Raw genomic sequence first — 57,671 nt, 5'->3', positions numbered from 1 at the left:
TACACCGACGAAATCAATGGCAGGAATACGAAACAGAAGACGATGGGTGCCACCGCGCCCGATGCAACGCCGGTAATATCGGGACCAGCCAGCGGATTGCGGGTCAGCGCCTGCAGGAGATACCCCGAGACGGCGAGGCCGGCACCGGCAACGACGGCAGCAAGGCTGCGGGGCAGGCGCAGCGACCAGACAAGAATGGAATCGATCTTTCCATCCGGCGACAGGAGCACCGGCCACAGTTTGGACAGTCCAAGCGGTTTGGCCCCGACGAGCAGGCCGGTAACAATCACAAACAGGGTTGCCGCCACGATGAGTGTGGTCATGACCAATGACCGTCCCATGCCTGCTGCTTGCCGCTGTGCCAAGGAGATATCGCTACTGGATATCGGCAGGGATCAATTTTGCCGCCTCGGCTTTGACATCCACCTTTGGAAAGGTCTCCGGATACAAATAATGTGCTGCTTCACGCAAAACGATTTCGCGGGCTATCGGACCATTGGCTTCAACCCAATGATCACCGACATAGAAAACGCGGCCATTCTTGACCGCCGAAAGCTGCTGCCAGATCGGATTGTTCTCGTGGGGACGATCCGGACCGGAATCATAGACGAAAATGACCTCCGGGTCTTTTTCAAGCATGGTCTCAAGGCTCAGCTCCACACCGAACGGCCCGCCTTGGCGCATCGGTCCGGCAATGTTCTCACCGCCAAGCGCGGCAACGATCGAGGCCGTTGTATTCTCCGTGTGGAAGGACCATGGCGTATCTCCGGCCCACATGATCTGAAAGCGCGGATGCACGTCCTTCGGCGCTTTGGTGCTGTACTCGGCAAGGTGCTGCCGGAAAGCGGCATTGAGTTCCGTACCGCGTTCTGGTTTGCCCAGAACCTGTGCAAGCTGGGAAATCTCGCGATCACTTTCGCTCAAAAGCTCCATATTATAAGCCACGTAGGGTGCGATCTTCTGCAATTGCTCGGCATTGCCAATCGTGTAGCGGCGCATGGCAATGATGATGTCGGGCTTTGCTTCCGACAGCAGTTCCAGATTGGGTTTGGCACGCTGGCCGATCTGTTTGATCTGCTTTGTCAGGCCGAGGAGAAAATCGGGCTCGCGGCCGGCTGCCATATAGGTCGTTGCGACCGGTTTGACGCCAAGCGCAAATGCCACGTCGGTAGCAAAGTAGGAAATGGAGGCGATACGCTTGGGATTAGCGGGAACTTCGATGGTGGTTCCACGATCATCGACAATTGACAATGTTTTTGCATTGTCGGCCGATGCCGATGCCGCGGTTAGAAGGCCGAGCAAACCGATTGCACAAAGAGACTTGAGGCCCTTACCAAACATGACGGCATCTTTCCTGACTGCGTGTGACTGTACACCGCTTTAGCCAATAAACATGACATATTCAATCATATTATCTTGCGGTTTTCGCAATAAGATGTGTCAGAAACATCGTTCGCCGGCGGGCAAGGGAACTCCACGGACTTTTCGGTTCGTATCCTATCAAAGCGATCATTGTATTGTTGATTTCAAAGACCTGGATGAGCGATTGCAGAATTATTGCCTCGAATCGAAACAAACTCAAACCGGCTCTTATCGGCAGTTACAAAGGAACTTGTCCAATTTGCGGATACGCCTTTTGGCGGAAACAACAAACGATCGTTTTCCGATCACCGGCGATTTTATACAGCTGGCTTCCGATCACTGGGCTTCAGACATGACAACGCCCACCGCAAGTTCTGCAATAAAGCTGCTGTGATCGTTGCATCCCGTGAATTTACGGGTTGTAAAAACTGGTGCGATTTCATCCGGCTGTCATCAGGGATTTATAAAGGAGGGGGGAAGTTAACCAAGTTGGGGGTATGAAATGCGTAAACTTTTCCTTGCGGTGGCGTCGGCGGCACTCTTGTCCGGGGCGTCCCATGCGACAACGATCTATCCGCTGGACCGGGCCACGGTCCTTGCAGGCTCGCCATTCGATTTCAAGGTTGAATTCAGCAAGGTCGTGAAGCCGGAAGACGTGAAAGTCACGATCAACGGCGAGAGCTACGACGCCGTTTTCGGCAAGACCGCCCAATTCGTCGCCGAGGAGAAGGGCGCTGAAGACAAGGTACTCGGATCCGCGCTCATCCTGCGCGACATCAAGCTCGCGAAGCCCGGCCAGTACAAGGTCGAGGTATCGGCTGGCGATGAGAAGAAGTCGGTCGGCTGGGATGTATACACAACGTCTGACACGCCCAAGGCCAAGAACATCATCTTCCTTCTGGGTGACGGCCTTTCCGTTGCACACCGCACCGGTGCCCGCCTCATGTCCAAGGGCATGACCGAGGGGAAGGCCAATGGCCGCCTTGCCATGGATGACATTCCGCCCGTCGCCTTCATCGGCACCTCCTCGACCTCGGCCATCGCTACCGACAGCGCCAACACCATGTCGGCCTATATGACCGGCCACAAGTCTGCGGTAAACGCGCTCGGCGTCTATGCTGACCGCACGCCGGCGAGCCAGGACGACCCCAAGGTCGAAACGATCGGTGAGGCTCTGCGCCGCACCGGCAAGAAGTCGCTCGGCATCGTGACGACATCCGAAGTCCAGGACGCGACACCTGCCGCGCTCGTTTCCCATACGCGCAAGCGCGCCGACAAGGCCGACATCGTCGGCATGATGTACAACGTCAAGCCGGACGTGCTGCTCGGCGGCGGCTCGGCCTACTTCCTGGCCAAGGACGTGCCCGGTTCGAAGCGCAAGGATGACAAGGACTATATCGCGCTCTTCAAGGAGGCCGGTTACGCCCTCGCCACCGACAAGAATGAACTGGCCGCCGCGGCCGGCTCGAACCAGGGCAAGCTGCTCGGCCTCTTCCACACCGGCAACCTCGACGTCACGCTCGATCGCGAATTCCTCAAAAAGGGTACCGTCGACAAGTTTCCCAACCAGCCGGGCCTGGTCGATATGACCAAGGTGGCGCTCGACAGGCTGTCGAAGAATCCGGATGGCTTCTTCCTGATGGTGGAGGCTGCGTCCATCGACAAGATGAGCCATCCCCTCGATTGGGAACGCGCTTTGGTCGATACGATCGAATTCGACAAGGCCATCGCGGCTGCACGCGAATTCCAGGCGAAGAATCCGGATACGCTGATCGTCGTCACCGGTGACCACACGCATGGCGTCTCGATCATCGGCACCGTCGATGACGATAAGCCGGGCACGGAAATGCGCGACAAGGTCGGCACCTATGCCGCCGCGGGTTTCCCGAACTACGAGGACAAAGACGGTGACGGTTATCCGGACCGCATCGATGTCTCCCGCCGTCTGTTCATCGCGGCCAACAACGGTCCTGACCACTACGAGACCTTCCGTCCGAAGCTCGATGGTCCTTTCGTTCCGGCGATCCAGAACGAGAAGAAAGAATACGTCGCCAACGAAGCTTACAAGGACGTGCCGGGTGCCATCTTCGTCCAGGGCAACATCCCGCGGGACGAGGATAGCGGCGTTCATGCGGTAGACGATGTCGTGCTGCAGGCCGTTGGCCCGGGCGCGGAAGGCTTCCGCGGTTACATGGAACAGAGCGACGTCTATCGTGTCCTCGCCGACGCTTTCGCGCTCGGCGCGTCAAAGATGTAAATCTGTCCGGCTGACCAACAGGACAGGCGGCCGAAAGCCGCCTGTCTTCCCGTTTAAGGAGATTGTGATGACGGAGAAGAAGACCTTTGCTATTGGTCGTCGGGCGCTGCTCACGGCCGCTGCAGTCTTGCCTTTCATGGGCATTGCCGCACGCGCAAGCGCTGCCGAAAAACTGGGCTTCGGCGAGCTCTACAAAAGCTTTGGTCCGCTCGGTCTCGAATTTTCCGACAAGGTGAAGCAGTTGAGCGGTCAGGAGATTGCCATCAGCGGCTTCATGGCGCCGCCGCTGAAGGCGGAGGCCGCATTTTTCGTCCTGACGGAAATCCCGATGTCGCTCTGCCCGTTCTGTTCCTCAGACGCCGACTGGCCGGACAATATCATGGTCGTCTATCTCTCGGCCAAGCAGACCTTCGTGCAGTTCAATGCGCCGATCATCGCGCGTGGGGTGCTGGAATTCGGGTCCTGGACCGATCCGGAAACCGGCTTCATCAGCCAGTTGCGTCTTCGGAACGCGGCCTTCAGGACCGTCTGACGCCATGCTCGCACTCGACGTTTCCGATCTTCAAATGCATTTTCCGGGCCTGGCTGCGCCGGTCCTCGCCATCGAGCGATTTCATCTGCCGGCCGGCGGCCAACTGGCGATCACCGGGGCTTCCGGCTCGGGCAAAAGCACATTCGTCAACGCGATCACTGGCCTGGAAAACGTCACGCAAGGCAAGATTTCTTGGAACGGCATGGACATCACCCGTCTTTCCTCTGGCCGGCGCGATGCTTTTCGCGCACGCAACATCGGCCTTGTCATGCAGGATTTCCATCTTTTCCCCGGGCTTTCCGCCTTCGATAACGTGGTGCTCCCGGTCAGGCTTGCGCGCAGGTTGACCGTCGAGGAGCGGGAGCGTGCGCTGGCGCTGCTTTCAGCCACCGGGATCAACCGCGTCGGGCAGAAGATCGAGACATTGTCGCGTGGTGAAATGCAGCGTGTCGCCGTCGCCCGTGCGCTGCTGCAGCGTCCCGGCGTCATCGTCGCTGACGAGCCGACAGCCAGTCTTGACCGCCATGCGGGCAACGAGGTTGCCGAGCTTCTGCTGCGGCTTTCCGCAGAGCAGGGTACGACACTGGTGGTGGTCACGCATGATGCCTTCCTGGCGGAGCGCCTTAGCCGCCGCATCTGCCTGGCGAGCGGGCGTGTCGACGAGGATAGTGGAGAGAGTGCCGCGCAATGATGAAGTTCATTTTTGCCGACCTGCGGCGTTTCTGGAGCGGCGCGCTGGCCGTTGTGGTGCTCATTGCATTGTCCGTCGCTTTAAGCGTGACCGTGACGCTGCAGGAGCGGGCTGTCCGGCTCGGCAGCGCGCGTGCGGCCGAGAAATTCGATCTGCTGGTCGGAGGCGCCGGCAGCGAAACCCAGCTTGCGCTTTCGGCTGTTTTCCTGCAGCCGGCGCCGCTGCCGCTGATGGAGGGCGCCGTTCTCGGCCGCCTCGCCAACGATCCTCGCGTCGAACTGGCGGCGCCCGCCGGCGTTGGCCGCCCCGCTTACGGGTTTCCTATCGTCGGCACCACGACAAACCTGATTTCGGCGCTGTCGCCGAAGCTGGCGCAAGGGGCGCATTTCTCGCGCCTTGGTGAGGCGGTGGTTGGCTCCGATGTGGCGCTGTCGCCTGGAGCGCAAATCAAACCGATGCACGGCGCGGCGGAAACGGCCGGTGAAACCCATACGGCCATTGCCTACAAGGTGACTGGCCGCATGGCGCCGACGGGAACCGCTTGGGACCGCGCCATCCTGGTGCCGATTCGGGCCGTATGGCAGCTTCACGGCATGCATGGTGAAGAACATCATGACCATGAAAGCGGGGAAGCCGAGTCGCACGGTGCCGAGCCGCAAGATCACAGCCATGAGCACGAGCATGGCCATGTTGATGCGGATGCGCCCCTGGACGAGCATTTCGATGCGCAATCCCCTGGCGTTCCTGCCATTCTCGTCAAGCCGAAGACGGTTGCCGACGCTTACCGCCTGCGGCAGGAATACCGCACAGGCGCAACGCTCGGCGTTTTTCCGGCGGAGGTCCTGACGCGGCTCTACGCGACATTGGGGGACGCCCGCAGCCTGCTTCTGGCAATTGCCCTGGGTACGCAGGCGATCGTCATCGCCGCCATCGTGCTGGTGACGATCATGCACGTGGGATCGAGATGGCGGCAGATCGGCGCCTTGCGCGCGCTCGGCACCCCGGTTCGCTCGATCATTGCGCTCGTGTGGGGAGAGCTTTTCCTGCTGTTCGTCGCCGGCATCGCATCGGGAATAGCCCTCGGCTATGCCGCGGCATCGGCGATTTCGGCGCGGCTGACCGCATCGACGGCCGTCCGGCTGCCGGTTGATTTCGCGCCGGACGATCTGTGGCTGGCGATCGGCTTTCTGGCCGTTGCGGCATTCGTCTCTATTGTTCCCGCGCTTGCCGCTTTGCGTTCCAGCCCCGCTGCCGCTTTGCGTGCGTAGCCGCTACCGGCAATGCTGACGCCATGTTTAGGTGACAAGATCGCTTGGCTTCTTCAAAAGCCGGGTCAGCAACAGCGTGGGAATCGGGAAACACTCCTTTTTCACTCTTGATCACGATGCCCTGCAAAGATCCAAAGAAAGTGACCTTCAAATCATGCAGCACTGATGGCACGCTGGTAACGCCAAACTTGCGACGGTCATTGAAACCTTGAGGCCCCAAGCTGCCAGGGTTACCGCTCCTCGCGGCCTGGTGCAGCAGGCCAGGACGTAACCCTCCGCTTTTTCGCCGTCGGGCAATCCGCCCAGATCGTCCATGTCGACCGCTCCCTGGGTCATTTTGACCTTACAGCTTCCGCAAACACCTTGCTGACAGGAACTGTCGATCCAGACGCCTGTGTTCAACGCCACTTCGAGCAAGGTCTCGCTGGCCGTGCATGAATATTTCCCGCTCCGCAAGATCAGGCACGAGTGACCGCATCAATGCTGTATTGCACACGAAACGAACTGACATATGCCCGCTTCTAAGATTGCAATACTGCGGCCTTCTGTTCAGATGGTTCTCCCGGGAAAGACCGAAACTGAGACGGCAAAATGATGCCTGTGCCCCAAAGGTTGTCGGTTACGGCTCTGAACGGTTTCGGTTCTCGACACGGTCCGGTCAGCCCTTGAGGTGCAATTTTCCAGCGGCGCGGCAGAGCAAACGAGTATTACCGCTTATAAATGGACAGATGGAAATCATTCGTTTGGCGAGTCGCGCCGCGCCCGCAACCTTATTCCATTTTGGAATAAGCAGTCTAAAATTGCATTAGCCAACTCTCAAATTTACCGACTATAAAATTTGTGATCGCGGAAAAACAAAAAATCGCGGCAAAGGGACATGATGGTGTTTGAGGGGGACGGATGGATACGGAAATCCTGCCGAACAGGGAATTTCGTCTGGTTGTCAGCGCGACGCATGAACTTGCCGTTTTAGAATATGGTAATCCCGAGGGCATTCCGGCGGTCTTTCTGCATGGGGGCCCAGGCGCTGGTGTGTCTGCAAAGCAGATTGCAAGTTTCGATCTTGATACCTTTCGCGTCGTCACCTTCGATCAGCGCGGCGCGGGGCGCTCGACGCCACTCGCAGAGCTAGTCGAAAATACCACACAACACCTGATTGCCGACATGGAACAGATACGCGCGTTTCTTGGCATCGAGCGCTGGCTGGTTGCCGGCGGTTCCTGGGGATCGTGTCTGGCGCTCGCCTATGGCATTGCTTTTCCGCGGCGATGCCTTGGATTTCGGCTGCATGGCATTTTCCTGGCGGACCAGGATGACATCGACTGGTGGTTTCACGGTTGCCGGGCTATTTTTCCCGATCATTGGCAGGAATTCGCTGAATTCATACCTGTCGAGGAACGCGGCAATCTTCTGAAAGCCTACTATGCACGGCTGACCTGTGGTGATCAGGCTGTTGAACTCGCTGCCGCGAAGGCCCTGCGTGGTTTTTCAGCTCGCACGCAAACATTCGAACCAAGCCTTGATCATGTAAGGCAGCTGTTGCATCCGGATGCGGCCTTGGCTGTTTCGCGGATTTTCACCCATTACTGCGTGAATCGGGCGTTTTTGCCGGATGGCCATCTGCTGGAAAACATCGATCTCATCCGTCATCTGCCAGCAGAAATCGTGCAAGCGCGGTACGATACCGTGACGCCGATGGCGACGGCGTGGAAGCTCAGGAATGCATGGCCGGAAGCCACCTTCACGATTGTCACCCTTTCCAATCATCAATCGACGGTTGGACCCATGGCGAAAGAACTCGAAGCAACCTCCTGCCGGTTGGCAACTGCGATCAAGTTTGCCGCGCCGGCCGCCGCCGCTGGTTAATCCCATTGACGAAAGACAGATATGACGACGCTCGACGCACTGCAAACTGACCCCGCGCTTTCGATGTCACACTACATTGATATCAGCAAAGCGGTAAAACCCGCCGTTTCGCCCGATGGCGCGCTGCTGGCTTATTTGAGCGACGAAAGCGGTACGCTGCAGGTCTGGGTGCGTCCACTGGCGGGCGGGTCAGCGCGTCAGTTGACCACCCTGTCAGAACCGGTTGGTAATCTTGCCTTCAACCCAAAGAGCCGCGACCTCCTGATCACAACTGATTGGGGAGGAGACGAGCGTCATCAGCTCTGGCTGATCGAAAATGCCAAGGAAGAGCCACGACTCCTGACGACCGACACGACCGTTGTTCATGGCTGGGGATGCTGGTCGCCCGACGGTTTGCAGATTGCTTATTCGGCCAATTATCGCGACCGCGCGCATATGGATCTCTACGTGATGACGATCGCAACGGGCCAGGTGAAATGCGTCCATCAAGGCCAGGGTTGGCGCACGCCTTTTGCCTTTTCTCCCGACGGGGCATTCCTCCTCGTCAATGACTGCCAAAGAGCGATGATGGATCAAGATTTCTGCAGACTGGATCTTGCTACCGGCGCCTATGAAAATATCTTGCCCCATGCGGGGCGAGCGCGTTACCTCGCGCCCAAATTCTTCAAGGATAATTCCGGCATCCTGATGATCTCCGATCAGGAGAGAGAATATCTCTCGCTCATGGTAAAGCTGCACGAGGCTGATACCTTCTTGGAACTTGCAGCCTTTGCGGAGCGGGATATCGAGGCACTGGCGATAGCGCCCGATCAAGCTAGGATCGCGCTCGTGGTAAATCGCCAGGGTTGGAATGATCTTGTCATCATCGACCGTGCCGGAAACATCCTGAAGCAGTTCGCAACACCCATGCCTTGCGTGATTGGTTCCGTTGCTTGGACACCCGATGGCACAGCGCTCGTCATGCCAATCGAGGGTGGGGCCACGTCAGGTGATATATGGCGCTGCGATGCTGAGACGGGCAAGTTCACGCGGCTGACGGATGCGTCCAAAGCAGCTGCCGGATTGCCGGACTTTATCGAGCCGACCGTGACCAGCGTTGCGGGCTTCGATGGGCTCGACATTCCTTATTTCGTCTATCGGCCGAAAGTCTCGGCAAAACCGAATGGTTATCCGGTCATGATCGTCGTCCATGGCGGACCCGAGGCACAGTGGAAGCCGGATTTTCGCGCCGACATTCAATATATGCTGGCCAAGGGAATTATGGTCGTGGCGCCGAATGTTCGTGGAAGCACCGGCTATGGCCGTCGCTACCAGCATCTCGATGACAGAGAGTTGCGGATGGATAGCGTTGCGGATCTCAAGGCCGTACGTATCGCCGTGGGTGCAAGGCAGGACGTGGATGAAAACCGCATCGGGGTATTTGGCCGTTCCTATGGGGGGTTTATGGTGCTGTCGGCCATGACCGAATATCCGGATCTGTGGCGCCTGGGCGTAGAATATTATGGAATCGCCAACTTTTTGACCCTGTTGCAGACCACTGGCCCGTGGCGCAAGCAATTGCGTGCTGCCGAATATGGTGATGTGGAAACCATGCGCGGCGCACTGGAGCGTTATTCGCCCATCAATCGGATTGATGCCATCAATGCGCCGTTGATGATCGCTCATGGCATGGAAGATCCGCGCGTGACGCCATGCGAGAGCGAGATGGTTTATTCCTGCCTGCGCGGCCTGGGCAAACCGGTGGAATATCTGCGCGTTCCACACGAAGGGCATGGCTTTGCCCGTATCGAAAACCGTCGTCGTGTCTTTGGCGCTCTGGCCCGCTTCATCGCCGAAAATCTTTAAATTGAACAATCTGGGAGTAGCACCATGAAAAATGGTGATGTGATATGGGATCTGGTCGACTCCAAGAGGAGCGCTTTTGAGGCTCTGAGTGACCGTGTTTGGGCAATGCCCGAGATAGCCTATACGGAGTATGAGTCCTGCGCCGAACATACATCCATGTTGCGCGCGCAAGGATTCAACATTACCGAATGCGTTGCCGGCATTCCGACGGCAGTGATGGGTGAAGCGGGCGAGGGTGGGCCGGTCATCGCCATCCTGGGCGAATATGATGCGCTGCCAGGCCTCAGCCAAGAGGCTGGCATTGCCGAGCCGCGCCCGATCCCAGGCACTGGGCATGGTCATGGCTGTGGTCACAATATGCTTGGTTCTGCCGCACTTCTTGCAGCTACTGCCGTCAAGGATTGGCTGGCGACAACAGGTGCACGAGGTCGCGTGCGCTATTATGGCTGTCCAGCGGAGGAAGGGGGCGCCGCTAAGGCGTTCATGGTGCGCGCAGGCGCTTTTGACGATGTTGATATTGCCATTTCGTGGCATCCGGCATCGTTCACGCAAGTGGACGACGCGCAATCGCTTGCCAATACGCGCATGGATTTTGAGTTTACCGGCCGGGCCTCTCACGCCGCCGCCGCACCGCATCTGGGGCGTTCTGCCCTCGATGCGGTGGAGCTGATGAATGTCGGCGTCAACTACCTGCGAGAGCATGTGCCTGCCGATTGCCGGATGCACTACGCCTATCTCAATGCCGGCGGGATCGCTCCCAACGTCGTGCAGGCCAAGACCAAGATCCGTTATGCGATCCGTGCCACCGATTTACCGGGCATGTTCGCGCTCAATGAACGCGTGAAGAAGGTAGCGCAGGGTGCGGCCATGATGACCGAAACCACGGTCGATATTTCGATCATGAGTGCGGTGTCGAATCTGCTAGGCAATACACCGCTTGAAATCATCATGCAGTCCAACATGGACCGGCTGGGCGGTGTGCCGTTTGATGATGCGGACCGGGAGTTCGCCGCAAAAATCCAGGCTACGCTGTCGCGGGAAGACATCGAAACCGACTATCAGCGTGTTGGCCAGCCGCTCGCGGACAATGCGCCGCTTTGTGACTATGTGCTGCCGCGCGAACAGAAAGGTGTGCCGATGATCGGCTCGACCGATCTGGGCGATGTCAGCTGGGCAGTGCCAACTGTCCAGGCGCGTGTTGCCACCCATGCCATCGGTTCGCCGGGTCACTCCTGGCAGATCACGGCGCAGGGAAAAATGCCTGCCGCACACAAGGGGATGGTCTACGCCGCCAAGGTCATGGCTGGAACAGCTTTGGATGTTTTGCGAAACGAAGCCTTGTTGAAAGACGCCAAGGCTGATCATCAGGCACGTATCGCGAAAGCACCCTACACCTGCCCAATTCCACCGGAGGTGAACCCGCCACTCCAGCCGCGCCCAGCGGAGTAATCCGGTCTGGCACCGCGTCTGTGCGGATGCGGTGCCCTCCAAGCTACATGAAAATCATAAAAGGGGACGAACATGAGCGATTTGAAAACCAGAACCATTTTGCGCCGCAGCACGGCGCTTATCCTTGTTGCGGGCCTTGCAGGCATCACTTTTACTGCAGAAGCAGCATCGCCACCCAATACGTTGGCAATGGCTTGGAATATCGATGCCATCAGCACGTTTGATCCAGCGCAGATCGGTGAAGCGGCCACCAACGAGATCATCCAGAATATCTGCGATCCGCTCGTCGATTTCGATCCTGCCGATGAAACGAAGCTTGTGCCCAAGCTGGCAAAGAGCTGGGATGTTTCCCAGGATGGACTGCAGATCACTTTCCACATGCGTGACGACCTGGCGTTTCCGTCCGGCGAAAAGGCAACCGCAGGTGACATGGCGTGGTCGTTGCGCCGTGTTGTGAAACTTGGCTTTGGCAACGCTGCGACGCTGACGGAATATGGTTTCACCAAGGACAATGCAGACCAGAGTATAACTGCCCCGGACGACAATACGCTGGTGTTCAGGCTTGATAAGCCCTATCCGGCAAATCTCATTCTGGCTGCCATTGCCGCCAATCGCGTTGCCGCACTTCTCAATCAGAAAGTGCTGATGGCAAATCAGGTTGATGGCGATATGGGCAATAAATATCTTGCCACACGTTCGGATTGTATCGGACCTTACAAGCTCATGCGCTGGAACCCGGCGGAAGTTGTCATTCTTCAGGCCAACGCCAATTATTGGGGCGAAGCGCCGAAGCTGAAGCAGGTGTTGATCCGCCACGTCTCAGAAGCTGGAACGCAGCGCCTGCTGCTGGAAAAGGGCGATATCGACATTGCCCGTGATCTGACGCCGGAAGATTTGCGCGATCTTGAAACCCAGAACAAGGCAACAGCCTCGCGTGCTTTGAAGCCGTCGCTGTTCTATTGGAATTTCAACAACGCCGATCCGGTTTTCGCCAATGAGAAAGTGCGCCTGGCGATGCGCTATCTCATCGATTATGAAGGTCTTGGCAAAACGGTCATCCATAATGTGGGTGTTCCGCGCGCAAGCTTCGTTCAACTCGGCGCGTTTGGTGCGCTCGATGAAAGAGATGGCCAGCCGTTCAAGCTCGACGTGGAAAAGGCCAGGGAACTTCTGAAAGAAGCTGGCTATCCCAATGGCTTCGAAACAACGATGTTCATCAGCACCGCGCCTTATGCGGCTCCGATTGCACAAAGCATTCAGGATGCTGCTGCCAAGGCGGGTGTGAAGATCAAGATCGAGCGCATGGCGAATGCGCAATTGTTCAGCCGTATCCGCGGCCGCGAATTCCAGACGTCTTTGATGGGCTGGCAGACAACAGTGCCGGATGCGCATGGCAACGCCTCACGCCAGATTTTCAATCCGGACAACCGCGCCGAGGCCAAGCAGACCATGTATCCGAGCTGGCGCGCCAGCTATTTCGACGTGGCTGTCAACAAACAGGTAGACGACGCCCTGTTTGAAAAAGATGAATCCACGCGCAAGCAGAAGTATGTCGATCTGCAAAAGCAGATGATGGAGAAAGGTCCGCACGCCTTCATCTTCCAGATCTACAACGTTGCCGGCGTCAACAAGGCCATGAAGAACTGGAGCTGGAACGGTTTCCGCGTCTATTACGATCTGGCTGCGAAATAACGCGTTTCAAGCCCCTGCCGGTCCCCTCCCGGACCGGCGACCCCCACGTCGATCAGGTGATGTCTGCAACTGCCTCAAAGCGCGGCGCGCACATTACCGGATATGGCGGTGGATTTCGCATCCTTATTCATCTTGTTCAGGATCAAAGCCGATGACAACGCACGACATTCTGGAAGACCTGGAAGGCGAGGAGGAGTTCGGTCCTGTGCTTCTCTTTCTCGCTGCCTCCGCGCGCCTGATCTTTTCCGTGGCTGTTACACTTCTGGGCTTGGTCACGCTGACATTTTTCATCAGCCGTCTTTTGCCGCTTGATCCGGTCGTTGCGATGCTGGGCGATAATATCTCCCAGGAGGCTTACGACATGATGTATCGCAAGCTTGGTCTCGACCAGCCACTGATTGTTCAATATGGCCTCTATCTCAAGAATGCGGTGATGTTCGACTTCGGCAATGCGCTGACGTCGGGACGCCCTGTGCTGGAGGATATTGGCCGCGTCTTTCCGGCGACCATCGAACTGGCCACGGTCGCCATCATCATCGGGACCGGCTTCGGCATTCCGCTTGGCGTGTTTTCGGCCATGTACCGCAATTCACCGCTGGATCATGCCGTGCGCATGATCAGTCTGCTTGGTTATTCCACTCCGAATTTCTGGCTTGGCCTTATGGCGCTCCTGATCTTCTATGCCACGCTGGGATGGATCGGCGGGCCGGGCCGTATCGACTTTCTCTATGAATATTCGGTCGAGCCGACGACGGGCTTCCTGCTCATCGACAGCGCAATGCAGGGGCAATGGGATGCTTTTGGCAATGCCATCAGTCACGTCATCATGCCCGCCCTGATCCTTGCATTCGGCTCCATGGCCTATATCAGCCGCATGACGCGCGGCTTCATGATAGAGCAACTCAATCAGGAATATATCATTACCGCCCGTGTCAAAGGGCTTTCCTGGGCACGCACTGTCTGGGGGCATGCTTTCCGCAATGTCGCTGTTCAAGTGGTTACGGTTGTTGCGCTCTCCTATGCGTTTCTGCTGGAGGGGGCTGTCCTGACGGAAACCGTGTTCGCTTGGCCGGGGTTTGGCCGTTATCTCACCAATGCGCTTCTGGCCGGTGACATGAACGCCGTCGTTGGATGCACATTGATCGTCGGCATCCTGTTCGTCGGCATCAATCTGATCAGCGATCTCCTCTATCGCATTTTCGATCCTCGAACCCGATAGGAGCCATAGATGAGCAATGAACTCACGACAAATCCGGTGCGCTCTTTCAGTTCTCTGCGTGAATGGCTGACCGCGCCAGTGCCGACCTCTGCATTGCAAGCCAATGCACAGCAGCTGCGACGCTCCTGGTTGAAGCTTCTCTCCAATACCTCAGCCGTTTTTGGCCTCTTTGTGATTGTGCTGCTGGTTCTTGTGGCGTTGTTTGCGCCCTATATCGCCACCCATGATATCGGAACCAATGATCTGGCGAACCGGCTGCAAAGGCCGTCATGGGCCCATTATTTCGGGACCGATGAACTGGGGCGCGATATTTTCAGCCGTCTTGTCTTTGGCTCGCGCATCACGCTGTATATTGTCACACTAACCGCGATTATCGCCGCACCGATTGGGTTGATCGTTGGCACCACCGCTGGCTACATCGGCGGCTGGGTCGATACGGCTTTGATGCGTATTGTCGATATTTTTCTCGCCTTTCCCAGTCTCGTTCTCGCCCTGTCCTTTGCCGCTGCCCTTGGGCCCGGCATTGAAAACGCAGTCATCGCGATTTCGCTTGCCGCCTGGCCACCGATCGCCCGTCTTGCCCGTGCGGAAACCCTGACCATCCGCTCGTCCGACTATGTCGCCGCGATCCGCCTGCAGGGCGCATCCACGATGCGTGTGATTGCAAAACATGTCGTGCCGATGTGTATCCCTTCAGTCGTCATTCGCATCACACTCAATATGTCGTCGATCATTCTGACAGCTGCGGGCCTTGGTTTTCTGGGCCTGGGCGCACAGCCGCCAAGCCCTGAATGGGGCGCGATGCTTTCCAGCGGCCGAGAATTCATGATGACCTCGTGGTGGCTCGCCGCGGTGCCGGGCTGCGCAATTCTTCTTGCCAGTCTCGCCTTCAATCTTTTGGGCGATGGTCTGCGCGATATTCTCGATCCACGGAACGGATAAAGATCATGACAAAACCTCTGCTTGAAGTTGATGATCTCTGGGTGTCGTTTCCGGGCGTGAAACACGATATCGACATTGTGCGTGGCATCAGTTTCTCCATCGGACGGGAGAAGGTGGGAATTGTCGGCGAGTCTGGTTCGGGCAAGTCGATGACGGGCCGTTCGGTGCTGAAACTGACGCCGAAATCTGCGCAAATTCGCGCGAAGGCAATGCGTTTCGACGGCGTCGACCTGCTTTCTGCCAGCGAACGGAAGATGCGTACGATACGGGGCAACCGTATTTCAATGATCCTGCAGGATCCGAAATACTCACTCAATCCCTTGATCCGTATCGGCGATCAGATCATGGAAGCCTATCGTCTCCATCATCGCGCACGGCCCGCAATAGCCAGACAAAAAACGCTGGCCATGCTGGAAGCCGTCCATATTCGCGATCCGGAACGCGTCATGAAACTGTTCCCGCATGAGATATCGGGTGGCATGGGACAGCGCGTGATGATCGCCATGATGCTCATTCCGGAACCGGACATGATTATTGCCGACGAGCCGACATCCGCTCTGGACGTGACGGTGCGCCGGCAGGTGCTGACGGTTCTGGATGAACTCGTCAGCCGTTCTGGCACCGGGCTGATGTTCATCAGCCACGACCTCAATCTGGTCGCCGATTTCTGCGACCGCGTTCTGGTGATGTATGCGGGCCGCATTATGGAGGACCTGCCCGCCAAGGAACTGCATAAGGCCAGGCATCCCTATACGCAGGCACTTTTGGCCAGTCTTCCGCGGCTCGATCACCCGGTCGACATGCTGAAAGTTCCAGAGCGTGATCCGAGCTGGCTGAGCGGTGCAACTCTGAGCGAGGGACAGGCATGATGAATGACATTGGGAGACCACACGTTGATGTGTCGGATCTGTCGGTTATTTTCGGCAAAGGCCGCAAACGGACCGCCGTGGTCAAGAAAGCCCGCTTTCACATTGCGCGGGGCCAGGCCTATGGCCTGATCGGAGAGTCAGGCTGCGGGAAGTCGACGATTTTGCGCGCGCTTGCAGGATTGATCCCGCATTATCAGGGCAGTTTCATCTTTGATGGTCAGCCGATGACGGGCACGCGCGACAAGGCGTTCTTTCGCCGGGTGCAGATGGTGTTTCAGGACCCCTATGCTTCGCTGCACCCGCGCAAGCAGGTGTACAAGGTACTTAATGAATCTCTTGCGATCCACGGCATGGACCGTAGGGAAGAGCGTATCCGCGATGTGCTGGCAGCCGTCGGGCTTGGGCCGAACTTCATGTATCGCTATCCGCATGAATTGTCGGGCGGCCAGCGCCAACGCGTGGCGATTGCCCGTGCACTGATCATTGAACCTGAGGTGCTGCTGCTGGATGAGCCGACCTCGGCGCTGGACGTATCGGTTCAGGCGGAAATTCTCAATCTTCTGAAGACGCTGCGCCGCGAGCGAAACCTCACCTATCTCATGGTTTCGCATGATCTGGCCGTGGTCGCGCATATCTGCGAACGCGTCGGTGTCATGCACAAGGGCATTATACTGGAAGAACTCACTGCAGACGATCTGCGGCAATCGCGGGCCAGGGATTCCTACACGCAGGATTTCCTGCAGGCGAGTGTCGAGGCGGTGGCACACAATCATGACAAGGACATGCAATAATGAACTATCATTCGGCAGCCAATCCGGCCGGGGAATGGGAGCGGATCAAGGACCCTTCAGCCGCTGGTTGGCTGGATAAGGGGCTGCAAGCGGTTGAAGCCTGCGCCGATGCTCAGGAAACTGATGCTTTAATGATCGTGCAAGGTGGCAAGATTGTTTACACCTATGGCGATATCACCCGCAAATATCTCTGCCATTCGATCCGCAAAAGCGTTCTGGCGGCCCTGATGGGGCAGGATGTCGCGGACGGAACCATTGATCTGAGCCAGACGCTGGAAGCCCTGGGCATTGATGACAATGATGGACTGAGCGCGGTCGAAAAGCAGGCGACAGTCTACGATCTGCTGACCGCTCGTTCGGGCATTTATCACGCTGCCGGTTATGAAACGCCGTGGATGCGAATGATCAAGGAAAAGCGACACGCCCATGCCCCAGGCACTTTCTGGTGTTACAACAATTGGGACTTCAATGCGCTCGGCACGATCTTCGAACAATTGACAGGCAAGACGGTCCATCAAGCCTTCAACGAACGCATTGCCAAGCCTTTGCAATTTGAGGATTTCTCGCTTGACGGTGCAAAGCCTGACGGTTGGCACGATCATTTCACTGAAAGCCGCCATGCAGCTTATCCGTTCCGCTTATCGACGCGGGACCTGGCCCGGTTTGGCCAGCTTTATCTGCGCCATGGTTCATGGAATGGCGCCCACATCCTGCCGCAGGGCTGGGCGCAGGAATGCGTCATGCCGTATTCTCACGCGGGTGCGCGTGGAGCCTATGGCTATATGTGGTGGCTGGAGCGGGACGGCGTATTTTTCCCTGGAGTCGTGGCACCTAAGGGCAGCTATGCCGGCTTTGGCGCGGGCGGCCACTTCTGTATCGTCATGCCGGCGCTGGATATGGTGCTGGTGCACCGGGTCAATACGGATGTGCAGGGGCGGCAACTTGACCGTCACAAATTCGGACGGCTACTGAAGCTCGTCCTGGATGCATTTCAGGGGTAGTGCAGCATGCAAGGGCAAGACATGACTGTGGCCTCCGCCATAGCGGAGGCTAGCATCAGGCCTGTGGCCAGTGCCAAAGCACGCCGGCTGGCGCAGAACGCCATCATCGATACGCTGGCGTGCATGGTGGCGGGGCGTACGGACCAAAGCACATGCAGTGTCAGGGACGCCTTTGCCCGACCGGGCAGCGGTGGCGAGGCGCTCCTGGTAACTGGCGGTAAATCCAGCCCCATGCTGGCAGGGCTCATCAACGGCACTGCCGCTCACGCGCTGGACTACGATGACAATTTCCTGCCCGGTATGAGTCACGCATCGGCAGTCCTGGTTCCTGCCATACTGGCGCTGGCGGATCTGGAAAAGACAAGCGGATCACAATTGATCGATGCTTTTCTGGCGGGTCTGCAGGCGCAGGCACATGTCGGAGATGGTGTCGGGCAGGCGCATTATACCGCCGGCTGGCACGGCACCTCGACGATTGGCAGTATCGGTACGGCTGTAGCCACAGCTCATATATTGGGGCTCAGCGTTGAGGCGACCGCCCGTGCACTGACCATTGCAGTGAGTTTCGCATCCGGTACGAAGGGTCAGTTCGGCACCCTTATCAAGCCGTTTCACGCCGGAATGGCGGCACGCAATGCCGTTGAAGCCGCTTTGCTTGCGAGGGCGGGAATGCAGGCAAGGCATGACATTCTGGAAGGAGAGCAGGGGTTTCGCGAGCTTTTTGCCGGTGACCCGCAGATCAACTGGCAAACGCAGGATATCCTTGCGCCGACTGCGCATATCATCGAAACTGCCGGCGTGATGCCCAAGCGCCATCCATGCTGTGGTTCCACGCACATGATCATCGATGCCTTGCTCGATCTGGCGCATGAACACGACTTTGTTGCCGATGATGTGAAGACCGTTGATACGCTTGTCGGGATCGCCAACTATCGCAATCTGGCCTATCCAGCGCCCGTCGACCAGATGCAGGCGCGCTTTTCCATGCAGTATTGCGTGGCCCGTGCCCTGCGGCAAGGCTATCTCGGTCTTTCCGATTTTACCCCCGAAGCAGTGCGGACCTTCGCGGGCGACCACCTTCTTGGCGCGGTGACCATGCAGAGCTACAGTTTGGACGACGAATGCGCATCGCCGCAAAAGCTGCCGCATGTCGTGACGATAACCCTGCGCAATGGCCAGGTTCTGCAAAGATCGCGCCAGTTCGCGGTCGGCACCAACCAGCAGCCTTTTTCCGAAGCAGACCGGTCGCGAAAGTTCCGGGATTGCTGTGACGGTATAGAAAATGCCAGCGAGATTTACGGCAATTTGCAGGACCTCGACACTGCCGGCAACCTGAAAATCTTACGGCCCCTGTTCAGGTAAAGGCTCGGCGGCGGGTGCCGGGACGATTTCTTCCCGATGGCTCATGCTGCCAGTTGCGAGGCCCGCCGCCAAAATCTTTCCGCATGCCGGTTACGAAACTGCCGCGTGCGGTAAACCCTGATATCGACCACCAGATCGGCGTCCATGTCGCCCGCCCGAACGAGAACGCCCCGTTTCAATTCATCCGCTACAAGGCCCTCCGGGATCCACGCGACGCCATGGCCGGAAACCGTCATTGCCTTCAGCGCAACCGACATCCCGTTTTCGTAGACAGTGTTGAGCTGAAATTTGTGCCTGTCGAAAAGCCAGGGCAGGGCCGAAGAGAAAAACGAGTTGCCGCGATAGCTGAGATAATCGGTCGGCCGAGAGCGATCCTTGAGACTGTGCAACGGGCTGCCCGCCGGGTCGCGGGCCGAAACCGGAATGACCCGTTCAACGCCGAGAGGAAGAAACGGAAACCCTTTCAGATCGTCCATCTGCGGGACTGCGTGATGCGCATAGGTGAGAAAGAAGTCACAGTCGCCATTCACCAGGGTCGAGATGTTGCCGAGGAAAGACGAGTGAGGGTCGGCGAACCGGGCGCGGAAACTGTCGCCGGACGCTTCCAGCTCGGCCATCCAGGCAGGAAAGAATGTCAGGGAAAGTGTGTTCAGCGTGGCGAAGGATAAAATTTCCCACATGGGAGCGTAGCGTTCTGCCAGCGAACTTCTGACGCCGTACAGCAACTCCACAGCATCTTGTGCCCGGGGCAGAAAACTCTGCCCTGCCGCCGTCAGCCGGATAGGATTGGTTGAGCGGTCGATCAGCGGCATGCCAACCCAATCTTCCAACTGCTTGATTCGTCTGCTTAAGGCAGACTGCGTGATATGGCGGTCATTGGCCGCTCTTGAAAAACTGTAATGCTGGGAGAGGCTCAGGAAATCTTCAAGCCATTTCAATTCCATGTAGATATCCAATAAATACAGTGCCTTGCTTCGGCAAACTGTATTCCAGAAACAAGCAGCGGTTTTTCAACGTCGTGCAAGGCAGACTATATCAATGAATGCCTGCGAGAAATAGGGCTGGGCGGACCAATATTGCCGAAAGTGGCGTTCCCTGGGCGACGAGATCCCGCCTCAGTTCAACGATCGGCGGCGCGGTGCCGGGGCAGGGTGGCGCGTCTCAAGCGCTGCCGCCGCGGCCGCGCGGCCGGTGGCGCGCAGTCTCTTCAGATAGGCTGGGAGTTCGCCCTTTGTGTGGAACGGCCCACCTTCGCGCATCACCGTCACCAGCGGATCGACGTCGTTGTCGCCGCTCACGGCCATTGCGGTTCGCCAGTCCTCGAGCAGCTGGCTGGCATGGGCGACGATGTCGGGGCGTGATGCCGCGAGATCGTTCTGTTCGTGCGGATCTTCGCTCAGATTGAAAAGCGCGACCGGTCCGAAATCCTTGTAACCGTCGTGATAGGTGCGCAGCATGATCCAGTCGGCGGCCTGAAGCCGGAACCGCACGCCGCGCTGCACCGCCCAGGCGCCCTGGCTCAGCACCAGAAAATCGCGGCCGCCATCCTGACCTGATTGCAAGGCCGGGGCGAAGGAACGCCCGTCCCACACTGGCGGCACGGTGCCACCCAGCCGGTCGACTAGCGTCGCGGCCCAGTCGAAATGATAGTGCAGGCCGTGGTTGATGCCGCGTGGTGCGTCAGCGCCCGGCCAGCGGATCACCAGCGGCACGTTGCAGGTGAATTCATCGGCGGTCTGGTGGTCGGCCCAAACATTGAGCTCGCCGAGATTCTCGCCATGGTCGGCGCCGATGACGATGATCGTCTGGTCGAACAGGCCTTGGCGTTTCAGCTCGCCGATGATCAGCCCGACATGGTGGTCGGCATATAGTATGCCGGTGTCATAGCCATCGAACCATGCCTTGACGCGATCCATGTCGCTGATCGGGCTCGGCATGCGCCGGTATTTTGATCCGCCGGGCTCGACATCGAAGCCGGAGGGCTCCTGCGGGCTATGCGGGCCGTAGCCGGCATGGCTCTTGGCAAACACCTCCTTCGTCATCCATTCGGGCAGCGGTTCGCTGGCGAAGGGGTCGCCAAAGGCGTCCGGCGCGCGGTAGGGGGTATGTGGATCCCAGACATTGACGTGCAGGAACCATTTTTTGGCCGAGCCATTGCGCTTCAGCCAGTCAACAGCCAAGTTAGAGACCTCATCGGCGTTTTCCATGCCGGCCTTGCCGGGGTTGATGATCTCATTGAAGCCGGCATACCAGTGCCAGCAGCCGTGCCGCTCGCCGAAGCTGCTGATCGTGGTGGTGTGGTAGTCGAGGTCGCGCAGCGCGCGCATCCAGCCTTCCTCGTAGAAGGTTCCGGCCCAGGCGCGCTCGGCGCCCTCGCGGAACGGCTCGCAGGCGGTGCCGCCATGTCCGACCACGCCGGTTTTCATGCCGTGCCGCCCGCTCCACAGCGCCGTGCGCGAGGGATGACAGGGTACGTCGGAGACATAGACATTGTCGAAGCGGATACCATCGCGGGCGAGACTGTCGATGACCGGCGAGGTGTTGCGATGATAGCCGTAGCAGCCGAGATGGTCGCGTCTCAGGCTGTCGATGTCGATGTAAAGTACGTTCATTGTATACCCGCCTCTGCGCATTGCCGTTTACTGTGGGTCGGTACCGGGGCCGGACTTGTCCGGCCCGATTCAGTGGTGTGTCCGGTCGTCGCGGTCAGGCCGCGATGTACTGGTCGCCGAGATAATAGTCTTTGGGGTCGAGCGAGGTGTCGAACTTGCCGAAGGTCTTGAACAGGTCATTCATGGTCTTGAACCAACCGTCGACAGTGCCATCCTTGGTCAGCTTCACCAGTTCGGCCGAGGTCATGAAACGGCCATAGCCGGCCTCGACCTTGAGCTGATCGGCCGGAATGCCGAGCAGCTTGGCGGTGATCTCGATCGACTTCTCCTGATTGGCGGCGCGAAAATCCTGCGCCTCTTTGATGGCACCGGTCACCCGCTTGACCAGATCGGGATTGCTTTCGACGAGATCGTTGCGGGCGATGAACACGCTGGGGAATGTCGTTGCCGGGTAGAAGTCGTCGTTCTTGGCTAATTCGACCAGGTTCGGCACATTCTTGCCGATGATGCCGACGAATGGGTACCAGATGCCGGCGGCATCGACCTGCTTCGATGAGAAGGCGGCGACGATGGTGCTCGGGTCCATCTGCACGATGTTGAGGTCGGTCATCGCCATGCCGGCCTTTTTCAGCGCCAAGCGCAGCAGCATGTCGCCCGAAGTTCCCGCAGCGATGGCGACCTTCTTACCCTTGAGATCGGCGATCGACTTGATGCCGGCCTGCGCGATCACGCGATCGGAGAAGCCGACATCGTTCACGGCGATGATTTTGGCCTTGCCGGTCGCCGGCAGCCAAAGCGCGCCAGGCCCGAGATAGCCGAATTCCAGGCTGTTGGCACCGAGCGCCTGGACCTGGATTGGTCCGTTGGTGAACACCTTGGTGTTGGCATCGACGCCATGCTTGGTGAAGAAGCCCTGGTCGCTTGCAACGCCGGCGACGCTCGCACCCCAGAAATCGCCATTATAGCCAATGCGCGCCGGAAGGCCGGCGGCTCTGGTGCCAGCGCTTCCCGTCGCGAACGCGACGGCCGCAGCCGATGAGGTGATGAAATGTCTTCGTGTCAGTATCATGTCGTTCCTCCTCCTTGTCTGTTGCTACTGGTGATAGACCGCGTGCCAGACGCGGTTGCGGATGGCCGTGAATTCGCTCGAAAGCCGGATTTCCTCGGTTCTGGGATAGGGCAGGTCGACCGTTATGATCTCCTTCAGCCGTCCCGGGCGCGCCGCCATGACGATGACGCGGTTGGCGAGATAGACGGCCTCATCGACGTCATGCGTGATGAACATCACCGTGCGACGCTCGCGGCTCCACGTTTCCAGCAACTGGTCCTGCATCTGCACGCGCGTCAGCGCGTCGAGCGCGCCGAACGGCTCGTCCATGAGCAGCACCGACGGGTCGACCGCATAGGCACGGGCTATGGCACAGCGCTGCTTCATGCCGCCGGACAAGGTTTTCGGCAGTGCGTCGGCGAAATCGCTGAGGCCGACCAGATCGATGAAATAGCTGGCCTTCTCGCGCCGTCGGTTCGCCCTTGACCCGTAGCCCAAATTCGACGTTCTCGCGCACAGTCAGCCAGGGAAAGAGCGCGTATTGTTGGAAGATCATGCCGCGTTCGGGGCCAGGTCCGTCGACCGTATGTCCGTCCACCAGCACCTCGCCGTCGCTGGGCGCCAGTAGCCCGGCGGCGATGTTGAGCGCAGTCGACTTGCCGCAGCCGGAAGGACCGACCACGGTGATGAATTCGCCATCGGCGACGTCAAGCGAGAAACGGTCCAGCGCAACGAAGGTATTGTTCCTGAGGTCGAAGCGCCGGGTCACATTTTTGAAGACGATCTTCTGCTGCATCACGCGCGCTCCTGCCAGACAGTCAGTCGACGTTCGATCGCCAGCAGCAGGCGATCCATGGCAAGGCCTAGGATGCCGATGGTGATCAGGCTGACGAAGATGGTCGGAAGATCGTAATAGAGCTGCGCCTGCTGCATGCGGTAGCCGAGCCCGGTCTGCGCCGCGATCAGCTCTGCCGCCACCAGCGTCGCCCAGGCCGAGCCGAGGCCGATGCGCACGCCGACCAGGATGAATGGGGTGGAGGCCGGAATGACGATGCGCAGGAAGATCGTCAGATCCTTCGCACCCAGCACGCGCGCGGCGTTGATCATTGTCCTGTCGACGCTGATGACGCCCTGGTAGGTGGCGACGACGCTGGCGAGGAACGATGCCAGGAAAATGACGAAGATTTTTGGTGTCTCGTCGATGCCCATCGTTACGATCGCCAGCGGGATGATGGCGAGCGGCGGGATCATCCTGAAAAACTGCAGGTACGGCTCTATGAGCGCGCGCGCGACCTTGTACCAGCCCATGACGAAACCGACGGGAATGGCAAGGATGACACCGATGAGGAAGCCGCTGAGTACGCGGGCAAGGCTCGAGGCGATGTCGGTAGCAAGCTGGCCGTTGGCGACGAGCTCGACGAATTTGCGCGCGACGTCCGGTGGCGGCGGCAGTCCGACCGCGCCGCTGGCAGTCAGCACCCACCACACGGCGATACCGGCGACGAGCCCGACGAAGTTGAGTCCGAGACCCTGGAAATCGGGGGCGCGGGCCTTTGCCACGCGGTCGGGCTGGCGCGCTGTCTTCGGCGGCGCGTTCATCGCGATACCCCGGAATAGAAAAGCTGATCGAGCGCCGCGGCGGCGCCGCCAATGGCACCGGCGCCATTGCCGAGGCTCGATCGCTCGAAGCGCAGCGCGTCGCGCATGGGTGGCAGCACGCGCGGTGGAACGCTTTTGCGGATGCTGTCGATGAAGCTCTCGGGCGCCTCGGCCAGATGGCCACCAAAGACGATCAGGTCGGGGTTGAGCAAATTGGTCGCGCTGGCGATTGCCGTCGTCAAGTGCCGCAATGCGGCGTTCCAGACATCGGGGTGCCGCTCAACCACCGCAAGCAACTGGCGCGGATGCGGCTTGTCGATGTTGACGGCGCGAGTGAGCGCTCCCTCGGAGAGAAATGTCTCCAAGCAGCCGGTGCTGCCGCAGGAGCAGAGTTCGCCATGCTCGACGACCTGGATATGGCCAAGCTCGACGGCGCCATGGCCGCCCGGACGGAACGGCCGGCCGTTGATCACGAGGCCGGCGCCAAGGCCGGTGCGCAGGTAGATGTAAAGCAGGGCGGTGGCGTCGCGCCCGATGCCGTAGCGCGATTCCGCCAACGCCATGGCGCTGACATTGTGTTCGACCACCACCGGCATGCTCAGCATGGTTTCCAACTCGTCGGCGAACGGAACATCCTTCCAGTCATAGTTGATCGACAGGAGGTTGCGGCGGCGTTCCGTATCGACCGGGCCGGGCACGCCGAGCCCGAGGCCGAGAAGCCGAGAGCGATCGACGCCGGACTTCTTGATCAGCCCCTCGACGGTCTTGACGACTTGCCGGATCACTGCCGTCGGCTCGCTGCTGGCCGTGTCGAAGTACAGCGAAGCCTTGACCTTCGGTGTGGCCTTGAGATCGGTGATCGTGGCGTGGATGGTGCCAGCGCCGAGATGCACGCCAACCATCGCATTTGCGTCCGGCACGAGCGCGACATTGACGGCGGGCCGGCCGACAGGCGCACCGCTGGCGACCGCCTGGGTGAGTTCCGTGACCGTTCCATCCTTCAGTAGCTGTGCGGTCAGATGGGTTAACGCGGTTGGCGACAGGGCAGTCCGCCGCGCCAACTCCGCCCTCGACTGAGGGCCGTCATCGCGCAGGATGCGCAGTATGGCGCCATGATGGATGCCCATGCTTCCTCCCTATTATTTTCTAATCTTTATAAATTAATGACGGCTGTCAAGAGTGATGTCACATTGTTCGACTTAAGGCACGGAAGGGTATCATTGCGGTTCTGAAGAGGTTACGGACTGCGGAAAAGATTGTCAGAAATTGTTATAAGGACCCGATGGACCGAAACGCTTGCCGTGTTCGCGCCCGTTTTCGAAAGGGCAGATGAGAAATCTGCGCACGGTTGTTAAGCTCCTTGTGAGGCCGGTGTTCGATATGCGGCATGACCTGGCGCTTTGCGGCTCCATATGAGCGCAGCTTGTCAGCGAAGGGGTGCGTGGGCATTTCTGCAATAATACCCGCTAGGGGAACGGGACGTTCGTTGGGCTGAAAACATTGTCCCGATCATGCTCTGCTGCGTGGGATTGGCATTTTGATACCTTCGCACTGCGGGCTATTACGAATATTAGCCCGAAGCTACAATTTCGATAGGCTGAAGTGTGTGGGGGCGCCTTGTGGCAAGGGATGGCGGCCTGAGGTTCGTGTCGGTATAATTTGGCACGTTTAACCGGAGCTGACGCAATCCGGCATTGAGGCGGTGGTACGTGCAGAACCGAACGTGGGAAAGCTACCTCAGATGGACGATGAAAGGTAGCGATCCTTTGAAAATGGCCGATAATACTGATCGTCTCACCATTCCTTTTATCCAAGTCACCCTCATCCTTGGCAGCGGCAAGGCTGGTCCAGCGACAGCGCGCCTGCATCCATCTAAAGACTCCAACACCTTATCCTGTCGAAGTCGCTGCGCATCAATGATCAAGATGCATTCGGCGGGATATTCTGGTTCAGCCGAAACAAATTGGCCGGATCATATTTGGTTTTGAGCGCCACCAGGCGGGCATAGTTCTCGCCATAGGCCTGGCGCACGCGGTCGTCGCCCTCATCGCCGAGGTTGTTTGCGTAGACGCCGCTGGTCGCATATGGCCTGATGGCGCTCCACATCGCGCGAGCCCACTGGATGTTTGCTTCGTCATCCGCGTGATCATCCCAGATCGCGATCGGGAAACAGTCATAGAGCGCATCACGATTGGCGTAGGGTGCTGCAGATTTTGGCACGCGGGCGATAGCGCCGCCGACCTGCTGGAAGACCAAGAGCGAGGTGGCAGAGGGAGCGCCCGCATAGGCCTCGAGCAGCGCATCGATAGCGGAACTACTGATTTCATTGAGGAACTGGGCTTTCCAGTAGTAGCGGCGCCCGCGGGGAAAAATGGCGTCGCCCTTCGACTGGATCTGAAGGTAGGGGATGGCTCCGAGGCTGCTTTCCACGGGCGTGCCGAACGTCATCAGAGGCGCGAGGATTGGCTTACCGGATTCGGGCGGTCCGACATAGCAGGCCGAAACGCTGAAGAACCGTTCGCCCGATTGCATCGTCACAAGCGCCGCGTCGACGCTTAGTTCGTCCGGCGCTTTGCGGGCAAAATCGTCATAAAAGCGGATCGCCTCGCGGGCCTGATCGTATCGGTGAAGCACCGAACCGACGAGAAGGGACGGACCGACAGGATGGAGCGCGTACTCAAACGCCGTCACGATTCCGAAATTGCCCCCACCGCCCCGCAACCCCCAGAACAGATCGGAATGATCAGCGGCGCTTGCCCTCAGCAGCCTCCCGTCAGCAGTGACGACGTCGGCCGCGATGAGATTGTCACAAGTCAAACCATATTTGCGGCCGAGCTTGCCGAAACCGCCACCCAGTGTGAGCCCTGCGATGCCGGTGTCGCTGTTAACACCCATCGTCGTCGCCAGACCGTAAGCCTGCGTTGCCGTATCGAACTCGCCCAGACTCAGACCAGCCTCGGCATGGGCGACGCTGCTGACGGGATCGACCGCGATGCGCTTCATGCGCGAGAGATCGATAACCATGCCGGCATCACAGACCGACAGGCCCGCGACGTTGTGGCCGCCACTTCTAACCGCCACAAGACAGTTGTGCGTCCGAGCGAAGGTCACGGCCTGGATCACGTCGTTGGCGTCGACGCAGTAGACAATCAGGGCGGGTCGCCTATCGATTGCCCCGTTCCAGACCCTGCGCGCTTCATCGTAGACGGCGTCTCCTGGAATGATCAGGTCGCCCCGAAGGCCTTGCCGAAGCTTCTCGATAGCTGCAGTGCCGGGCGGATATGTGCCCGTTGGATGGTCAACTGGCCTCTTCGACTCCATCGTTGTACGCCTCCCAGCTTTCCGCATGGTCTCATAGGCCTGCAACCAACTGCAATGTCGAAGATCTCAGGTGCTGGATGAGAGAAATTCATCTACATTGTCCACATGAGAAAGCTTCCGCCTCTTCGCTCGTTGCACGCCTTCGAGGCGGCTGCGAGGCATGGGAGCTTCAAGGCGGCTGCAGAGGAGCTTGGCGTTACGCCGACAGCGATCAGTCATCAAATCCGGTTGCTGGAAGGGACGTGCGGTTGCCAACTGTTTCAGCGGCGTCCGCGGCCTCTCGTGTTGACGAGCGCAGGCGCCCGACTGTTTCCCGCTCTGCGCAATGGCTTTGATGCCCTCGCAGGTGCCATCGCTGCCGTTGCCGAGACGGACGAGCAGGCGCCTTTGCGGGTTACGAGCCCGAATGCCTTTGCAAGTCGATGGCTCGTCCCACGCCTGCCAAAGTGGCGGGAAGCAAACCCAACCGTCCCGTTGGAGATCATCGGGACCGATGTGGTGCTGGATCTGCGCGCCGGGGCAGCGGATGTCGCCATCCGCTATGCCCGCAGGCCGCCTTCGGACTTTCCTGCGCAGGAGGTCTGCCGCGATACGTTTTTTCCAGTGTGCAGCCCAAATCTGCTCAAGCGCAACGGCCATGCATCTCAGCGCGTCTCGGATCTTCTGCGTTTTCCTTTGATCCATTTTGATTGGTTGAACAAGGATCCCGAGGCCCCGACCTGGCGGCAATGGCTGTCGAAAGCGCGGTCGATCGATCCCAATCTGAAGATGGACAAGGCGTGGGATCTGAGCTTTCGGGAAGAACTGCACGCGATTGACGCGGTCCTGGCAGGGCAGGGAATCGCGATCTGCAGCGATGTCATCGTCGGTCATGAGCTGGAAACCGGTCTGCTCGTCAAAGCGCATCCGCTGTCGTTGCCAGGCTATGGTTTCTACATCGTTTCAATGCCTTATAGTCCCCGGGCGGCGGTCATAGAGGCTTTTTCGGTCTGGATTAAAGATGTCCGCTGACGGGCTGCGTCGCAAGCAGGCCTGCAGCGATGATATCTGGCACCTGGACGAAGTCGGCGTCGCCGTCGCCGTCGATGGTTGCAAGCACTGGCTGTGATGGGCTGTCGATCAAGACGGGTATGTGCTCGACGCGATCCGGCGTGATGCCAAAGCAGCCAAACGTTTTTGGACCAGATTTTGATGCGTTTGCGCACATATTTGGGATAAATGCGCCACCAACGCATCAGAACTGGCGACGATAGGGCGATTGATTGGACGTAAAACGGACAGGACAAAATCCTGTGCGGGCAAAAAAGGTTTCAATACGAGGCCGTGTTTTTCATAGCTTAACGCGGTAAGCGGATTGATAATTGAAATACCCAACCCTTTCAGCACCAGTTCGCACACGCTGCTGGCCGATTGCGATGACAGGAACAGCCGTCTTTGTGTGCCAGCCGTGTCGAATATACGTTCCACACTCAGCCGGTATGGGTCCTGAGAGCCGAGACTGATGAAGTTGATGCCCTCGAAATCGTGCGGCTCAACATAGTCACGTTGTGCCAGAGGATGATCCGGTGGCATGATGGCGACGAGCTTGAACACCCATAATATCCGCGATTCCGCATCTCTTTCAGTATAGACGCCCTCGATCAGGCCGACATCAAAATTAAAACCGGAAATGCTCGATTGATTGCGGGGGTCAACCGTGCTGATTTGCAGTGTCAAATCCGGATGGGTGGCATTCAATCGCGCGACCGCTTCAGGCAGTATCGTCTGTGCAAAGGCCGGCAGAGAAGCGACCGTCAGCACTTCTTCCGAAGCATCGCGCAGACGATCGATAAAGTCATTGATACGATCCAGACCGATGAATGAGGCTTGCACTTCCTCAAAAAGCTTGAGCGCTCTGGCCGTTGGCACCAATCTTTGCAGACGCCGTTCAAACAGGCGAAAGCCGATATGTTGCTCCAATCGTGCTAACTCCCGCGTGATGGTTGGTTGCGAAGAACCAAGAGCCGCCGCGGCAGCCGTGACGGTACCAAACTTCATGGTGGCGCGAAAAATTTCTACCTGGCGCAAACCGATATGATCTTTGCTCGATCCCACCTTTTGCCCTCCGAAATTGCGGTGATTTTTACCACATCATATCGCACGCGCATAAAGTTCCAATGATATTTCTATATCAACGAATAAATTTCCATGACTAAATTGCTTTAAAAATAGGGAACATAAATGAACGCCACAGCCCAAATGCCGAAGACGCATCCGGCATCACGCGCACTATCAGAAGCATTGCTGTCGACAAATGGCGCTCTCGATGAAAGCCGTGTCAGCCTGGCTGCCTGCCTTTTCGATGCTCCCTTACGCCTGGTTGACCCCGGCGCATTCCTGAATTCGTCATGGTTTGGACATCAGGCAATGAAACCGCTTTATCCGGCGAGTGTCGTGAAGCTGTTTTTTCTCGATGCATTGGCAGCTTTCCGAGAGGAAGGCCGCGTGGCCGAGGACGTGGAAGATGACCGCGCCGCCGAACAGATGATGGCCATTTCCTCCAATGAGGCGACGGTTTATCTCGTGGGACGTTTGACTGGTGCTGATGATGGCGCCCCTTTGCAGGGAAAAGCGCTGGAAGAATGGTGCGCGGCGCGCCACGGTGTCCAGCTGTGGTATGAATCACAGAACCGGCCAGAATTTACGGGTATCAACGTATTGCATGGCACATATGAGGACAGCCCGTACGGTCGCGCCAAGCAGATCCGCAATGGCAAAAATGGAAATCTTCTCACCGCCTTATCCGCAGCAGCTTTGATGCACGATATCGCGCGCGGAGCGCGTGCGCGCTCCGATTGGATGATGGGGCTGATGAACCGTGAGTTTCAGCGCCATCCAAATGATGCCGATCCAGAGGGTGATCAGGTCCTTGGTTTTTTGGTTGAGGGTTTGCCACGGGATGTAATGACGTGGTCGAAAGCGGGTCATACGTCCTGGACCAGGCACGATCTGGTCTACGGGGAAACGCCTGACGGAAAAAGTTTTGTTCTCTGTGTGATGTGCGATGGGGAATGGTCAGCGAATGACAAAAGTTTTCTGCCCAATTTCGCGCGGCACTTTTACCGATATGCCTTCCAAAAATAAGCTGACCGTAAAAGCCAATCAAGGAAAAAGGGGAAAACCATGAACTATCGCTCGATCATAAAAGCTGCATTGATTGCCGCCGCACTGTCTGCGGCGGTTCCTGCAAGCTCAGCCTGGGCAGATGAGCCAAAGCCCGGCGGTACGCTGCATCTGGCAGCGCCCTATGGCGCAGCCCTCAAAAGTCTTGACCCGCATGCGACTTACACCTCGCAGGACATGGTGGTCTCCAAAGCGTTTCACCGTTCCCTTTATACGTGGGATTCGGCCAAAAACGCGCCTGCTCTTGATCTGGCTGAATTGGTTAAAACCAGTGATGACGGTAAAACCTTCACTTATAAGCTGTTTGACAACATCTATTTCCACAATGGTCGTAAGCTGACGACAGATGATGTGGTCTGGTCCTATACGCGTATCATGGACCCGGCAAAGGGCTATCCGGGCGCGGTGCAGGTCGGCACGCTCGTCGGTGCGCAGGAATATTCCAAGGGTGAAGTCAAAGAAATCAGCGGCATTAAAAAGATCGATGACCGCACCTTCTCGCTCACATTCAAAGACCTTGTCGATCCGGGCACGCAATTCTTCGAAGCAATTACTGCTATTCTGCCAAAAGAAGAAGTAGAAAGCGGCAATTTCCTTACCCATCCGGTTGGTCTTGGACCATTTACCTTTGGGGATCACGTCGAAGGTTCAAAAATCTCGGGCAAAAAATTCGACAAATATTATAAGCAGGGCAAGCCCTATGCTGATGCGGTGGATTTCACCATATCCGGTGACAACAGCGCGCTTGATATGGCATTTCGCGCTGGCGAGCTGGATGCTACCGTTCTGTCAGAAAACGCTTATGTTCTTTACAAGGCTGATCCAGAACTTTCCAAGGGCCTGATTGAAATTTCGGAAGTGTTCACCCGCCATATGGGCCTCAACACTGAAAAGAAGCCCTTTGACGATGTGCGTGTGCGGCAGGCAATCAATTATGCCGTTGACCGTGACATCATCATCCACAAACTTCTCAAAGACAAAGCGTATAAGGCAACGGGCTGGCTACCAACTACATCCCCTGCATTTGACAAAGACCGCGCGCCATATCCGTATGACCCCGCGAAAGCCAAGGAGCTGCTGGCTGCAGCCGGCTATCCCAATGGCTTTGAAGTTACAATATCCGTGACCGAAGGGACATCGAGCCTCGGTGTTCTGGAAGCCATGATGCCATTTCTCAAAGAAGTCGGCATCACTGCCAAAGCCAAGGTCGTGGATTCCAACACGCTTGTTGATGAAATGAATCAGGGATCGGCCATGGCATGGTTTCGTTCTGCGGGCACCGGACCTGATCCGCTCACTACTTTGCGCTGCTTCGACAGCCGTGTAAGCCGTTCGGGTTGTAACCGCAGTGCTTTCAAGGACCCCACTTATGACGCAATTCTGGATGCGGCGTCGGCTGAATCGGATCCGGCCAGGCGTATTGAGCTTTTAAAGAAAGCGGATGGCTATATTTTTGAAAAGGCGCCAGTCTGGTTCAATAATTACAATAAGGCCGTTGTGGCAACCCAGCCTTGGATTCACGGCGTTGACACCAATGTGACCGAAGCCGCCATCATTGAAGTGGATTCGCTTTGGCTCGACGCCAACGCGCCTGGTCGTTAATCGAGCAGTTGATCCGTTCTGGCAGTCCGGCGCCATGCCGGACTACCAGAACACCACTCAGTAAGCTGAAAAGCCCTGAGCTCGACATTTCCCGACTAGGGGTGCTTTTCCAAGCAGCCGCAACATCGGCCGCTTCTCTCTAAACACGATTTATGGATATTCCTATGTTGATGGTGATTGGCAGGCGACTGCTGCAATCTCTGGTCACGGTTTTTGCCGCAATAACGCTGATCTTCTTTCTATTCAGCGTCATGCCCGGCACATTTGTGTCGTCGCTCTCCAGTGACAAACGCGACATTGACCCGGCGGTTACCGAACGCATCGAAAAGGAACTGGGCTTGAACGATCCGTTGCCACGGCGGTTCGGCAAATATATTTCCGGGCTTGCAACAGGTGATCTCGGCACGTCCTTTTCCACGCAACGCCCTGTCACCGCCATGCTATCCACCCGCATAGTCGCCTCATTCAAACTCGCCGTTGCGGCTATTGCTTTTGCCATTATCATCGGCCTGCCGCTTGGCTTTCTGGCAGCCGTGCGACAGGGCACATGGCTGGATACAACCGCCATGATAACAGCCGTTTCCGGTCTCTCGCTGCCCGGTTTCTGGTTCGGTTTGCTGGCTATGTATTTCATATCGCTCAAACTGGGCTGGCTGCCCACTTTTGGCTATGGCAACGGCAATTTCAAGAATCTGGTGCTGCCTGCCCTGACGCTCGGTATTGCCCCTATGGCACTTTTGGCACGCACGACCCGTGCAGCTGTGCTGGAAACCATGAATGCTGATTTTGTCCGCACGGCCAGATCAAAGGGAAACTCCGAATTCCGCATTGTTACCAAGCATATAGCGCGCAATGCCTTTGTATTGGTGCTCACAACAATCGGCCTGCAATTCGGCTCCATGCTGGGTGGCTCGGTCGTCATTGAGAACTTGTTTGCGTGGCCGGGTATCGGTTCGCTTTTAACGCAATCGGTTTCCATGCGCGACATACCAACGGTTCAAGGCTGCATTCTTGTGATCGTGCTCTTCTTTCTCATCATCAACACGCTTGTCGATATCGCCTATCTCGCGATCGACCCGCGCATTCGATATCGCTGAGTGCTCATGGAAAAGCGTTCTTTGCAATCATGCAAACATTCTGAACAGAACAGGCAGCACTGATGTTCCGCTCCAATCTTGTCATAGGGCTCACAATCTTTGTGACCATTATTCTGGTGGCGCTGTTTGCGCCATGGATTGCCCATTACGATCCGGTTTCCAACTCCAATCTTCTCTATGCTGAAGAAGCACCAAGTGCGCGGTTCTGGTTTGGTACAGATGAGCAGGGCCGGGATATTTTCTCACGCATTGCTTATGGTGCGCGTATCTCACTTGTGATCGGCCTTGCCGTTCAGACGATGAACACGTGCATAGGCGTTCTGCTTGGTCTTTCCGCCGGCTATCTCGGCGGCTGGTGGGACGAGTTTGTGCAAGGCCTGACAAATCTGATGCTATCCATTCCAACCATTGTGTTCGCCTTGGCTCTCATGGCGGTTCTTGGGCCCGGACTGCTCAGTCTGCTGATTGCCCTTGGTTTGACGGACTGGGCCTATAGCTGCCGTATTTCGCGGGCGCAGGTTCTGACTCAAAAATCACAAAACTATGTGCAGGCAGCCCGCACGCTCGGTTTCGGTAAATTCTACATCATGCTGCGTGAAATTCTGCCGAACATTGGCGGGCCGCTCATTGTGGTGGCCACAATGGGCATCGGATCGGCCATTATGGCAGAAGCATCACTGTCTTTTCTGGGATTGGGTGTTGTTCCGCCTGCACCGAGCTGGGGCGGTATGCTGGCACGGGCACGCGAGCAGCTCATGGTTGCGCCATGGGTCGCGATTTTTCCGGGAATGGCGCTTTTCATCACCGTGCTCGGCTTCAATATGCTGGGCGACGGCTTGCGTGACCTGCTTGATCCGCACGGGAGGTCAAAACGCTGATGGCTGACAATCCTATTCTGCAGGTGGAAAATCTTTCGATTGCGCTGCGCGCCAAAGGACAGAACTTTCCCGCGGTAAACCAGGTTGATTTTTCCATTCGAGCCGGTGAAGTGTTCGGGCTTGTCGGAGAGTCCGGCTGCGGTAAGAGTCTGTGTGCCCTGACGATTGCGGGTTTGCTGCGCGACCCGATGAACGTCACGCAGGGACGTGTGCTTCTGGAAGGGCAGGATATAAACCGCTTGCCCAATAAGGATTTACGCCGTCTGCGCGGCGACCGTGTGGCCATGATCTTTCAGGAGCCGATGACCTCGCTCAATCCTCTGATGACGATTGGCGACCAGATCGGCGAAATGTTCGTGCTGCATAAGGGCATGAGCGCCCGTCAGGCCCGGCTCAAAGCCATAGAGGCACTGGAGCAGGTACAGGTTCCAAGCCCGGAACGGCGCATCAAGGATTATCCGCATCAGCTTTCCGGTGGCATGCGCCAGCGTGTGATGATTGCTATCGCGCTGGCCTGCGACCCGGCATTGCTGATTGCCGATGAGCCGACTACCGCACTGGATGTGACCATCCAGGCAGAAATTGTTGAGCTCATACTTGATCTGTGCACCGCCCGGGGCACGGCAGTTCTGATGATTTCGCATGATCTGGGGCTTGTTGCGCGCATGTGCCATCGGGTGGCGGTTATGTATGCAGGCCACATTGTCGAACAGCGTCCTGCCAGTGAGATTTTTACCGATCCGCGCCACCCTTATACGCATGGGCTTGTAGCCTCTTTGCCGCTCCTCGGCCGTCGTTTGAGGGAAGGCCGCTCCCGATTAACCGAGATCAAAGGTGTCGTTCCGGGCTTGATGGAGCGCGATATCGGGTGCGGTTTTGCTTCGCGTTGTCCGCGTGTCACCGAAGAGTGCAGGGAGGTTATGCCGCCCGCAGCGTCCCTTGGTGAGCTGGGTTCGATTAGGTGTTTCCATCATGACTGAACAGATCACCACTTTGACACCAACAGATAGCGACAAGAACGGCAACACCGCCGACGTGCTCGCCATTCAAGATCTGCGCATTCATTATTCTGTTCGCGAAGGCTTTCGAAAAAAGACACTGAAGGCTGTCAACGGAATTGATCTCTCTCTCAAAGCCGGCGAATGCCTCGGTCTGGTAGGCGAAAGCGGCTGCGGAAAATCCACGCTTGCCGGTGCCATTATGGGGCTCATTCCCATCACTTCCGGCTCGGTGCGTGTGGCAGGGCGGGATGTGCCGACAGCAGTTAAAAACGATCCGCTCGCGCAGGCCCGCAATGTGCAGATGGTGTTTCAGGATCCGTTTGCTTCGCTCAATCCACGCCGTTCCGTGCGAGAGGCTCTTGCCGCGCCTTTGCGTCTCCACGGTATGAAAGACAGTGCGGAGATCGAAGCCCGCGTGACAGACATGTTGGCCAAGGTTGGCATGAAACCTGAAGCGGCGGATCGCAAGCCACATGAGTTTTCAGGCGGCCAAAGACAGCGTATTTGCATTGCACGCGCCTTGATTGTTCAACCGAAACTGCTTGTCTGCGACGAGCCCGTTTCTGCTCTCGACGTGTCGATCCGCGCCCAGATCATCAACTTGCTGCTGGAATTGAAAGACGAACTCGGTATCGCGCTTTTGATGATTTCGCACGATCTCGGTGTCGTTGAACATATGAGCGACCGCATCGCAGTGATGTATCTGGGCCGCATCGTTGAAGAGGGCGTATGGAGTGATATTTTCACCAGTCCGCTGCATCCCTATACGCAGGCTTTGATCGCTTCCATCCCCGATCCTCTGGCCCCCATGACGCGCCAGCGCCGGATGCAGGGTGAAGCACCATCACCGCTTGATCCCCCGCCTGGCTGTGCCTTCAATCCGCGTTGCCCTTCCGCATTCGATAAATGCCGCGAGGGCGATATTCCGTCATTTATCAATTCGTCCGGTGAGCATTTTCATCGCGCCCGTTGCCATTTGTTAGAGCAAGGCTAATCCCATGAGTCAAAACCCGTTTATGGTCGGAACACTCGAACAGCCCACAATTGTTGTGCGCACAGGGTATGACCCACAAACCCCGCATATTGGTCTGCTGACCATCGGTGACTGGACCGTCAAATGCGCCATTGGCCGCAACGGGCTGGTGGATCCGCAGTTGAAACGCGAAGGCGACGGTAAAACGCCGCGTGGCCGTCATCCTTTGCGTTACGGTTTTTATGATCCGACGGTTTTCGGCGACGAGCCTCGTGGCTTCGATTTTCCGTTTTTGCCCAAGCCTGAAAATTACCGCTGGATAGAAGATGCCGACAGCCCCTTCTATAATCAGCTGGTGTTCGAAACGGATGAAACACAAGTTTCACGCCGCGGCGAAAGGTTGTTTGATCTGATCATACCTGTCGGCTGGAATGACGCACTGCCTGACGCTCGCGGCGGTTCAGCCATTTTCATGCACACGGCGCGGCCGGATTACAGCGGCACATCCGGCTGCGTGGTCGTGGCGCATGAGCATTTGATGGAACTGGCACGGCGTCTGCGCCCCGGCATGGTCGTCGACATCACTTCAATTGATGATCCGGTGACGCCGCTCGCACCCTTTGTCAGCGCGCCGCCAAAATCCATTGAGAGCGTTACGTTTCACGGTATGAAACCTGGCCCTCGTCTGATTGTTACGGGTTCTGTCCATGGCAACGAGCCAGCCGGCCCTTATGCGATCAGCCGTTTGATCAGTGAGTTTCGTACAGGCCAAAGAGAACTGGAATGCGGCCAGGTTACTTTTGTGCCGGTGGTCAACGGGCTTGCCTTCCGCAAGAATACCCGTATCGGAGACCGCAATTTTAATCGCAATCTTGCGGAAAGTGCCATGCCTCAGGACAATGAAGATCGCGTGGCCAACGTCATGTGCCCGCTGCTCCGTGCCCATGATGTGTTGATTGATTTGCATTCTTTCAGCTCGGAAGGCGAAGCTTTCGCACTGATAGGCCCACGGGATAATAACGGATCGCTTGAGCCTTTTGCCCATGAAGCGGCAGAGAATACACTGGCGAAAGCACTTGATCTTCCGCTGGTTGTGCATGGCTGGCTTCCTGCGCATGAAAAAGCACTAAAGCAAAAACGCGATGCAGGCGTAACCGAAGGCCTGTCGTCACTGCATGGTATAGGCACAACTGAATTTATGCGCTTTGCCGGCGGCTATGGGGTTACCGTTGAATGCGGCCAGCATCTAGACCCGAAGGGACCACAGGTTGGTTATGACTGCGTCGTCAATGGCATGGCATCTCTTGGTCTGATTGCGGATGCGCGGCCACAAGCCCAAACACCACGTGTGCTGGAAATTTGCGATGCCATTCTCGCCGATCATGATGAGGACCATCTGGTAAAACAATTTGCCGCTGGCGAACCAGTGAACAAAGGGGAACTTATCGGAAGACGTGCCGATGGCAGCGAGATTTTGATGCCCTATGATGGGGCGATCATTTTCGCCGGGCTAACGGCGCCATTGCATAGCGAGCTTTGCTTCCTTTGCAAACCGAGCGAGCGCCTGCAAAACTAGCGGGATTATGCGACCATTCGTACGTTGCAGTGCCTTGGGCAGACTCGGTCTAACCGAGAACAAACTGTTGAGGCTCTCCATCTAACGCGGTGGAGATTGACGTTTTAGCCCAGCCGCCGGAGCCGCGTCACCGCAGCTTTTCCTGCACAGCCTGAAATATGGTTCTCATAGTCGGCTGGAAGCCGAGACTACGGGCAAGCGAACCATTTATGTGGAGGTACCAAGGGTTCGCTAGCGGTTCGGACGATGGATCCATTACCCCGGTCAGGGCGAGCGGAAAACTGCGGCGAGATGGATGATCGCCGAGACATCCCGCACCGCCCGCACGAGCGAGGCAGGGTCAAAGAGGTCGCCCTCCACGGCGGTCACGCCGGCAGGAAGATTTTGCCGCTGCGGACGAGCGCGCGACAATCCATGCCTGCCTCCACGAGGCGCGGTAGAAGCCGCGTTCCTACAAGGCCGGTCGCACCGGTCACAAGAATCGTCACGCTTCACTTCCCTTTTGTGAAAAATTATCAAGCCGCTCGAAGTTTTCGTATGGTTGAAGAATTGCTCGTCGCCTGCCCCTTTGGGTGATCCAGGTTTGGTGCTGTCGCGTTGTTTGCACAAAAATGGGGCTGCGGCATTGATGCCGGGGGCTCTTGGCTTGAAGTTCGGATGAAAAATCCCCACGTGATTCATAAGTGAAATCAGCGCTTGCTGGTTCCACGGACGGGAACCGAAACGCAGAAAGGAGCGAGACGGTGCGTATGAAGCGACGGGCTGTCATCCTTCCGGTATACTGAGCGCAACAACGCGCCTGTTGCCGGTTCGGATTCGGCCAAGGAGGTGCGTTATGAAGCGCATTTACATCCACAGAACGATGATATCCATGCTTGCGGCAGCATTGGTTGCCGCGAGTGGTACGGCTGCCAACACGCAGGAAATCGTCTGCGCAAAGCATGCTCTGATTGCCGAATATTTGAGGAATGAGTTCCAGGAACTTCAAGGGGCTTTCGGCCTGATTGGGGATAAGGCGATCCTTGAGCTGTTTCTTTCTCCCCATGGGGCCACATGGACCATCGTCATTACAGATGTCTCGGGCAAGAGCTGCATTCTTGCAGCTGGGAGTTCCTGGGAGAAAAAGCCTGGAATTTCCGGGTTGGAGACGTAAGGTTTGCCGCCACATCCCATGGCAAGTTCGTTAGGGAGGCAGATGATTGATCTGTTTCAAAACAGGTCCCGTCAGGCTATTTGGATGCATTTTTGATCGATATAGCGATCGCTGGCAGCAAAGACCTCGTCCATTGTCATTATACTTTGCCTAACCGCTTCCGTCCTCGGTAGCTTGATCGTGAAGGCGGCGCCTTCATTGTTTGCAGCCGTGAGTACTCCGCTGGCACGCTGTATGATCCTTTGGCACAGGGAAAGGCCTAATCCCATGCCATCGCTCTTGGTGGTGAAGAAAGGTTGAAACAGTTGCGAAAGGATATCATCACTCAAACCGGGTCCGTTGTCCGATACGCGAATGATGGATTCGTTTGGCTCAGCGCGTGTTTCAATCGTGATACGCTTGTTCATTTGCTCCGACAGGTTCAGCGCGTCAAGTGCATTGCGGAGGAGGTTGTGGATCACCTGCTCAAGTTCTGTTTTGTTGATGTTGGCAACAGGTGATGGTTCTGCAAGGTGCAGGGCAAGGGAGACGCCATGCCGTTCGATATCCAGGCTGAGGATTTCGACGATGTCCCGAATTGCAATGTTCAGATTTGTGATCTCGGGTGCGATGGTTGTCTGGACAATATAATCGCGAATCTTTCCCAATATCCTGCTGGCCCTTTTCGCATCCCTGATGTTGGCAACCATAGCGCGTTGCACGAGGTCGATTTGAGTTTCTTTCTGCTCGAGCATTACGAGACTTGCTTGGCTTTGACTGAGCAAGGAGGTGAGGGGCTGGGCCAGTTCATGGATGATACCGGCGGCGAGTTCCCCGACAGCGTTGACACGCGCGGCGTGCTCAAGACGGTTCTCCTTTTCCAATCTTGCAGCCCGGCCCCGTGCCTCTTCCTCGGATTGTTGCAGGCGTTTGGAAAGCTGGCGTTGATGCAAGGCGGAATATCCGGCCACGACAGCAATCGTCGAGAGGCCGCAATAAACAAGGAAATCCAATGCATCAAACAGCGCGCCGAGATTGACGGTCTCGCTTATACGAAACGCGGTTCCGTCAGGAAACCAGGTAAAATCTTGTGGCGCGAGCGTGTTCGGGCCCGCGATGATGGTTTTCTCCAGCGTAAGCAGGCGGCTGAGGCCGGAGGGCTGCTGTCCCGGTGGAATGGTCGGTACACCACCAATGACCCACTCAATTTTGGCGGAGGCTTCTGACAAGAGGGCCCCAAGCATTTCCTTCACGTCCACGAGCATGACAATCGTATAATGAAAATTATTGCGTTCGGAGTGAACGGCCGTGAAAAATCGTCCGGGAAAACGCGGGTCGGCAAAACCACGGATCGTATCGAGAGGCTGTTTCACCACATCGGATACGATTGAGCGTACGGCCTCATCATTTTCTCCAGGCGGGTAATTTGCAACGAGCGTGGTGGAGAAAGGATTGTCGTCATGGCCATGCTGATACAGATTGACTTGGCGGATTCTTGGGTTCTGTTCCATCGTGTGGCGGACCAAGGCGCCAAATATGTCCGTGGCCTCCTTGCCGGACAGGGTTGCGAAAACTTCGAAGGATCTGACGATCGCAAAATTCTGGGCAATGCGGCGGTCAAGGCAGGTTGCCATGTCGTCCGCTTTTGCGGAGAACGCGTCTGACTTGTCCCGAAAGATCACAATCGCCGACGCCGACGCATAGATCAGCAAGGCAAGAAGCCAGATGGATACAGCAAGTATTAGCGGTGGTTTCAGATATTTTCGCAATTTATTACGAAGCCTCAACCCGGATGCAGATGTAGATTTGAAATACGTGCAATGGTCTGTGGGATACTCATCCGCCCCAATATTCGCTCTTAGAACGCAGCCGATCATTGGTAAGGTCCGTTCCGAACAATACAGACAGCAATATTCGAGCCTGCCGCACCGTTGAATGCATATTGATCAACTATCTGCCATTGTATTTCTGGCTGCTGCCAGAACCTGCAACAGGCGGTTGGGATCAATGGCTTTGCAGATGCTGCCTTTGCGCGGTTTGAGGCAAGTCATGTCCTCTGCTGCCAGCATTGCATTAATGACGGCTTCATCGATCGCATCGACCGCCGCAAGATATACCGGGTTGAGCCAGTCGTCGGGAATGCATTCCATCCGGCGCGAAGCGGTGGCGAGTTCGCGTCTGGTAAAGGCATTGGCAGTGGTGAAGGCAAGGAAAATGTCCCCAGAGCTGTTGCCGCCGGGACTACCGCTGCGGGAAATGCCAATCCCGCCACGCTGAGCGATACGTTCGAGTTGATTTGGCAAGAGCGGGATATCGGTTGCAATGACGGCGATGATCGAACCTTGCTCGGCATCGTACATCCGGTTCTCGCGAAGATGTCGGCCGACTGGGACCCCGAGCATGGTCAACCAGTCGCGTAATCCATAATTCGCCTGTACCAAGACACCGACAGTGTAGTCTTGCCCCGCAAGACGTACGATCCGGGAGGCCGTACCGGTGCCGCCTTTGAACTCATAGGCGATCATGCCGGTGCCGCCCCCGACATTGCCCTCCGCGAGTGACCCGGATGTTGCTGCCGCGAGCGCCTGCATCACGTGTTCCTCCCGCACATGCTGGCCATTGATGTCATTCAGCACACCATCATAGGTTTCAGCCACGACGGGCATGGCCCAGACGTGATCGGTGAGGAATTCCTCAGCGTACTCGCGGATCATCCATTTCGTGGCGGCAGCGTGTACGGCTCCGACGCTGTGGGTGTTGGTAAGGCAGATTGGCCCCGAAAAATGGCCGGCATGGCGTATCCAGTGACTACCGGTCATCTCGCCGTTGCCGTTTAGCGCGTGGATGCCTGCCCATACGGGTTGCATCTCTTTTGTGTTCCTGCGCGGCAGGATGGCTGTAACGCCCGTACGCACTGGACCTTCGCCGACACGCAGCGGCCCATCGCCCTCGATGATCGTCCGATAGCCGACCGTCACGTTCGGCACATCGGTAATCGCATTCCAGATACCCGTGCGGCCCTGGAAGTCCAGTTCCAGCTCGCGGCCGCGCCGTTTTCTCTCCTGCCTCTCCATCGTTCCCCCAAATTTTGATATGTAAATAACATGCATTGAAATTTAGGTTATATTTATATCGCTGTAAAGTGGAAACTGGCCAGAAGAGCCATAACCAGAGAAGGGCAAGTTGCATGAAACGGAAGTACATCATCCCAGCATGTGCCCTTGTAGCTCTGCTGTTGTCGAATGCGGTCTCGGCCGAGGAATTGATCCGCATCGGTTCACCGTATGTGACGACGACGCTCGACCCGATCCGCTCGGCATCGGCCGGAAACATCGAAGCCTTCGGCCAACTCTATGCACGACTCTTACGCCGCGACCCGTCCGGCCAACGCCAGCCGGGGCTTGCTGAAAAATGGACGATTTCCAAAGACGGGTTGGAGCTTACCTTTACGCTTCGTGCAGCAAAATTTTCCAACGGCGTTCCGATCACAGGAGACGATGTCGTCTTCAGTCTGACGCGCGCAATGAGCGATAAGAAATCAGTCTATAGCGCTACGCTGGCGGCCGTCGAACGTGTCACCGCTGAGGGCGGGAATATCGTGAAAGTCAAATTGAAGTATCGCTTCGCGCCGGCTCTGGACAACCTCGAGGTCTTCAACACCGGCATCGTCTCGAAGACGGACGTCGAAACTCGCGGCGACAAAGCTTTTACCGATAAGCCTGTTTCCTCAGGTCCCTATGTGGTACGGGAATGGCGTCCGAACGACCGACTGATCCTTGAGCCGAATACGAATTATTGGCGCGGGGGCTATCCAAAGAACAGCGGCGCCGAATTCATTGAGGTTGCCAACCCGAACACCCGCGTGTCCATGCTGATGTCTGGGGAGCTGGACGCGGTGCGCGATGTCCCGTGCGCACAGCTCGAAAACGTCGGTGCGCGCGATACTCTGCGAGACGCATTGGAACCATCGACCATCATATATATGACACTCCTCAACGAACGACGCCCTCCATTCAACAACGTCAAGATTCGGCAGGCAGCCGCGCATGCTCTGAATGTCTCTGCCATCACCAAGGCCATGACCGAAGGTCACGGCACACCCGCCAACACGACGCTGCCCGATGCTCTCGACTACCACGCCAAGGACCTGCCCGTCGTTGCATACGATCCTAAGCTGGCGCGAATGTTGCTCACTGACGGTGGATACGATGGCAAGGAACTGACGATCCCGATCTTGCCGTGCGTTGGGCGATCTGCGGCACTTGCGGCACGCACAGTTTCCATACCTACTATGACAATCCTAAGGTCAATGAGTTGACTGAACAGGCGGTGCGCGAACTCGAGCCGACCAAGCGTGACGTGCTCTATCGCGAGATCCAGAGGATATCGACCGAAGAGGTCGCTCAGATTCCCCTCTACTATCCGCCATATGCCAACGCTTATGCCAAGACCCTTGAAGGCCTCTCCCTCAGCCCTTCGTTGCAATGGTCTCTCGAAGAGGCTGTTCTGGCCAGATAGACCCGAACGACTGCCGCGCGGCGCGGTTGATTGGCTTTTCTTGCCGGAACGGGTGCCGTTCCGGCTCACCGGCAAAACCTGCGTTCAACGCAAAAACCAGTGGATCCAGTATGGCATTTCTAGCGATTCTTGCGAGACGGCTGCTTTCGACCTTCCCGGTGATAGTCGGCATCACTTTGGCCAGCTTTCAGCTTGTGCATCTGTCACCGGGCGATCCGGCCCGTCTCCTGCTTGGGGACCGGGCTAGCGAAGAGGCCGTGACACAATTGCGCAATCAACTCGGGCTCAACAACGGCCTCGTCGAGCAGTATACCACTTACCTCGGGAACTTGTTGCGAGGCGACCTAGGCTGCTCGCTCCGTTTCCAGAAACCCGTATTCGAGCTCATCTGGCAATTCCTCCCGCCGACGCTTTTCCTCGTCACCTACGTTTTGGTCATCAGCATTCCGCTCACCCTAGTGCTGGCTGTGGTTGCCGCACGAAATCACAATCGGTGGTCCGATCAGGCAATCCGATTAGGTGTTATCGTTGGTATAACCTTTCCGGTTTTCTGGTTGGCGTTGATGATGTCGCGATATTTCGGGGTAGAGTTGGGCTGGTTTCCCGTAAGCAGTTATGGTGAGGGCCTGTTTAGTCATCTCCGCCACCTGTTTCTGCCCGCCGTCAGCACCGCGCTATGGCTGGTGCCGCTGCTGCTGCGCAATCTGCGGGCGACACTGATCCAAGAAATGGAGGCGGACTATATCGTTGCCGGTCGTTCGAAGGGCTTGACGGAGGGAACGAACTTCACCCGTCATATTCTGGTCAACTCGCTGGTTCCCACGCTCAATCTGCTCGGCGTCATGCTTGCCTATCTGATTGGCGGCGCTGTCGTGGTCGAGATCGTCTATGCAGTTCCCGGTATCGGGACACTGATGGTCAATTCGGTACTCGGGCGCGATTTCCACGTCATCCAAGGACTCACCATGGTCTACGCGTTGCTGACCGTGCTGATCACTCTGACCGTCGATGTGCTCTCCTCACTGATAGACCCGAGGGTCAAGCTATGAGTATTGTTGACTTCCTCGCTCGCAAGGGCGCGCTCGAATTTTCCCTCGGCGTTGCCATCCTGTTGTTCCTCCTCCTGCTTGCCCCGCCGTCCGTCCATCATCCGTTCGGCGCCGATCATCTCGGCCGTGACGTTTTAAGTCGCACCATCCATGCAATTCGCATCGACCTCTGGATGGGCTTGGCGGGGGTAGTCATGCCACTGGTGCTCGGCACGTTCGCGGGCCTTGCCGCCGGCCATTTTGGCAACTGGACAGATGTCGTTCTCTCACGACTCATCGACGTGACCATCGCGTTTCCCTTCTTCGTGCTTGTCATTGCGATCGTCAGCCTCATGGGACCTGTGCTCACTAACTACTTCGTCGCGCTGGCGCTGGTCAGCTGGGTTTCCTATGCACGACTGGTGCGCGCGCAAACCGCGATCCTACGCGACAAGGATTACGTGCTGGCAGCCAAGGTGCTCGGCTATTCCACTCCGGTTATCCTCGCACGTCACCTCATGCCCTCCATACTGCCGATGGTCCTCGTCTACGCGACCACTGACGTTGTCATGATCGTACTCGCCGGCGCGAGCCTCGGCTTCCTCGGCCTCGGTGTACAGCCCCCGACACCCGAATGGGGCGCAATGATCGCCGAGGGCCAGCCATATGTGGTTGACGCCTGGTGGATTTGCCTGTTCTCAGGTCTCGCCGCCATCCTCTTGGGCTTCGGTTTTGTTCGTCAGCGACGGGCTTGGAAGGATGATGCAGCAATGAGCGATGCTCCCCCTTCTCTCCTCTCCGTCCAGGGCCTTACCGTCTCATTCGGTGCCCTGTCCGTCGTTCACAACGTGAGTTTCGACCTGAGGCCCGGCGAGGTGCTCGCGATCGTCGGCGAAAGCGGCTCGGGCAAGAGCACCATAGCGAAGGCTCTGACGCGATTGGTCGTGCCGTCGGGCGGACATATTCTCTTCCGCGGCGACGACATCAATCGACTGAAAGGTGCAGGGCTTTCCGCCTATCGCCGCCGCGTGCAGATGGTCTTTCAGAACCCGTTCGATTCGCTCAATCCGGCGATGACAGTGCTCGACGCCATCGCTGAGCCGCTCCGTCGCCACGGTATTTCAGGGGCCGCCGAAGCTCGCCGCCGGGCACTTGGCATGATGCGGCAAGTGGAGCTACCTGAGGAGTTCGCCCATCGCCGCCCGCGGCAGCTTTCTGGCGGACAGTGCCAGCGTGTAGGGATCGCGCGCGCGCTGATATTATATCCGGAAGTGCTGGTCGCCGATGAGATCACCTCGGCCTTGGACGTTACGATTCAAGCCCAGATCATCCGTCTTCTCGCCCGGCTGCGGCGCGAGCGCAACCTGACGGTGATCTATATCTCCCACGACCTTGACGTCGTGCGGAAACTCTGCGATCGCATCGCAGTCTTCCGCACTGCGCGACTGGTGGAGACGGGCGAGACATCGACAGTGCTCGATCGGCCTCAAAGCGAATATACGGCGTTGCTCCGCGATTCCGTACCGCGTATGGATGTCGAGACCGGGTACGTCTGATGAAGCCGGTAGGATGCAGATCGGGAGGAAAGCATGGGCGCTGACAGCTCCAAGCGCGCCACCAAGCGCGGCCTTGAAACGGATCTCAATACAATCCTTGAGCGGGGACTTGCGGGTGAGGATATGGGATGGTCGCGCTCGGCGCGAATGATCGCTTCGCACCTGCGCGACAACTGGGACAGTCTGCCCTACGAGACTGGTGCCTCTCTTGCCGCAGCACTGGGACTCAGCGAGATGACGGTAATCCGCTTCATTCGCCAGCTCGGCTACGCCAACCTCAAGGATTTCAAAGAGGCGCTGAAGCCTGCTCCTGGCACAGAGGCAGTCGGCATGGACAACGTCTTCAAGCGCCTGAGGCTCGATTCGCTGGGCGAACAGACTCTGGAAAAGAGCCTTGAGCGCGAGCTGGAGGCCATCACCGAAGCCTACAAGCTGGCGACGCTGCCACGCTGGCGGTATTGCGTTGAGGCATTGGCCAACTCGCAGTTCGTGACCGTGGTGGGGTTCCAGGCGTCGCGAGGGATGGCCATCGATTTTGCGAGCAGGCTGCAATATGTTCGGCCGAGGGTGCGTTTTGCCGATAACCATACCGGTGTTTTCGCCGAGATATTCGACATGGTTGGCGAGAGCCATTGCCTCTTGTTGCTTGACACCTACGCCTACGCGCGGACGGGCGTTCTACTTGCGCGGAAGGCGCAGGAAATGGGCATGCCACTGATCATCGTTACGGACAAGTTCACCAATTGGGCCTACGACTATACCGATCTCGTGCTCCAGGGAGAAACCTTTGTCGAGACCTTCTGGGACTCGTCGGCCAGCCTCACGGTGATTCTCAATCTGCTGATCGATTCGGTGGCAAAGCAGCGCAGCAAGACAGTTCAGGAGCGTGTCGAAGCGATGCGCGAACTCGGCCGACATTTCGACGAGTTCGACATGATCCGCGCAGTTCACGATCGGCCTGGGCGGTTGGCTGAGTAAGGGCCTGTCGCATCCTGTTCGGCATCAAGCCTTAGCTCAGCCGTTGCAACAGAACCGTCGGCACCTGCAAGTATTGTGTTGCAAAATGTGATATCTATTGCACTGTTAGCGTATGACCGTTGCGATTCATCCCGATGTCCAACCATTTATAGTGGCACCTTTAAACGAGGGCAGCATGCGGGCAATTTATAATCATGTCTGAATCACACAATCACGCAAACAAAGCGCTTGCTCCGCGCCGACACGACGAAATCCTGAGGCGAATTGCTTCCGATGGATCTGTGAGCATTGCCGATTTGTCGGCATTTTTTGAGGTGTCACGCGAAACAATACGAAGAGATCTCAAACTCCTGGGCGACAAGGGGCAACTTGAACTTATTCACGGCGGAGCCGTACGCTTTGATGCAATTGAGCCGGGTTTAGGCGAACGGACCCGGGAAAACGCGCAAGGCAAGCGTGTTATCGGAGGAATTGCGGCGGCGTTGGTCGAGGATGGTATGGTCGTCTTCCTTGACTCCGGAACCACGACTTTTGCAGTTGCCCATGCACTGGCTGGTTCGCGTTTGAATTTGACCGTATGCACTTCCAGTCTCGCGATTGCTTTGTTCTTGTGCCATCAGCCAAACATCAAGGCTCACATTCTCGGAGGTGAAATCGATCCGCGGGAGGAGGCTGCAGCTGGTTTGGATGTGTTGCAGGCTGTCGAGCGTTTTCGGATCGATATCGCGTTTCTGGGGGGAGGGGCCGTATCGCCGGATGGAGATATTACCGATTTTACAACGGCCGGCTCCTTGTTGCGCTCGCAAATGATTTCTAAGGCGCACAAGGCATATTTCGTTCTTGATAGCTCGAAGTTTGGGCGTCTGACGCCGATGAAGATTTCAAACACTGTGAAGGCGGCTGGAATCATTACGGATCGGCGACCCAAGGATGTTCTATTGAATGTTCTGGTTGAAAGGGGCGTGGATCTCCTGTTTCCATTACGCTGAATGTTGCATTATGTGATATTTATTGTTGATATGTTGCATTTTGCTGCGTAGGATGATTCATCTCTTTTTGATGGGTGGATCGTCATGACGAAAGCATTTCCAACACAGGCACGTGTAGTCATCATCGGTGGGGGCATTATCGGTTGTTCTGTCGCCTATCACCTGACCAAACTTGGCTGGACCGATGTGGTTCTCCTGGAACAGGGCCAGCTCAGTGGAGGCACCACGTGGCACGCAGCAGGCCTTGTCGGGCAGCTTCGCAGCCATGCCAACATGACAGGCCTAATCAAATATTCGACCAAACTCTACAGCGAACTGGAGGCTGAAACCGGTCTTGCAACCGGCTGGAAGAACTGCGGTTCGCTTGCCGTTGCCCGCACGCAGGACCGCATGACTGTCCTGAAGCGTACCGCCGCCTCGGCGCGTGCTCAGGGTGTTGACGTGGATGTCGTTTCACCAAGGGAAGCCGCGGATATCTGGCCTGTCATGGCATCGGACGATCTGGTTGGCGCTGTCTGGCTGCCTGGCGACGGCAAGGCCAATCCCACCGATCTGACGCAGTCGCTTGCCAAGGGAGCCCGCAATCGCGGTGCGCGTGTCATCGAGCGGGTCAAGGTCTCCGGTATCACCGTCAAAAACGGCGTTGCCTGTGGGGTGGAGACTGATCAAGGCAATATTGCTGCTGACGTCGTGGTGAACTGTGCGGGCCAATGGGCCCGGCAGGTCGGTCTGATGTGCGGTGTGTCTGTTCCGCTGCATTCCGCTGAGCACATGTATATCGTGACCGGAAAGATCGACGGCGTTCATCCCGATCTTCCAGTGCTGCGCGATCCCGATGGTTTCATCTATTTCAAGGAAGAAGTCGGCGGTCTTGTCATGGGCGGGTTTGAGCCGGAGGCCAAGCCGTGGGGAATGAGCGGCATTCCGGAGAACTTTGAATTCGCACTGCTGCCGGACGACTGGGATCAATTCGAAATACTGATGCAGAATGCGCTGATCCGGGTGCCGCAGCTGGAACATGCGGAGGTGCGCAAATTCTACAACGGCCCAGAGAGCTTTACGCCCGATAACAACTTCATTCTTGGCGAAGCGCCGGAATTGAAGAATTTCTTTGTTGGCGCAGGTTTCAATTCGATGGGTATTGCCAGCGCCGGCGGCGCGGGCAGGGCACTGGCCGAATGGATCGTCAATGGCGCCCCAACCATGGATTTGTGGCCGGTCGATATCCGCCGTTTTGCCTCGTTTAACAACAATCCGCGATGGCTGCATGACCGGGTCAAGGAAACGCTTGGCCTGCACTACGCCATGCCCTGGCCAAATCGTGAGCTCGATACGGCTCGTCCCTTCCGCCGCTCGCCGCTTTATGACCGTCTTGCTGCCAAAGGTGCATGCTTTGGTTCGAAAATGGGATGGGAACGGGCAAACTGGTTTGCCGCGGCGGATGAAAAGCCGCAAACACAATATGCCTTTGGCCGACAGAACTGGCATGAGGCGGTGAAGCGCGAAATGAAGGCGACCCGCGAAACAGTGGCGCTCTTTGACCAGACGTCTTTCGCAAAACTGTTGGTACAGGGACGGGACGCAGGCGTTGTACTCAACCGCATTTGCGCCGCCGACGTCGATGTTGAAATTGGCCGCTCAGTCTATACCGGCATGCTGAACGAACGCGGCGGCTATGAAACTGATCTGACGGTGATGCGGCTTGCGGCCGATAAATTCCTCATCGTGACAGGCTCGGCTCAGGCGGTGCATGACGCTGATTGGATCCGCAGGAATACGCCGGAAGGTTCGCATGCCTGTCTCACGGATGTTACCTCCTCTTACTCCGTTCTTGCGCTGATGGGCCCAAACTCCCGCGCTGTTCTCAGTAAAGTCACGTCAGCGGATTTGTCGAACGAGGGCTTTCCCTTCGCGACGATCCGCGAAATCGACATCGGCTATGCCACAGCCTACGCCAACCGTATGACCTATGTCGGCGAACTCGGCTGGGAACTCATCGTGCCGACGGAATTTGCCGTTGGTGTTTACGAGACATTGCACGAAGCGGGGCGCGAACTGGGGCTCATCGATGCGGGTTACTATGCACTTGAAGCACTGCGCCTCGAGAAGGGCTTTCGTGCCTGGAGCCGCGAGCTAACGCCTGACATCAATCCTTTCGAAGCCGGTCTTAGCTTTGCTGTCGCCTTGGACAAGCCTGGCGGTTTCATCGGGAAGGACGCGCTGGTCAAGGCAAGGGAAGGCGGCGTGCCACACCGGCGTATTGTGCAGTTTACGGTAGATCATAGCGTCCCGATGCTTTGGGGCGGCGAGCTGATATTGCGCGATGGCAAACCGGTTGGCGAGGTTCGCTCGGGCGCCTATGGCCATACGCTTGGCCGTTCAGTGGCGCTTGGATTGATCGAACATCCGGATGGTGTCAGCAAGGAGTTCATCGAAAGCGGCAGCTTCTCGATCGATCTGGCGGGCGAACTTTACCCGGCGACAGCGCATATGCGCAGTCCCTATGATCCTAAGTCTGACCGGGTGAAGGTCGATATCGTGACGGTACAGGCAGCCGCTTAGGCTGCCGGTCCCAGTGACTTGGCGATGTCGAGAAAGACACGCACCAGTTTGCCTGCGCTGCGCTCGCGCAGGCAGATGAGTGCTTCGTCCATCAGCACGTCCGGCCCGGCGATGGGGATCTGCACAAGACGATTATCCTTGCCAAACTCGGCGGATGACACAAAGCCAACGCCAGCGCCGGATGCCACGATTTCACGGACGGCCTCGCGGCCTTCCGCCTCGATGGCTGGCTTGAGGTCAAAGCCCATGCTGGCAGCGCGCTCCTGCAATTTTTGCCGGGTTTTCGAGCCGCGCTCGCGCATGACCAACGGGAAATGTGTCAGCTCTTCCAGTGTAAGTGATTTTGCTGTGGCGAGCGGATGTTCGGTAGAGACAAAGGCGACGATAGGGGTTGAATTGAGCTTGAGTATTTCAAAATCACGCCCGGTAGGGACCTCGCCCAGGACGCCAATATCGGCCTCATAGCTATAGAGGCTGCTGATCACAGTCTCGGTATTGCCTGCGCGTACGGAAACCTGAATGCCTGGATATCGCTCGCGAAATGTGCCGAGAATGTGCAGGAGATGATGCGCCGCATCGGCGACGATCCGCAACGTCCCTGCGCGCAGGGCGCGAGATTCTGAGAGAAGTTCCAGTGCCTGCTGCTCCGTATCGAACATGCGGTGGGTTATTTCCAGAAGCCGTTGCCCGGCTTCCGTCAGGGTCACCTGCTTCTTGTTCCGATTGAACAGCAGGATGTCATATTCTTCTTCGAGCTTGCGCACCTGATCGGAAATCGCCGGCTGGGTCAGGAACAGCATCTCGGCCGCACGGGAAAATCCGCCGTAGATTGCCACATGGTGAAAGGCACGAAGCTGAACGTAGCGCATAATATCTCCCAAGCAGTTCAGCGCGAACTTATCATAAGTTTTGTTAATATAAATATCGAAACTAACGATTTGATTTATGTGCAGGCTCAATTGAGTCTGTAATGGGATCAGTCGCCTCTCGCACGGTTCCGGAGGGAGCCGTTGTTATGCAGTTTTCACTAGTCCTTCTCCATCTTTCCGGTGCAACGATGCTGTTGCTGTGGGCTGTCCGTATGGTTCGAACCGGCGTTGAGCGCGCTTTTGAATCCAGTTTGCGTGAAGCGCTGCGTGGCACAAGGAACAGTAAGATCAAGGCTGCCGCAGCGGGCGCAGCACTTGCTGTGGTGCTGCAAAGTTCAACGGCGGTCGCCGTTCTTGCGTCCGGCTTTGCCGCCAGCGGTGTTCTGGTGGTTTCGATGGGGCTTGCGATCCTACTCGGAGCCGATCTTGGTTCGGCGATGGTGGTACAGATACTGTCCTTTGATCTCAGTTGGATGATTCCAGTCTTGTTGCTGGCCGGTGGAACCCTCTTTCTCAAGTTTGAGTCGCGGTTGATTGTTCAAATTGGACGCATTCTGCTTGGAATAGCATTCATTCTTTTGTCGCTGCACATGATTGCCGAGGCAACCGCGCCCTTGCGGCACAGCGAATTTTTGCCGGTAGCGATAGGCTATCTCAAGGAGGATTATCTGACAGCATTTTTCGTGGCAGCACTTTTCACCTGGCTGATCCATTCCAGCGTTGCTGCAATCCTCTTGTTTGTTACATTTGCGATGCAGGGTCTTTTGCCTACAGAGGTAGGATTCGTCTTTATACTGGGCGCCAACCTTGGTGGAGGTTTGATCGGGTTTTGGCTGACACGCGGTCAGGGCTTGGAAGCCCGGCGATTGCCCCTTGGCAATCTCATATTTCGCGGCATCGCCGCTGTGATTGCGCTGATAATACTGCATCTGACGGCTGTCCCCCTTGACCTGCTTGGGACGAACCAGGCGCGCCAGCTCGTTAATTTTCACCTGGCATTCAATCTTGGTTTGCTTGTTTTCTGTCTTCCATTGACCGGGCTTGTCGAACGGCTTGTTTTGCTGATGCTTCCCGATATTGCGCCTCAGAAAAGCGATGTGAATGACCTGACCTCGCAGCGCATAAGCGCGCTAGATAGGACAGTCATTCGGATTGCGAGTTTGGCCTTGGCAAGTGCAACGCGTGAGGTTTTGCATATGGGCGAGGTGGTTGAGATTATGCTGCAGCCGGTGATGAAACTCCTTGACACCGGTACAAAGGCACAGATCGAACAGGCTCAAAAGTTGGACATCAAGGTGAATCGCGCTCACACCGATATCAAGCTCTATATCGCCGAAATCAACCGTGGAATCATGACCGCGCTAGAAGCGCAGCGGGGCATCGAGTTGATAGACTTCTGTATCAATCTCGAACGGGCCGGAGATATTATTGCCAAGAATCTTCTGGTTCTTGCGCTCGAAAAAAATGAGAAGGATTTGCATTTTTCAAAGGCCGGCTGGTCGGAATTGACTGCAATTCACGAGCGCGTCCTCGTCAATATGCAACTCGCAATGAATGTACTGGTTTCGGGGGATGTGGTTTCAGCGCGGCAACTCGTCATAGAAAAAGAGCGGATGCGCAAGCTCGAACGCCAAAGCCACGAACGGCATTTGCATCGTTTGCAATCCGGTGCGCAGGAGAGCATCGAAACCAGCGATATTCATCTGGAAGCAGTACGGGCGTTCAAAGAGATCAACTCTCTATTTGCCTCGGCGGCCTATCCGATCCTGACCCAGAATGGTCATCTGCTGGAAAGCCGGCTGGCTCAACCCGCCTGACCAGTTTTCATGCCGAACCGGGTTGTCTTAATTCATGCGCGATCTATCGATTAGATTTATACATAGATACAAAATAACGATTTTACATATATATCGTATCCATGGGAGATGATGGACAAGAGCACTTCATGTCAGTCAGGAGGAATGACAATGTTGACCGGAAGCCAGACTACAGCGGTAACCCCATTCGAAACGCCAGAGCTTGGCGAACCATATCTTCTGACACCCGGTCCGCTCACTACCTCCTATGCTGTCAAGCAGGCGATGCTGCGTGACTGGGGTTCGTGGGATGGCGATTTTCGCGCCATGACCGCGGAAATGCGCCGCCGCCTCCTCGCGCTGACCGGCGACAAAAATGATGAGTTTGACTGTATTCCTATGCAGGGAAGCGGCACATTCGCCGTTGAGGCCATGCTGGGCAGTTTCCTGGCACGGGATAGTAAAACGCTTGTTTTGGTCAATGGAGCGTATGGCCAACGTATTGCACAAACGCTGGACTATCTTGGCCGGGCCCATACCGTGATCGATAAGGGCGACTACATGCCCCCACGCGGAAGTGAGGTTGCGGCTGCGCTCGACGCCGATCCCGCCATTACCCATGTGATCATCGTCCACTGCGAGACCAGCTCCGGCATCCTTAATCCGGTGCACGAGATTTCGGAGACGGTCTATGCCAAGGGGCGCAAGCTGCTGATCGACTCGATGAGTGCATTCGGTGCCATCTCGCTCGATGTGAACGAAATCCGCTATGAGGCCATGGTCTCTTCCGCCAACAAATGCATCGAAGGTGTACCTGGCTTCGGCTTCATCATTGCCCGCAAGAGCGAACTGGAAGCCGCCAAGGGGCGCAGCCATTCACTGAGCCTCGATGTGCATGCGCAGTGGGCGCATCTGATCAAGACCGGGCAATGGCGCTATACGCCGCCGACGCACGTGGTTGCAGCCTTTCTGGTAGCACTGCGCCAGCACGAAGTGGAAGGTGGTGTTGCCGGACGCGGTGCGCGCTACGCAAACAACCGCGATGTGATGGTCGCAGGAATGCGCGAACTTGGCTTTGAAACCCTGCTCAAGGACCGCTGGCTCTCGCCGATCATCGTCACCTTCTTCAATCCTGCCCATCCGGACTTTTCGTTCGATCGCTTCTATGAACTGATGAAAGACAAGGGCTTTATCATTTATCCCGGCAAATTGACCGTCGTGGACAGCTTCCGTGTTGGCTGCATCGGCCGCATGGACGAACACGTCATGCGCCGCGTCGTCAAGGCTGCCAGAGAATCCCTGCGCGAGATGGGTGTTGATACGGCGGCGCCTCCTGCCGCCGCTATCGCCGAACGCGCCAAACTTGCCGCCTGAACCGCTTCATAAACAAGGATTATTCCGATGAACCAGATGTCCCCCGTCAATGTCAGCGTCAACGGCCGTAATTATGCTTGGCCGCGCGTGACGGCCATCGCAATCTGCCTCGACGGTTGCGAGCCTGCTTATCTCGATGAGGCGATCAAAGCGGGGCTGATGCCGGCTCTGGTCAAAATCAAGGAGAAGGGCACTGTTCGCATGGCCCATAGCGTCATCCCGAGCTTTACCAACCCCAACAACATGTCGATTGCCACCGGGCGCCCGCCATCTGTGCACGGCATTTGCGGCAATTATCTCTACGAGCGCGAGACGGGCAAGGAAGTGATGATGAACGATCCGCGCTTCCTGCGTGCGCCGACCATCTTCAAAGCCTATTACGATGCCGGTGCACGCGTGGCTGTCGTCACGGCGAAGGATAAGCTACGTGCCTTGCTTGGCCATGGTCTGGCGTTCGATGAGGATCGCGCAATCTGCTTCTCGTCAGAAAAGTCTGACAAATCAACCAAGGCGGAGCACGGTATCGACAACGCGTCGGCATGGCTGGGCAGACCTGTCCCGGAGGTCTATTCGGCGGAATTGTCGGAGTTTGTGTTTGCGGCCGGTGTCAAGCTGCTGAAAACCTTCAAACCTGACGTGATGTATCTGACCACCACGGACTATGTGCAGCACAAATATGCACCGGGTGTTCCCGAGGCCAATGCATTCTATGAGATGTTCGACAAATACCTGGCTGAACTTGACACCTTGGGTGCGGCGATTGTCGTTACGGCTGACCATGGCATGAAGCCCAAGCATAAGGCGGACGGATCGCCGGACGTTATTTATGTTCAGGATCTGCTCGACGATTGGCTGGGTAAGGATGCCGCTCGCGTCATTCTGCCGATCACCGACCCCTATGTCGTGCATCACGGCGCACTGGGTTCGTTCGCCACCGCGTATTTGCCGGACGAAGCCGATCAAGCCGATATCATGGCGCGTTTGGCGAAGATTGAAGGCATTGACGTGGTGCTCGACAATGCTGCTGCATGCGAGCGTTTCGAACTGCCCAATGATCGGATTGGTGACATTGTCTTTCTTTCCACGGAAAACAAGACGCTCGGCACCAGCGAGCACCGTCATGACCTTGCGGCATTGAACGAGCCATTGCGTTCGCACGGTGGTCTGACCGAGCAGGTGGTGCCCTTCATCGTCAACCGCAAATTGCCTGATCTGCCGAATGCTCCGGAGCTGCGCAATTTCGATGCCTTCCATTATGCCGCCATGGCCGCGGCCTTGGCGTAAGTCGCGGGGAAATAGGATCATGGTCAAAGTGGAAGCAGAGTTTAAAGTACGGCACGAGCCGATGCGCATTGCAGGGCGGAAGGTCGATGCAGACGATGTGATTGAGGTTCACTACCCCTATACCGGTGCCGTGATGGGTACCGTTCCGGCTGGCCGCACGGAGCATGCGCGGCAAGCTTTCCAGATCGCTGCGAATTACACGCCGAAGCTGACGCGTTATGAACGTCAGCAGATATTGTTTCGCACCGCCGAAGCGCTTGCCAGCCGCAGGGAAGAGATCGCCAATCTGATCACACTGGAACTGGGTATCTCCAAAGCCGATTCACTCTACGAGGTGGGCCGGGCTTATGATGTATTTACTCTGTCGGCGCAGATGTGCATTCAGGACGATGGTCAGATTTTTTCCTGTGATCTGACCCCGCACGGCAAGGCGCGGAAAATCTTTACCATGCGTGAGCCGTTGAAGGCGATCTCCGCGATCACGCCCTTCAATCATCCGCTCAACATGGTGTCGCACAAGATTGCTCCGGCTATCGCCACCAACAATTGCGTTGTCTGCAAGCCAACCGAACTGACGCCGATGACCGCCCTAGTGCTGGCCGATATTCTCTACGAAGCCGGTTTGCCACCGGAAATGCTGTCCGTTGTCACCGGGTGGCCGGCGGATATCGGCCTGGAAATGATCACCAATCCGAACATTGAGCTCATCACCTTCACCGGCGGCGTTCCTGTCGGCAAGATGATTGCCAGCACGGCGGGCTATAAGCGCGCCGTACTGGAACTTGGCGGCAATGATCCGCTCATCATCCTCAATGATCTGAGCGACGATGATCTTGCCAAAGCCGCTGATCTTGCAGTTGCCGGCGCGACCAAGAATTCCGGCCAACGGTGCACTGCGGTCAAGCGCATCCTGTGTCAGGGGAAGGTCGCTGACCGGTTCGTGCCGCTGGTGCTGGAACGGGCGAAGAAACTGCGCTTCGGTGATCCGATGGATCGCTCGACGGATCTTGGAACCGTTGTTCATGAAAGAGCTGCAGCTCTCTTCGAAGATCGCGTGCATATGGCGGCAGAACAGGGTGCCGATATCCTCTACAATCCCGGCCGGCAAGGTGCCTTGCTGCCGCCGATTGTTGTCGATCACGTGCCCCATGCTTCCGAGCTTGTCATGGAGGAAACCTTCGGTCCAATCATCCCGATTATCCGCGCTCCGGATGATGACGATGCTTTGATAGCGCTGTCCAATTCCACCGCCTTTGGCCTATCGTCGGGTGTATGCACCAATGATTTCCGCCGCATGCAGAAATACATTGCGGGTCTTCAGGTCGGCACGGTCAATATCTGGGAAGTCCCGGGCTATCGGATTGAAATGTCTCCCTTCGGCGGCATCAAGGATTCCGGAAATGGCTATAAGGAAGGCGTTTCCGAGGCCATGAAGAGTTACACGAATATCAAGACCTATTCATTGCCCTGGGCCTGAATGAAACCATTGTTTTTGACGCGAAAAGAGGGCGCAATGCGCTCTCTTTTCATTTGTAAATGCAGGATTTTCGCTGCTTTCATTGTCCGCCAC

Annotated in this window: 49 protein-coding genes and 3 pseudogenes (1 of these 52 running past the window's edge); 35 read left to right on the top strand and 17 right to left on the bottom strand. The window is 57.0% G+C overall.

Annotation, left to right across the window (positions count from 1 at the left end; genetic code table 11):
• Nucleotides 1–323, bottom strand: partial view of an iron ABC transporter permease gene (locus RDL77_RS07030; RefSeq protein WP_288192312.1) — the beginning only. The gene continues 655 nt to the left of window position 1, outside the view; 323 of the gene's 978 nt are visible here — the first part of the coding sequence; the start codon lies at nucleotides 321–323; its stop codon lies off the left edge, out of view.
• A 52-nt stretch (nucleotides 324–375) separates the two neighbouring features.
• The gene (locus tag RDL77_RS07025) at nucleotides 376–1,341 is read right to left on the bottom strand and encodes an ABC transporter substrate-binding protein (RefSeq protein ID WP_288192311.1); all 966 of its coding nucleotides are present in this window, start codon (nucleotides 1,339–1,341) and stop codon (nucleotides 376–378) included.
• 523 nt (nucleotides 1,342–1,864) lie between these two features.
• Between RDL77_RS07025 and RDL77_RS07020 the strand changes: the two genes are divergently transcribed.
• The 4 genes from RDL77_RS07020 to RDL77_RS07005 all read left to right on the top strand — a co-directional run bounded on the left by RDL77_RS07020 (nucleotide 1,865) and on the right by RDL77_RS07005 (nucleotide 6,110).
• Complete coding sequence (locus RDL77_RS07020; protein ID WP_288192310.1) at nucleotides 1,865–3,619, top strand: alkaline phosphatase; 1,755 nt, start codon at nucleotides 1,865–1,867, stop codon at nucleotides 3,617–3,619.
• 67 nt (nucleotides 3,620–3,686) lie between these two features.
• Nucleotides 3,687–4,151 (top strand): hypothetical protein, encoded by a 465-nt coding sequence (locus RDL77_RS07015; protein WP_288192309.1) that lies wholly within the window; start codon nucleotides 3,687–3,689, stop codon nucleotides 4,149–4,151.
• Nucleotides 4,152–4,155: 4 nt separating this feature from the next.
• A complete protein-coding gene (locus tag RDL77_RS07010; RefSeq protein ID WP_288192308.1) occupies nucleotides 4,156–4,842 on the top strand; it encodes an ABC transporter ATP-binding protein in 687 nt (228 codons plus the stop codon).
• Nucleotides 4,839–6,110 (top strand): FtsX-like permease family protein, encoded by a 1,272-nt coding sequence (locus RDL77_RS07005; protein ID WP_288192307.1) that lies wholly within the window; start codon nucleotides 4,839–4,841, stop codon nucleotides 6,108–6,110. The genes RDL77_RS07010 and RDL77_RS07005 overlap by 4 nt, the downstream gene beginning before the upstream one ends.
• 147 nt (nucleotides 6,111–6,257) lie before the next feature.
• Here the strand turns inward: RDL77_RS07005 and RDL77_RS07000 are convergent, their stop codons facing one another.
• The gene (locus RDL77_RS07000) at nucleotides 6,258–6,566 is read right to left on the bottom strand and encodes a 2Fe-2S iron-sulfur cluster binding domain-containing protein (RefSeq protein WP_288192306.1); all 309 of its coding nucleotides are present in this window, start codon (nucleotides 6,564–6,566) and stop codon (nucleotides 6,258–6,260) included.
• A gap of 444 nt (nucleotides 6,567–7,010) precedes the next feature.
• On the opposite strand from RDL77_RS07000, the gene pip reads away from it, so the two are divergent.
• From pip to RDL77_RS06950, 10 genes are all read left to right on the top strand, one after another.
• Nucleotides 7,011–7,976 carry a prolyl aminopeptidase gene (gene pip / locus RDL77_RS06995; RefSeq protein WP_288192305.1) on the top strand — a complete coding sequence of 322 codons (966 nt, stop codon included), beginning with the start codon at nucleotides 7,011–7,013 and terminating at the stop codon, nucleotides 7,974–7,976.
• Between the two features lie 21 nt (nucleotides 7,977–7,997).
• Nucleotides 7,998–9,821 (top strand): S9 family peptidase, encoded by a 1,824-nt coding sequence (locus tag RDL77_RS06990; RefSeq protein WP_288192304.1) that lies wholly within the window; start codon nucleotides 7,998–8,000, stop codon nucleotides 9,819–9,821.
• A 24-nt stretch (nucleotides 9,822–9,845) separates the two neighbouring features.
• On the top strand, nucleotides 9,846–11,270 hold the full coding sequence (locus RDL77_RS06985; protein ID WP_288192303.1) for a M20 family metallopeptidase: 1,425 nt from the start codon (nucleotides 9,846–9,848) through the stop codon (nucleotides 11,268–11,270).
• A 72-nt stretch (nucleotides 11,271–11,342) separates the two neighbouring features.
• Complete coding sequence (locus tag RDL77_RS06980; RefSeq protein ID WP_288192302.1) at nucleotides 11,343–12,962, top strand: ABC transporter substrate-binding protein; 1,620 nt, start codon at nucleotides 11,343–11,345, stop codon at nucleotides 12,960–12,962.
• Nucleotides 12,963–13,113: 151 nt separating this feature from the next.
• Nucleotides 13,114–14,181 carry an ABC transporter permease gene (locus tag RDL77_RS06975; RefSeq protein ID WP_223614544.1) on the top strand — a complete coding sequence of 356 codons (1,068 nt, stop codon included), beginning with the start codon at nucleotides 13,114–13,116 and terminating at the stop codon, nucleotides 14,179–14,181.
• Nucleotides 14,182–14,190: 9 nt separating this feature from the next.
• On the top strand, nucleotides 14,191–15,123 hold the full coding sequence (locus tag RDL77_RS06970; RefSeq protein ID WP_130272551.1) for an ABC transporter permease: 933 nt from the start codon (nucleotides 14,191–14,193) through the stop codon (nucleotides 15,121–15,123).
• Between the two features lie 5 nt (nucleotides 15,124–15,128).
• Nucleotides 15,129–15,992, top strand: coding sequence for an ABC transporter ATP-binding protein (locus tag RDL77_RS06965; protein ID WP_288192301.1), 864 nt, complete (start codon nucleotides 15,129–15,131; stop codon nucleotides 15,990–15,992).
• On the top strand, nucleotides 15,992–16,783 hold the full coding sequence (locus tag RDL77_RS06960; protein WP_288192385.1) for an ABC transporter ATP-binding protein: 792 nt from the start codon (nucleotides 15,992–15,994) through the stop codon (nucleotides 16,781–16,783). The genes RDL77_RS06965 and RDL77_RS06960 overlap by 1 nt, the downstream gene beginning before the upstream one ends.
• Nucleotides 16,783–17,784: a serine hydrolase gene (locus tag RDL77_RS06955; RefSeq protein ID WP_288192300.1), complete on the top strand. Its 1,002-nt coding sequence runs from the start codon at nucleotides 16,783–16,785 to the stop codon at nucleotides 17,782–17,784. Before RDL77_RS06960 ends, RDL77_RS06955 begins: the two co-directional genes overlap by 1 nt.
• A 21-nt stretch (nucleotides 17,785–17,805) precedes the next feature.
• Nucleotides 17,806–19,146, top strand: coding sequence for an MmgE/PrpD family protein (locus RDL77_RS06950; protein WP_288192299.1), 1,341 nt, complete (start codon nucleotides 17,806–17,808; stop codon nucleotides 19,144–19,146).
• A gap of 41 nt (nucleotides 19,147–19,187) precedes the next feature.
• On the opposite strand, the gene RDL77_RS06945 is transcribed toward RDL77_RS06950, so the two are convergent.
• The 8 genes and pseudogenes from RDL77_RS06945 to RDL77_RS06910 all read right to left on the bottom strand — a co-directional run bounded on the left by RDL77_RS06945 (nucleotide 19,188) and on the right by RDL77_RS06910 (nucleotide 27,726).
• On the bottom strand, nucleotides 19,188–20,090 hold the full coding sequence (locus tag RDL77_RS06945) for a LysR family transcriptional regulator (protein WP_288192298.1): 903 nt from the start codon (nucleotides 20,088–20,090) through the stop codon (nucleotides 19,188–19,190).
• Between the two features lie 171 nt (nucleotides 20,091–20,261).
• On the bottom strand, nucleotides 20,262–21,758 hold the full coding sequence (locus tag RDL77_RS06940; protein ID WP_288192297.1) for a sulfatase: 1,497 nt from the start codon (nucleotides 21,756–21,758) through the stop codon (nucleotides 20,262–20,264).
• A 94-nt stretch (nucleotides 21,759–21,852) separates the two neighbouring features.
• Entirely contained in the window at nucleotides 21,853–22,821 is a 969-nt protein-coding gene (locus RDL77_RS06935; RefSeq protein WP_374042681.1) for an aliphatic sulfonate ABC transporter substrate-binding protein, read from the bottom strand.
• A 30-nt stretch (nucleotides 22,822–22,851) separates the two neighbouring features.
• A pseudogene (locus RDL77_RS06930) lies at nucleotides 22,852–23,602 on the bottom strand (ABC transporter ATP-binding protein).
• Nucleotides 23,602–24,405 (bottom strand): ABC transporter permease, encoded by an 804-nt coding sequence (locus RDL77_RS06925; RefSeq protein ID WP_288192295.1) that lies wholly within the window; start codon nucleotides 24,403–24,405, stop codon nucleotides 23,602–23,604. The pseudogene RDL77_RS06930 and the gene RDL77_RS06925 overlap by 1 nt, the downstream one beginning before the upstream one ends.
• The gene (locus RDL77_RS06920) at nucleotides 24,402–25,532 is read right to left on the bottom strand and encodes an ROK family transcriptional regulator (protein WP_288192294.1); all 1,131 of its coding nucleotides are present in this window, start codon (nucleotides 25,530–25,532) and stop codon (nucleotides 24,402–24,404) included. Before RDL77_RS06920 ends, RDL77_RS06925 begins: the two co-directional genes overlap by 4 nt.
• Before the next feature lie 145 nt (nucleotides 25,533–25,677).
• Nucleotides 25,678–25,836: pseudogene (locus RDL77_RS06915) on the bottom strand (IS6 family transposase); the annotation flags it as partial.
• Nucleotides 25,837–26,325: 489 nt separating this feature from the next.
• Entirely contained in the window at nucleotides 26,326–27,726 is a 1,401-nt protein-coding gene (locus RDL77_RS06910) for an FAD-binding oxidoreductase (protein WP_288192293.1), read from the bottom strand.
• Between the two features lie 132 nt (nucleotides 27,727–27,858).
• Between RDL77_RS06910 and RDL77_RS06905 the strand changes: the two genes are divergently transcribed.
• Both RDL77_RS06905 and RDL77_RS06900 read left to right on the top strand, forming a co-directional pair.
• Entirely contained in the window at nucleotides 27,859–28,737 is an 879-nt protein-coding gene (locus RDL77_RS06905; RefSeq protein WP_288192292.1) for a LysR substrate-binding domain-containing protein, read from the top strand.
• A 4-nt stretch (nucleotides 28,738–28,741) separates the two neighbouring features.
• A pseudogene (locus tag RDL77_RS06900) lies at nucleotides 28,742–28,912 on the top strand (IS6 family transposase); the annotation flags it as partial.
• Here RDL77_RS06900 and RDL77_RS06895 read toward each other — a convergent pair.
• The gene (locus RDL77_RS06895) at nucleotides 28,846–29,820 is read right to left on the bottom strand and encodes a LysR family transcriptional regulator (protein ID WP_288192291.1); all 975 of its coding nucleotides are present in this window, start codon (nucleotides 29,818–29,820) and stop codon (nucleotides 28,846–28,848) included. The pseudogene RDL77_RS06900 and the gene RDL77_RS06895 sit on opposite strands and share 67 nt — an antisense overlap.
• A gap of 126 nt (nucleotides 29,821–29,946) precedes the next feature.
• On the opposite strand from RDL77_RS06895, the gene RDL77_RS06890 reads away from it, so the two are divergent.
• From RDL77_RS06890 to RDL77_RS06860, 7 genes are all read left to right on the top strand, one after another.
• Nucleotides 29,947–30,849 carry a serine hydrolase gene (locus tag RDL77_RS06890; RefSeq protein WP_288192290.1) on the top strand — a complete coding sequence of 301 codons (903 nt, stop codon included), beginning with the start codon at nucleotides 29,947–29,949 and terminating at the stop codon, nucleotides 30,847–30,849.
• A gap of 39 nt (nucleotides 30,850–30,888) precedes the next feature.
• On the top strand, nucleotides 30,889–32,490 hold the full coding sequence (locus tag RDL77_RS06885; protein ID WP_288192289.1) for an ABC transporter substrate-binding protein: 1,602 nt from the start codon (nucleotides 30,889–30,891) through the stop codon (nucleotides 32,488–32,490).
• Nucleotides 32,491–32,654: 164 nt separating this feature from the next.
• Nucleotides 32,655–33,587, top strand: a complete 933-nt coding sequence (locus tag RDL77_RS06880) for an ABC transporter permease (protein WP_288192288.1) — start codon at nucleotides 32,655–32,657, stop codon at nucleotides 33,585–33,587.
• A 59-nt stretch (nucleotides 33,588–33,646) separates the two neighbouring features.
• Nucleotides 33,647–34,465, top strand: coding sequence for an ABC transporter permease (locus RDL77_RS06875; RefSeq protein ID WP_223614592.1), 819 nt, complete (start codon nucleotides 33,647–33,649; stop codon nucleotides 34,463–34,465).
• Complete coding sequence (locus tag RDL77_RS06870) at nucleotides 34,465–35,445, top strand: ABC transporter ATP-binding protein (protein WP_288192287.1); 981 nt, start codon at nucleotides 34,465–34,467, stop codon at nucleotides 35,443–35,445. Before RDL77_RS06875 ends, RDL77_RS06870 begins: the two co-directional genes overlap by 1 nt.
• Nucleotides 35,438–36,460, top strand: coding sequence for an ABC transporter ATP-binding protein (locus RDL77_RS06865; protein WP_288192286.1), 1,023 nt, complete (start codon nucleotides 35,438–35,440; stop codon nucleotides 36,458–36,460). The genes RDL77_RS06870 and RDL77_RS06865 overlap by 8 nt, the downstream gene beginning before the upstream one ends.
• Before the next feature lie 4 nt (nucleotides 36,461–36,464).
• Nucleotides 36,465–38,015 (top strand): succinylglutamate desuccinylase/aspartoacylase family protein, encoded by a 1,551-nt coding sequence (locus RDL77_RS06860; protein WP_288192285.1) that lies wholly within the window; start codon nucleotides 36,465–36,467, stop codon nucleotides 38,013–38,015.
• A 264-nt stretch (nucleotides 38,016–38,279) separates the two neighbouring features.
• Here the strand turns inward: RDL77_RS06860 and RDL77_RS06855 are convergent, their stop codons facing one another.
• Nucleotides 38,280–38,426, bottom strand: coding sequence for a hypothetical protein (locus RDL77_RS06855; RefSeq protein WP_288192284.1), 147 nt, complete (start codon nucleotides 38,424–38,426; stop codon nucleotides 38,280–38,282).
• The gene (locus RDL77_RS24815) at nucleotides 38,381–38,491 is read right to left on the bottom strand and encodes a hypothetical protein (RefSeq protein ID WP_353884993.1); all 111 of its coding nucleotides are present in this window, start codon (nucleotides 38,489–38,491) and stop codon (nucleotides 38,381–38,383) included. The genes RDL77_RS06855 and RDL77_RS24815 overlap by 46 nt, the downstream gene beginning before the upstream one ends.
• A gap of 359 nt (nucleotides 38,492–38,850) precedes the next feature.
• On the opposite strand from RDL77_RS24815, the gene RDL77_RS06850 reads away from it, so the two are divergent.
• Complete coding sequence (locus RDL77_RS06850) at nucleotides 38,851–39,168, top strand: hypothetical protein (RefSeq protein ID WP_288192283.1); 318 nt, start codon at nucleotides 38,851–38,853, stop codon at nucleotides 39,166–39,168.
• Between the two features lie 71 nt (nucleotides 39,169–39,239).
• Here the strand turns inward: RDL77_RS06850 and RDL77_RS06845 are convergent, their stop codons facing one another.
• A complete protein-coding gene (locus tag RDL77_RS06845) occupies nucleotides 39,240–41,024 on the bottom strand; it encodes a sensor histidine kinase (RefSeq protein ID WP_288192282.1) in 1,785 nt (594 codons plus the stop codon).
• A 69-nt stretch (nucleotides 41,025–41,093) separates the two neighbouring features.
• Complete coding sequence (locus RDL77_RS06840) at nucleotides 41,094–42,221, bottom strand: P1 family peptidase (protein WP_288192281.1); 1,128 nt, start codon at nucleotides 42,219–42,221, stop codon at nucleotides 41,094–41,096.
• Nucleotides 42,222–42,334: 113 nt separating this feature from the next.
• Between RDL77_RS06840 and RDL77_RS06835 the strand changes: the two genes are divergently transcribed.
• The 7 genes from RDL77_RS06835 to RDL77_RS06805 all read left to right on the top strand — a co-directional run bounded on the left by RDL77_RS06835 (nucleotide 42,335) and on the right by RDL77_RS06805 (nucleotide 50,778).
• On the top strand, nucleotides 42,335–43,465 hold the full coding sequence (locus tag RDL77_RS06835) for an ABC transporter substrate-binding protein (RefSeq protein ID WP_288192280.1): 1,131 nt from the start codon (nucleotides 42,335–42,337) through the stop codon (nucleotides 43,463–43,465).
• Nucleotides 43,462–43,665, top strand: coding sequence for a hypothetical protein (locus tag RDL77_RS06830; protein WP_288192279.1), 204 nt, complete (start codon nucleotides 43,462–43,464; stop codon nucleotides 43,663–43,665). The genes RDL77_RS06835 and RDL77_RS06830 overlap by 4 nt, the downstream gene beginning before the upstream one ends.
• Before the next feature lie 110 nt (nucleotides 43,666–43,775).
• Nucleotides 43,776–44,714: an ABC transporter permease gene (locus tag RDL77_RS06825; RefSeq protein ID WP_288192278.1), complete on the top strand. Its 939-nt coding sequence runs from the start codon at nucleotides 43,776–43,778 to the stop codon at nucleotides 44,712–44,714.
• Nucleotides 44,711–46,249, top strand: coding sequence for an ATP-binding cassette domain-containing protein (locus RDL77_RS06820; protein WP_288192277.1), 1,539 nt, complete (start codon nucleotides 44,711–44,713; stop codon nucleotides 46,247–46,249). Before RDL77_RS06825 ends, RDL77_RS06820 begins: the two co-directional genes overlap by 4 nt.
• Nucleotides 46,250–46,282: 33 nt before the next feature.
• Nucleotides 46,283–47,227: a MurR/RpiR family transcriptional regulator gene (locus RDL77_RS06815; RefSeq protein ID WP_223614513.1), complete on the top strand. Its 945-nt coding sequence runs from the start codon at nucleotides 46,283–46,285 to the stop codon at nucleotides 47,225–47,227.
• A 194-nt stretch (nucleotides 47,228–47,421) separates the two neighbouring features.
• Nucleotides 47,422–48,216, top strand: coding sequence for a DeoR/GlpR family DNA-binding transcription regulator (locus tag RDL77_RS06810; RefSeq protein WP_223614512.1), 795 nt, complete (start codon nucleotides 47,422–47,424; stop codon nucleotides 48,214–48,216).
• A gap of 84 nt (nucleotides 48,217–48,300) precedes the next feature.
• Entirely contained in the window at nucleotides 48,301–50,778 is a 2,478-nt protein-coding gene (locus RDL77_RS06805) for an FAD-dependent oxidoreductase (protein WP_288192276.1), read from the top strand.
• Here the strand turns inward: RDL77_RS06805 and RDL77_RS06800 are convergent.
• Nucleotides 50,775–51,647, bottom strand: coding sequence for a LysR substrate-binding domain-containing protein (locus RDL77_RS06800; protein WP_288192275.1), 873 nt, complete (start codon nucleotides 51,645–51,647; stop codon nucleotides 50,775–50,777). The genes RDL77_RS06805 and RDL77_RS06800 overlap by 4 nt on opposite strands.
• Nucleotides 51,648–51,793: 146 nt before the next feature.
• Between RDL77_RS06800 and RDL77_RS06795 the strand changes: the two genes are divergently transcribed.
• From RDL77_RS06795 to phnY, 4 genes are all read left to right on the top strand, one after another.
• Nucleotides 51,794–53,464 carry a Na/Pi cotransporter family protein gene (locus RDL77_RS06795; protein WP_288192274.1) on the top strand — a complete coding sequence of 557 codons (1,671 nt, stop codon included), beginning with the start codon at nucleotides 51,794–51,796 and terminating at the stop codon, nucleotides 53,462–53,464.
• 150 nt (nucleotides 53,465–53,614) lie between these two features.
• Nucleotides 53,615–54,817: a 2-aminoethylphosphonate--pyruvate transaminase gene (locus tag RDL77_RS06790; RefSeq protein WP_288192384.1), complete on the top strand. Its 1,203-nt coding sequence runs from the start codon at nucleotides 53,615–53,617 to the stop codon at nucleotides 54,815–54,817.
• A 27-nt stretch (nucleotides 54,818–54,844) separates the two neighbouring features.
• Complete coding sequence (gene phnA / locus RDL77_RS06785; protein ID WP_288192273.1) at nucleotides 54,845–56,101, top strand: phosphonoacetate hydrolase; 1,257 nt, start codon at nucleotides 54,845–54,847, stop codon at nucleotides 56,099–56,101.
• 19 nt (nucleotides 56,102–56,120) lie between these two features.
• Entirely contained in the window at nucleotides 56,121–57,578 is a 1,458-nt protein-coding gene (gene phnY, locus RDL77_RS06780; RefSeq protein WP_288192272.1) for a phosphonoacetaldehyde dehydrogenase, read from the top strand.
• Nucleotides 57,579–57,671 lie beyond the last annotated feature (93 nt).

Origin of the sequence: uncultured Phyllobacterium sp. (genome assembly GCF_902479695.1) — a bacterium.
GTDB classification, from domain to species: Bacteria; Pseudomonadota; Alphaproteobacteria; order Rhizobiales; family Rhizobiaceae; genus Phyllobacterium; species Phyllobacterium calauticae.
The sequence above is the reverse complement of the archived record's forward strand: the minus strand, read 5'-3'. Positions and strand labels throughout refer to the sequence as shown.

What these genes read in the sequence shown, in the direction of transcription:
- RDL77_RS06815 (WP_223614513.1), top strand. Translation starts at nt 46,283, where the DNA reads ATGGGCGCTGACAGCTCCAAGCGCGCCACCAAGCGCGGCCTTGAAACG.
- RDL77_RS07010 (WP_288192308.1), top strand. Translation starts at nt 4,156, where the DNA reads ATGCTCGCACTCGACGTTTCCGATCTTCAAATGCATTTTCCGGGCCTG.
- RDL77_RS06980 (WP_288192302.1), top strand. Translation starts at nt 11,343, where the DNA reads ATGAGCGATTTGAAAACCAGAACCATTTTGCGCCGCAGCACGGCGCTT.
- RDL77_RS06825 (WP_288192278.1), top strand. Translation starts at nt 43,776, where the DNA reads ATGGCATTTCTAGCGATTCTTGCGAGACGGCTGCTTTCGACCTTCCCG.
- RDL77_RS07025 (WP_288192311.1), bottom strand. Translation starts at nt 1,341, where the DNA reads ATGTTTGGTAAGGGCCTCAAGTCTCTTTGTGCAATCGGTTTGCTCGGC.
- RDL77_RS06925 (WP_288192295.1), bottom strand. Translation starts at nt 24,405, where the DNA reads ATGAACGCGCCGCCGAAGACAGCGCGCCAGCCCGACCGCGTGGCAAAG.
- RDL77_RS06870 (WP_288192287.1), top strand. Translation starts at nt 34,465, where the DNA reads ATGGCTGACAATCCTATTCTGCAGGTGGAAAATCTTTCGATTGCGCTG.
- RDL77_RS06885 (WP_288192289.1), top strand. Translation starts at nt 30,889, where the DNA reads ATGAACTATCGCTCGATCATAAAAGCTGCATTGATTGCCGCCGCACTG.
- RDL77_RS06955 (WP_288192300.1), top strand. Translation starts at nt 16,783, where the DNA reads ATGAACTATCATTCGGCAGCCAATCCGGCCGGGGAATGGGAGCGGATC.
- RDL77_RS06985 (WP_288192303.1), top strand. Translation starts at nt 9,846, where the DNA reads ATGAAAAATGGTGATGTGATATGGGATCTGGTCGACTCCAAGAGGAGC.
- RDL77_RS06945 (WP_288192298.1), bottom strand. Translation starts at nt 20,090, where the DNA reads ATGGAATTGAAATGGCTTGAAGATTTCCTGAGCCTCTCCCAGCATTAC.
- RDL77_RS06950 (WP_288192299.1), top strand. Translation starts at nt 17,806, where the DNA reads ATGACTGTGGCCTCCGCCATAGCGGAGGCTAGCATCAGGCCTGTGGCC.
- RDL77_RS06920 (WP_288192294.1), bottom strand. Translation starts at nt 25,532, where the DNA reads ATGGGCATCCATCATGGCGCCATACTGCGCATCCTGCGCGATGACGGC.
- RDL77_RS06865 (WP_288192286.1), top strand. Translation starts at nt 35,438, where the DNA reads ATGACTGAACAGATCACCACTTTGACACCAACAGATAGCGACAAGAAC.
- RDL77_RS06940 (WP_288192297.1), bottom strand. Translation starts at nt 21,758, where the DNA reads ATGAACGTACTTTACATCGACATCGACAGCCTGAGACGCGACCATCTC.
- RDL77_RS06975 (WP_223614544.1), top strand. Translation starts at nt 13,114, where the DNA reads ATGACAACGCACGACATTCTGGAAGACCTGGAAGGCGAGGAGGAGTTC.
- RDL77_RS07015 (WP_288192309.1), top strand. Translation starts at nt 3,687, where the DNA reads ATGACGGAGAAGAAGACCTTTGCTATTGGTCGTCGGGCGCTGCTCACG.
- phnA (WP_288192273.1), top strand. Translation starts at nt 54,845, where the DNA reads ATGAACCAGATGTCCCCCGTCAATGTCAGCGTCAACGGCCGTAATTAT.
- RDL77_RS06890 (WP_288192290.1), top strand. Translation starts at nt 29,947, where the DNA reads ATGAACGCCACAGCCCAAATGCCGAAGACGCATCCGGCATCACGCGCA.
- phnY (WP_288192272.1), top strand. Translation starts at nt 56,121, where the DNA reads ATGGTCAAAGTGGAAGCAGAGTTTAAAGTACGGCACGAGCCGATGCGC.
- RDL77_RS07020 (WP_288192310.1), top strand. Translation starts at nt 1,865, where the DNA reads ATGCGTAAACTTTTCCTTGCGGTGGCGTCGGCGGCACTCTTGTCCGGG.
- RDL77_RS06845 (WP_288192282.1), bottom strand. Translation starts at nt 41,024, where the DNA reads ATGATCGGCTGCGTTCTAAGAGCGAATATTGGGGCGGATGAGTATCCC.
- RDL77_RS06965 (WP_288192301.1), top strand. Translation starts at nt 15,129, where the DNA reads ATGACAAAACCTCTGCTTGAAGTTGATGATCTCTGGGTGTCGTTTCCG.
- RDL77_RS06910 (WP_288192293.1), bottom strand. Translation starts at nt 27,726, where the DNA reads ATGGAGTCGAAGAGGCCAGTTGACCATCCAACGGGCACATATCCGCCC.
- RDL77_RS06960 (WP_288192385.1), top strand. Translation starts at nt 15,992, where the DNA reads ATGAATGACATTGGGAGACCACACGTTGATGTGTCGGATCTGTCGGTT.
- RDL77_RS06860 (WP_288192285.1), top strand. Translation starts at nt 36,465, where the DNA reads ATGAGTCAAAACCCGTTTATGGTCGGAACACTCGAACAGCCCACAATT.
- RDL77_RS06970 (WP_130272551.1), top strand. Translation starts at nt 14,191, where the DNA reads ATGAGCAATGAACTCACGACAAATCCGGTGCGCTCTTTCAGTTCTCTG.
- RDL77_RS06805 (WP_288192276.1), top strand. Translation starts at nt 48,301, where the DNA reads ATGACGAAAGCATTTCCAACACAGGCACGTGTAGTCATCATCGGTGGG.
- RDL77_RS07005 (WP_288192307.1), top strand. Translation starts at nt 4,839, where the DNA reads ATGATGAAGTTCATTTTTGCCGACCTGCGGCGTTTCTGGAGCGGCGCG.
- RDL77_RS06800 (WP_288192275.1), bottom strand. Translation starts at nt 51,647, where the DNA reads ATGCGCTACGTTCAGCTTCGTGCCTTTCACCATGTGGCAATCTACGGC.
- RDL77_RS06820 (WP_288192277.1), top strand. Translation starts at nt 44,711, where the DNA reads ATGAGTATTGTTGACTTCCTCGCTCGCAAGGGCGCGCTCGAATTTTCC.
- pip (WP_288192305.1), top strand. Translation starts at nt 7,011, where the DNA reads ATGGATACGGAAATCCTGCCGAACAGGGAATTTCGTCTGGTTGTCAGC.
- RDL77_RS06880 (WP_288192288.1), top strand. Translation starts at nt 32,655, where the DNA reads ATGTTGATGGTGATTGGCAGGCGACTGCTGCAATCTCTGGTCACGGTT.
- RDL77_RS06850 (WP_288192283.1), top strand. Translation starts at nt 38,851, where the DNA reads ATGAAGCGCATTTACATCCACAGAACGATGATATCCATGCTTGCGGCA.
- RDL77_RS06990 (WP_288192304.1), top strand. Translation starts at nt 7,998, where the DNA reads ATGACGACGCTCGACGCACTGCAAACTGACCCCGCGCTTTCGATGTCA.
- RDL77_RS06795 (WP_288192274.1), top strand. Translation starts at nt 51,794, where the DNA reads ATGCAGTTTTCACTAGTCCTTCTCCATCTTTCCGGTGCAACGATGCTG.
- RDL77_RS06840 (WP_288192281.1), bottom strand. Translation starts at nt 42,221, where the DNA reads ATGGAGAGGCAGGAGAGAAAACGGCGCGGCCGCGAGCTGGAACTGGAC.
- RDL77_RS06810 (WP_223614512.1), top strand. Translation starts at nt 47,422, where the DNA reads ATGTCTGAATCACACAATCACGCAAACAAAGCGCTTGCTCCGCGCCGA.
- RDL77_RS06790 (WP_288192384.1), top strand. Translation starts at nt 53,615, where the DNA reads ATGTTGACCGGAAGCCAGACTACAGCGGTAACCCCATTCGAAACGCCA.
- RDL77_RS06835 (WP_288192280.1), top strand. Translation starts at nt 42,335, where the DNA reads ATGAAACGGAAGTACATCATCCCAGCATGTGCCCTTGTAGCTCTGCTG.